Origin of the sequence: Dietzia alimentaria 72 (assembly GCF_000226215.1) — a bacterium.
Lineage (GTDB): Bacteria > Actinomycetota > Actinomycetes > Mycobacteriales > Mycobacteriaceae > Dietzia > Dietzia alimentaria.
The window spans coordinates 1-56,133 of sequence record NZ_AGFF01000022.1 but is presented as its reverse complement, the minus strand read 5'-3'; the positions used below and the strand labels follow the sequence as shown (position 1 = coordinate 56,133).

The following is a 56,133-nucleotide window of genomic DNA, read 5'->3' as shown; positions in this document are numbered from 1 at the left end:
TGTCGGTCTGCTCGGTCATACTCCCAGGGTACGGTCCATACTGGATTTCGACCATTACGCCTCGTTCAGGCCCCCCGGCAGAGAGGTCCCCCATGCTCCGACCCTTCCTTCTCACCCGAGCATCCATCGGGCTCGCCGCCACCGCGGTCGAGAACGTGGCCTCGATGCCAGGCCGCGTGGCCGAGGCCGTCTCGTCGTTGCCCGGCGTCCCGGTTCGTCTCGCCGGCGGATTCGTGCAGTCCTACCTGCACGCTGGCCAGGCCCTCACCGATTTCGCCGTCCGCGGAGACGCGGTCATCGCGTCCGTGTTCCCGGCGAGGGCGGATCAGCCGGAATGGGCGACGTTCGACGAGGACGAGACGGACTCCGACGAGGTCCTGGATGTCTCCTACCGGGTGTACGGCACGGCCTCGGGTCGCGGCCGCACCTCGGGGGCGGAGCAGGCAGACGTCCCGACCGGGCGCATCACCCGCCGCGACTCGTGAGCTCCGGTTCACGCGCGACCCCCAGCAGCCCGGAGGAACCGTGGCCGGTCAGGGTGGTCTCGGATCAGATCGCGGCCTGGATCCACCGCCTCGGGGCGGTCTGGGTGGAGGGCCAGATCACGCAGCTCAGTCTGCGCCCGGGGACGCGCACCGCGTTCCTCACCCTCCGCGACCCGTCTGTCGACAACTCGCTGACCCTCACCTGCCCGCCCCGGCTCATCTCGGAGGCGCCGGTGCCGGTCACCGAGGGCAGCCGTGTGGTGATTCGCGGCACGCCCCGCTTCTACACCGGACGTGGGTCGTTCTCGCTGCAGGTCTCGGAGATCCGTCCGGTGGGCGTGGGCGAACTCCTGGCCCGTATCGAGCGCCTCAAGCAGGCGTTATCCGCTGAAGGTCTGTTCGATCCACGACTGAAGCGTCCGCTGCCCTTCTTGCCCGACTGCGTCGGACTCATCACGGGGCGTGCCAGTGCCGCAGAACGCGACGTGGTCGAGGTGGCCCGAGGGCGATGGCCGGATGTGCGGTTCGCTGTGCGCAACACCCCGGTCCAGGGTCCGTCCGCCGTGCCGCAGATACTCGATGCGCTGTCCGAATTAGACGCCGACCCCCTCGTCGACGTCATCATCCTCGCCCGCGGCGGAGGGTCCGTCGAGGACCTCCTCCCCTTTTCCGACGAGGCCTTGATCCGCGCCATCTCACGCTGCCGCACTCCGGTGGTCAGCGCGATCGGGCACGAGCCCGACTCCCCGTTGTCCGACCTCGTCGCGGACCTTCGCGCCGCTACACCGACAGACGCGGCCAAGCGTGTCGTACCGGACGTGGCGGAGGAACGTCGTCGCATCGTCGAGGCGCGATCGCGTACCGCCCGGGCCCTGCGTGCCTGGGTCGATCGCGAGCGCAATCAGCTCGCGGCCGTGCAGTCGCGACCGGCCATGTCGAACCCCCACGGGATCGTCGATTCTCGTGCCGAGATCGTGGCCGAAGCCCTGCGCGCGGCCCGTCGCGACATCACCCGCATCGTCGAGTCCGAGTCCACGTCTCTTGGTCACCTGTCGGCGCGGTTGACCACGCTCGGCCCTGCGGCCACCCTCGCCCGTGGGTACGCGGTCGTCCAGTCGGTGGCGGGCCCCAACGACGGCCGGGTGGTCTCCACGATCGCGGACGCCCCGCCCGGTTCGCAGCTGCGTATCCGGGTCTCCGACGGCGCGCTGTCCGCAGCGGTGCTCGGATCGACTCCTGCCGCCGGCCGCAAGAACTCTCCACCCGAGACCACCGAATCCGTAACCCCTGAGGAGCAGTCCTGATGTCCGACGAGCAGATCCCCGTCTCAGAGCTGGGCTATGAGAAGGCCCGTGACGAGTTGATCGAGGTGGTTCGTATTCTCGAGGCCGGCGGGCAGGACCTGGACTCCTCGCTGGCGTTGTGGGAGCGGGGAGAGGAGCTTGCCGCGCGGTGTACTGAGCATCTCGACGGAGCCCGGGCGCGCATCGACGCGGTGCTGGGCGACGACGGCGAGGGTGACGACAGCCGTCAGTGATTCGCCCGCCGCCGCCCGGGAGATCACTTCGTAGGCAGCGGCTCCGTGTCCTGCACGGCGCTGGCGAGGGCTTCGAAATCCGACGTCGGTGCCGAGCCGGTGATGGCCACCCGCACCCCGTCCATGTCGAGGACCCACACGGGTCGAACATCGTCACCCTTGAGGACCGCCCACTCACGGCCGGACACCGGGACCATCGTGCGGTCGGGACGCGGCCCGGAGTTCAGCGACCGGAACGCGTCCTCGGGGGCGTCAGACTGCACAAGTTCCACATAGCTACGCTCGGCCGTCACCCAGCCGACGTGGCTGGAGGAGGTGCCAGCAAAGCCCTGGACGCGGCCCGAGTTAGAGGTCCAGTCCTCGGGTACCTCCGGAGATCGGATGGGAAACGGCAGGCTGCGTGCGTCCTGTTCGAGCGACGCCCGGGCGTCGAAGTCCGGGATAGGGCCCTGCTCGGGCCCGGCGGGGCTGAAGGTGCACTGCCCGGCGACGCCGGCGAATATTCCGCAGATCACCATGAGCACCACCACGGACCAGAACATGTCGCGGTTGCCCTGCAGGATTCTCGGTTTCGCCTCGGCCATGACTGTGAGTATCCCAGCCCGCCGGGACGCGCACGACGCTCGGTCTACCGCTGTCCCCCCGACGTGGAAGAATGAGTGTCGACCACCACAGCCGAACCGCGCCCGCACCGTCGGTCGCGGAGCTAATCCGAGGAGCCCGACGCCACATGTCTGACACCAAGCGCCCTGATCGAAATCTCGCCATGGAGCTGGTCCGCGTGACCGAGGCCGCGGCTCTAGCGGCCGGCCGCTGGGTGGGTCGGGGCGACAAGAACGGCGGAGACGGCGCTGCGGTCGATGCCATGCGTCAGCTCATCTCGACCGTCGCGATGGACGGCGTCGTGGTGATCGGCGAGGGTGAGAAGGACGAGGCGCCCATGCTCTACAACGGCGAGAAGGTCGGTACCGGCTCCGGACCCGCTGTGGACGTGGCCGTGGACCCGATCGACGGGACCCGCCTGATGGCGGAGGGCCGCCCCAACTCCATCGCCGTGATCGCGGTGGCGGAACGAGGCGCGATGTTCGACCCGTCGGCGGTGTTCTACATGCGCAAGATCGCCGTGGGCCCGGATGCTGTCGGCAAGATCGACCTCTCCAAGTCCACCGAGTGGAACATCCGTTCCGTGGCCGAGGCCAAGAACATCAACGTGGGCGACCTGACCGTGTGCGTTCTCGACCGGCCCCGACACGACGAGCTGATCGCCGAGATCCGCGCCGCGGGGGCAAAGGTCCGTCTGATCATGGATGGCGACGTCGCGGGCGCGGTCGCCACCGCCACCGACGGCAGCTCGGTTGACATGCTGATGGGCATCGGCGGCACTCCGGAGGGCATCATCGTGGCCTGCGCTATGAAGTGCATGGGCGGCGAGATCCAGGGACAGCTGTGGCCGCAGGACGACGCCGAGCGGCAGAAGGCCATCGACGCCGGACTGGACGTGGACGCGATCCTCTCCAACGACGACCTGGTGAAGGGCGACAACTGCTTCTTCGCCGCCACCGGCATCACCAACGGCGACATGGTCCGCGGCGTCAGCTACCGCGCGAACGGCGCCATCACCCGCTCGCTGATCATGCGCTCCAAGTCGGGCACCGTTCGCCACGTCGAGGGCCGCCACAAGATGGAGAAGCTCCGTGAGTTCTCTGCGGTGAACTACGGCCAGGACGACTCGGCCGACTAACCCAGCACGCCCCACGCAGGCCACCACGGGCATCCGCACCCGCACTCGTATACATCCGCTCCCGCGCCTGTACATCGAGACGGAATCCGCCGCCGTTGATGAACCCCCGCACCCGCGCCGGCGGTCGCGGGAGTTCATGGCGCGGGGCTTCTGGGCGAGGCGAATGCGTGCTAGTGGTCCGCATTTGAAGTCTTCTTACGGTTGGCTTTCTTGAGGACTTCGTCGGCGGTTTTCGTCCAGACGAAGGGGTGGGATCGGTGGTTCCAGCCGTCGATGAAGGCGCGGATCTTCGCGTTGAGGTCCTTGACGGATGTAAAGACCCCACGGCGGATGGCCTGGCGTTCGACGATGCCGAACCACACCTCGACCAGGTTCATCCACGACGCGTGGGTGGGTGTGAAGTGGACCTTGAACCGGGGATTTTCGGCCAGCCAGGCCTTAACGTTTGCGTGCTTGTGGGCGGCGTAGTTGTCCATCACCAGGTGCAGCTCAACTGGCTGACCGTCGGCATCGACGACATGACGGTACGCCCGCTCGATCTGCTTCAGGAACGCCAGGAACTCTTGGTTGCGATGCCGCGGTTTGAGTGCGGCAGTGACCTGACCGGTGGCGATGTCCAGCGCCGCGAACAGGGTGCTGGTGCCGTGCCGGACGTAGTCGTGGCTGCGCCGCTCGATCAGGCCGGGCTGCATCGGCAAGATCGGCTGAGTACGATCCAGTGCCTGGATCTGGGACTTCTCATCCACGCACAACACGATCGCGTTCTCCGGCGGCGCCAGGTACAGGCCGCAGATGTCGGTGACTTTGCCGACCAGCTCAGGATCGGTGGAGAACCGGAACGACTCCGAGCGCCACGGCTTGATCCCGTAGGCACGCCACGCCGTGACCACCGTCGAGGCCGAGACCTTCAACCGTGTCGCCAGCAGCCGCGACGACCAGTGGGTCACGCCCAGAGACTTCGGCGGCGGCATCAAGGTCGCCGTCACGATCTCCGCGTGATCGATCGTGCGCGGCCGACCAGAACGCTTCTCATCAGCCAGGCCCCCGATGCCCTTGTCCTCGTACCTGGACCGCCAGAGGTTCACCTTCGGCCGCGACGCCCCGGCCAACTCGGCGATCTCCGCATTGCGCCGGCCCTCCGAAGCCAGCAGCACGATGCGTGCTCGCTGCACCATGCCTGCCGACATCGACTGCGAGCGCGTCATTCTCTCAAGCTTCTCGCGATCGCCGGGACGCAACATCAATGCCGGGGCAGGTCGATTCGCCATGCCCCATGATTTCACAAACCCAACTGTAAAACTACTTCACACGCACGACACTAGTTCCACGGTCCCCTGCAGATCGCGTCGGTCGCGCCTACTCTGGCGACATGGCAGATCAGAGTGAATTCCGAATCGAACACGACACAATGGGCGAGGTCCGGGTGCCCGTCGACGCCCTCTGGCGAGCACAGACGCAGCGCGCCGTGGAGAACTTCCCGGTCTCCGGCAGTGGTCTCGAGCGGGCGCAAATCCGCGCGCTCGGTCTGCTCAAATCCGCGTGCGCCACCGTTAATGGCCGACTCGGCTTGCTGGATCAGCAGAAGGTCGACGCCATCGTCGCCGCCGCCGGCCGAATCGCGGAGGGCGAGCTGGACGAGCACTTTCCGGTGGATGTCTTCCAGACCGGCTCGGGCACCAGCTCCAACATGAACGCCAATGAGGTCATCGCCTCGCTCTGCGCTGCCGAGGGCGTGACCGTACACCCCAACGACGACGTCAACATGTCCCAGTCGTCCAACGACACATTCCCCACCGCCACCCATGTCGCGGCCACCGAGGTCGTCGTTGCCGATCTCGTCCCTGCCCTCACGACCCTCGCGCAGTCCTTCGAGAAGAAGGCGGAGCAGTGGCGCGAGGTGGTCAAGCCAGGACGCACCCACCTGATGGACGCTGTCCCCGTGACGCTGGGGCAGGAGTTCGGCGGATACGCCCGCCAGATCCGTGCGAGCCTCGAGCGCGTCTGCGGAACGCTGCCCCGGGTCGGCGAGCTGCCGATCGGCGGAACCGCTGCCGGTACCGGACTCAACGCCCCGGACGGCTTCGGCTCCGCCGTGGTGGAGGAACTGCGCTCGCTCACCGGCCTCGAGGAGCTGGTTCTCGCGGCGGACCCGTTCGAGGCACAGTCCGCCCGTGATGGTCTGGTCGAACTGTCCGGTGCTCTCCGGACCGTCGCCGTATCCCTGACCAAGATCGCCAACGACATCCGGTGGATGGGCTCGGGGCCGATGACGGGGCTCTCCGAGGTTCACCTCCCCGACTTGCAGCCGGGGTCGTCGATCATGCCCGGCAAGGTCAACCCGGTGCTGTGCGAGACGGTCGCGCAGGTCGCCGCCCAGGTCGTGGGCAACGACGCGGCTGTTGCCTGGGCCGGCGCGAGCGGCGCCTTTGAACTCAATACAGCGATCCCGGTGATGGCCCGCAACGTCCTCGAGTCCGTCCGGATCCTCGCGAATTCCTCCACGCTCTTCGCCGAGCGCTGCATCGACGGGATCGAGCCGGACGCGGACCGCATGCGCCGCCTCGCCGAGTCTTCCCCCTCGATCGTCACGCCGCTGAACTCGGCGATCGGCTACGAAGAAGCCGCACGCGTGGCCAAGCACGCCCTGGCGGAGGAGATCACGATCCGAGAGGCGGTCATCGCGTTGGGCTTCGTTCCGGATCCGCTCAGCGAGGAGGAGCTGGATCGTCGTCTCGATGTATTGGGGATGGCCGGCCTCGACCGCGATCGCTGACATCGCAGCCCGGCCGCACCGCCTGTCCGGTCGGCCGGGCTATCGGGGGTACTCGACCACTCGGATCGCCTGGTTCTCCAGTCGGATCTGCCCGTTCTGGAAGTCCGAGAGGATCACCTCGCCGTCGACGGTCTCGTCGCCGACCGGCCATCCCAGGGCCCCGGCGGGACCACCGTTGTCGAGGTAGGTGGCGTGTATCTGACCGCGGACGATCCATGCGCCGGTCTCGGGTGACCAGTAAACCGTGCCAGCGGTGTAGTCCTGCTTCGTGCCGCCGACGATCTCCTCGGCGGACGCCAGCGGCGCCTGCAACGCGAGCGGGGTGTCCTTGGCGTCGTTATAGCGGCGGTAGATCGCCATGTTGGTCGCGAACTCCTCCTCTCCGATCTTGACGACGATCGGGTCGGCCGGATCACCTTCCGCGGCTCCGTCGGTGCCGGCATCCCCGGCCGCAGCGTCGCCGGTAGACCCGTTCTCCGTCGCCAAGGTGGGCTCCGAACCCGCCTCCGGCATTCCTCCGGGAACCTGCTCACCGCACCCGCCCATCACCAGAGCGCACGCGGTGACTATCGGGAGTGCCAGTACCAGAAAAGAGCGACGGGACATGGGCGGACCTTTCGAGTGCGGCAGAAGCGACCGGGGCGGGTATCGGCCGAGCCGATCTTTGCACAGGATCAGGCCACTCAGGGAGCAGGTCCCGTCAGGCGGCGTGGATCCGGCGCAGTTCGCCCGAGGTGCCGTCGGGGTGGAATTCCTCCAACATCGTGGTGACGAGTTCCGCGATCGCCGAACGCTCGGATCGGCTGAGAGTCACGTGCGCGAACAGCGGGTGGCCCTTGAGCTTCTCCACCACGGCCTGGATACCGTCGTGACGCCCGACGCGGAGATTATCGCGCTGGGCGACGTCGTGGGTGAGCACGACCCGGGAGCCGGTGCCCAGGCGGGACAGAACGGTCAGCAGGACGTTGCGTTCGAGGGACTGGGCCTCGTCGACGATCACAAAAGAATCGTGCAGGCTCCGACCGCGGATGTGCGTCAGCGGCAAAACCTCGAGGATGTCGCGGTCCATCACCTCGTCAATCACGTTCTCACTGACCAGCCCCTCCAGCGTGTCGAACACGGCCTGCGCCCAGGGCGACATCTTCTCGGACTCACCGCCGGGTAGGTACCCCAGTTCCTGGCCGCCCACGGCGTAAAGGGGGCGGAACACCACGATCTTGCGGTGACGACGACGCTCGAGCACCGACTCCAGTCCCGCGCACAGGGCGAGCGCCGACTTACCGGTGCCGGCGCGACCTCCCAGGGAGACGATTCCGATTGATTCGTCGAGCAGACAGTCGATCGCGATGCGCTGCTCGGCGGATCGGCCGCGCAGTCCGAACACCTCCACGTCGCCGCGGACGAGTTTCAGACCGCCGTTGTCGGTGACGCGGGCCAGGGCGGAAGAGGATTCGGTCTGCACGCGGATGCCGCAGTGGACGGGGGCCGTGTCGTCGACCCCTGCAGCGCGGGCGGCCAGTGGCGACGCTCCGCCGTCAGAGAACAGGGTGTCCACCAGGTCCTGGCTGGCGGACAAGTCGGTGATGCCGCTGTACCCGGTGAGAACGACGTCCTGGGCGTGGTACTCGTCAGCGGGTAGGCCGACGGAGCCGGCCTTGACGCGCAGCGGAACATCCTTGGACACGAGGACTGCCTCGACTCCCTCTTCGCGGAGGTTGAGTGCGCAGGCGAGGATCCTGGAGTCGTTTCCGGTGTTGCGGAAGCCGGGAGGCAGGACCATCTGGTCGGTGTGGTTGAGCTCCACACGAAGGGTGCCACCCGCGTCGGTGACGATCATGTCGCCGTCGAGCCGGCCGTTCCGCAAGCGAAGTTCCTCAAGCAGACGCAGGGCCTCCCGCGCGAAATAGCCGAGCTCGGGGTGGTTGCGCTTGTCCTCCAGCTCGCTGATCACCGCGATGGGCAGGACTACGCGATGTTCAGCGAAGCGGGTGGCGGCCCACGGGTCGGACAGCAGAACCGAGGTGTCGAGGACGTAGGTACGTACGGTGTCGGTCACGGCGCGCTCCTGTCCCGCGGCACCCGCGGGCGGGTTGGGGTGGACCGGCCGGCTTCCCCACCGGCCGTTGATCGTGACGCTACGCCCGAATCACATCGTTGTAGTTAAGTCCGAACAAATTTCTGTGGCTCGACCATCAAACGAACGGTTTCCGCGACGAGAGCAGGCCGGTCACCGCCCTCGATCTCCACGGTCACCACACTGGTGAGCTGCACGCCGGAGGACTTTTGTTGCAGCGAGGTGAGTTCGATCCCTGCCCGAATTCTGGAGCGGACGGGCACGGCTGCGGGAAAACGAACCCTTTCGAGGCCGTAGTTGATCATCATCGTGAAACCACGAATGTCCATCACCTGGGCGCAGAGCACCGGCAGCAGTGACAGCGTCAGGTAGCCGTGGGCGATCGTATGGCCGTACGGCCCGTCAGCGGCCCTGACCGGATCGACGTGGATCCACTGATGGTCCCCGGTGGCGTCGGCAAAGGCGTCCACCCGTTCCTGCGTGATCTCCATCCACTCGCTAAAACCGATGTGGGTGCCGATCGCGGCCTCGATCTGTTCCAGCCCGTCGAACACGATCATGCTAGTCCTCCTCAAATGTGTCGCCCGCCCGTGATCTCCAGGACCGTCCCGGTCATGTAACTGGACATCTCGCTGGCGAGGAACAGCACGACCTGCGCCACCTCGGCGGGTTCCGCGGCCCGTCCCATGGGGATCTCGGCCATCTTCTCGTCCCACACGTGCTGCGGCATCGCCAACGTCATGGCTGTTCGGATGAGACCGGGCTGCACGGCGTTCACCCTGACACCGGCAAAGGCGACTTCCTTTGCGGCGGCTTTGGTCAGCCCCACGATGCCGGCCTTGGCGGCGGAATAGTTGGTCTGTCCCACCAGTCCGACCTTGCCGGATATCGACGAGATGTTGACGATTGCGCCGCCTCCGTGACCTCGCATCCGCCCGGCGGCCGCGCGGGTGCCGTTCCAGGTGCCCTTGAGGTGGATCGCGATGATGTCGTCGAACTGCTCCTCGGTCATCTTCCGCATGGTGGCGTCGCGCGTGACGCCCGCGTTGTTGACAAACACCCCGAGCGGCCCGAACGTCTCCTCCGCGGTGTCGATCATCGCCTCGATCGCGGCGCCGTCCCGGACGTCGCAGCGGACGTAGCGGGCTTTGTCCTCGCCGCCGAGCTCATTTACTGCGGCGACGCCGGCCAGATCGTCGATGTCGCCCACGACCACGCGTGCTCCCGCGTCGATGAACGTCCGGGCGATCTCCAGTCCGATGCCCCGTGCACCGCCGGTGACCACCGCGGTTTTTCCCTCGAGTAGCTCCATCACTTCACCCTAGGCTGGGTACAGTCCCCACCATGAAGGCTGCGGTATGTGTCGAGACCGGAACACCACTTCAGATCGAGGACATCCCGATTCCCCGACCGCGGGCCGGAGAAGTGTTGGTCCACAACCACGCGTGCGGTGTCTGCCACACGGATCTGCACGTGATGAAGGGCGAGGTCGGTTTCCCGCTTCCGGGCGTTCTCGGTCACGAGATCTCCGGGATCGTGGCCGAGGTGGGCGCCGGCGTCACCAACGTCCGACAGGGCGACCGCGTGGTGGGCTCGTTCATCATGCCGTGCGGCCACTGCGAGAACTGCGCGCGTGGCATGGAGGATATCTGCTCCACGTTCTTCGAGTTCAACCGTCTGCGCGGCACGCTCTATGACGGCGAGTCCCGCCTTCATCGTCACTCCGGCGAGCCGCTGTCCATGTATTCGATGGGCGGCCTCGCCGAATACAGCGTCACCCCGGCCACGGCCGTATTCGCCCTCCCCGATCATCTCGACCTGACCCACTCCGCCATCCTCGGCTGCTCGCTCTTCACGGCGTACGGCGCGGTCCGGAACGTCGGCGATGTGCGAACCGGCGAATCAGTCGCGGTCGTGGCGGTGGGGGGCGTGGGCCAGAACATCGTCCAGCTCGCTGCCGTGAGCGGTGCCGAGTCTGTCATCGCGATCGATGTCGACGACGACAAGCTCGAACTCGCTCGCCGGATGGGTGCCACGCACACTGTGAATTCGACTCAGGCGGACGTCGCCGAGGCGATCGCGGAGATCACGGGCGGTCGCGGGGCCGACGTGGTGTTCGAGGCCCTCGGGTCCGCGGTCACGACCCGTCAGGCAGTGGAGATCGTCCGCGAGGGCGGACGTGTTGTCGTCGTCGGCATCCCACCCGCGGGCACCAGCCTCGACGTGGACCTCGCGCGCATCGTCCGGCGCAAGATCCAGATCAAAGGTTCCTACGGTGCCTGCGCCCGCCGTGACGTGCCCGCGCTGATCCGCCTGCTGGCAGCCGGGAAGCTGGACCTGGGAGGGGTGATCTCTCGGACGGTGACGCTCGCCGATGCCCCGGACACCTACGCAGCCCTCGATCGCGGCGAGATCCTCGGCCGCGCGGTGGTCCTGACCGGCGCCTAGCAGCCCGATCCCGGCCCGGGTCCACGCCCGCGCCCCGGCACCCCCGCCCCGGCATCCGCACCCGCGCCTGTACGCCTGCCCTACAAATGCCACTGTCGATGCAACCGCGCAACCGCGGCGGCGGGAGCGGGAGTGCATCGACTGTGGCGCCGAGCCCGGACACGCCCCGGAAATCCCCGAGATGCCTGCGAATCAGAGCAGTTCGATGATGGTGGCGTTGGCCTGGCCGCCGCCCTCGCACATCGTCTGTAGGCCGTACTTGATGCCTTCAGCCTTCATGTGATGAATCATGTCCGCCATGATGCGGGCACCCGAACCGCCGAGCGGGTGTCCGAGAGCGATCGCGCCGCCGTTCGGGTTGACCTTGGCCGGGTCGGCGCCGGTCTCGGCGAGCCATGCCAGCGGCACGGAGGCGAAGGCCTCGTTGACCTCGAACGCGCCGATGTCGTCGACGGTCAGGCTCGACCGCTCTAGCGCCTTGGCGGTGGCCGGGATGGGCGCGGTGAGCATGATGACCGGGTCATCACCGGCGAGTGTTGCGGTGTGCACGCGCGCGATCGGGGTGCAGCCGTACTTGGCGGCTGCCTCCTCACTCATCACCAGTATGACCGCGGAGCCGTCGGAGATCTGGGAGGCGTTGCCGGCGGAGACCACGCCGTCCTCCTTGAACGGGGTCTTGAGCGCCGCCAGCGCCTCGACGGTGCTTCCGCGGCGGATGCCCTGGTCGGTGTCGAAGACGCCCTCCGGGGTGTCGACCGGCACGATGTGGCCGGCGAAGAAGCCTGCGTCCTGCGCGGCGGCGGCCTTCTCGTGCGAGGCCACGGCGAACTCGTCGAGTTGCGTCCGGGTGAAGCCCCAGCGCTCGGCGATCATCTCCGCTCCCACTCCCTGGTTGGGCGCGATGCCGTTATAGCGTTCCATGTACTTCTCGCCGTAGGGAAAAGACTCTCGCGAGACATGCGACCCCATCGGCACCCGGGTCATGGACTCGACGCCGCCGGCCACCACCACGTCGTGGTAGCCGGACTCGATCACGGCTACGGCGAAGCTCAGCGCCTGCTGGGAGGAGCCGCACTGCCGGTCAATCGTCACTCCGGCAACCGATTCCGGCCAGCCCGCGGACAGCACGGCGGTCCGGGCGATGTCGCCGGCCTGCTCGCCTGCCTGGGTGACGCTGCCCCAGATCACGTCCTCGACGACCGCCGGGTCGATGCCAGCGCGCTCGACGAGGCCATTGAGCACTGCCGCCGACAGGTCGGCCGGGTGCACCCCCGCCAATCCGCCCTTGCGCTTGCCGACCGCGCTGCGCACGGCTTCCACGATTACTGCACCCATGTGCTGGTCTCCTGTAGCTGAAGTGGTCACCGACCGGTCCCGGCCTAGTGGTCGAACATCCTAGTATCAGCCGATGTACGGCGGTGTGCGACGCAATTCGCCGCGCGCGATGGTGCGACGATGCACGGCATCGGGACCGTCCACGATCCGCAGTGCCCGCGCCCATGCGTAGAAGTACGCGAGTGGGGTGTCATCCGAGACCCCGGCGCCGCCGAAGATCTCAATAGCCCGGTCAACCACCGAGCAGGCGACCTGCGGGGCGATCACCTTGATGGCCGAGATCTCGAAGCGCGCCTCCTTGGCACCAACGGTGTCGATCATCCAGGCACAGTGCTGAACCTGCAGGCGCGCCTGGTCGATCTCGATCCGCGAGTTGGCGATGTGTTCCTGCACCACTCCCTGGTCGGAAAGGTAGCCACCGAACGCGTGACGCGACTTGGCGCGATCCACCATCAGCGCCAAGGCCCGCTCGGCCATGCCGATCGCACGCATGGCGTGGTGGATGCGGCCGGGACCGAGTCGCGCCTGGGCGATTGCGAATCCGGCCCCCTCCTCGCCGAGCAGATTCTCGCGCGGAACGCGCACGTCTTTGAACACCAGCTCGCAGTGGCCGTGCTGGTCCTGGTAACCGAACAGGGGCAGATTGCGCTCGATGGTCAGGCCGGGGGTGTCGCGGGGTACCAGAACCATGGATTGTTGGCGGTGGGTCTTGGCGGACTCATCCGTCTTGCCCATGACGATGAGGATCTCGCAGCGCGCGTCGGCCACGCCCGTGATCCACCACTTCCGGCCGTTGATCACGTACTCGTCACCCTCACGCCGGATGACCGTCTGGACGTTGGTGGCATCCGACGAGGCCACATCGGGCTCGGTCATCGCGTACGCCGAGCGGATCCTGCCCTCCTTGAGTGGCTCGAGGTACGCCGCCTTCTGCTCATCGGTGCCGAAGAGGTGGAAGGTCTCCATGTTCCCGGTGTCCGGAGCCTGGGAATTGATCGCCTCGGGCGCGATGACAGGCGACCAGCCCGAGATCTCGGACACCGCGGCAAATTCGAGGTTGGAAAGACCAGACCATTCGGGAAGGAACAAGTTCCACAGTCCGCGGCGGCGCGCCTCGGCCTTGAGCTCCTCCATGATCGGCGGGTGTTCGTTCTCGCCGTGCACCCGCAGGTACTCGGACCACACCGGCTCAGCCGGGAACACATGCCCCCGCATGAAGTCCCACATGTTCTCCTGCAGCTCGAGGCTGCGCTGGCTGTGAGCGAATTCCATTGTCTTTACTCCTGTAAAGGGTCGGCGGCGTCGAGGATCGAGTGACCGTGGTCCACCAGCTCGCGGAGCTGCGGGCCGATGTCGCCGAAGTCCTGCCCGGCCATGTCTCCGGACTCGGAGCGGGTGGCCACCCCCTGGGCGATCGCGGCGAACTTGAAGGTGGCAAACGCGAGGTACCAGGGCATGTACGACGGGTCCGTGCCGGTCGCAGTGCAGTAGCGATCGATCAGCCTCTGCGGCCCGGGCCAGCCGGCCTCGGTGGTGATACCGGGGACCAGAGGGACGCTCGGCCCCTCCGGGTCGCCCCAGTACAGAACCGTCTGCGCGAGGTCGGCGACGGGATCGCCGAGTGTGGACAGTTCCCAGTCGAGGATCGCCAGGATCCGACCCGGATCGTTCGGGTCCACCACGTAGTTGTCGAGGCGGTAATCACCGTGAATGATCCGCGACGACGGCGAGGTGGGCATGCTCTCCCCGAGACGAGCCGCCAGGTCGGGCAGGCGCTCCGAGCGGACTGAGGCACTGGACTTCTCCGACTGGCCTAGCCAGCGTCGGAGTTGGCGCTCCAGGTAGCCCTCCGGGCGTCCGAGTTCACCCAGGCCCACCGCGTTCTGATCGACCGCATGGAGTGCGACCAAAGCGTCGATCTGCGCGTCAGCCATGGCCGCCTTGTCGTCGTCACCCTCGGCGAAGCCCGCGGGCAGTTCGTCCCGGATGATGTGTCCGACCACTTTCTCCATGACGTAGTAGGGAACTCCCAGGTCGTCGCCGGTGGTTTCATTGAGCACCACCCGCGCCACGGGCACGTCGGTGTCCGCCAGGCCGAGCTGGATACGGGCCTCACGACCCATGTCGTGCGCGCTCGGAAGCAGCTCACCAGTTGGCGGTCGCCGAAGGATCAACTCGCCGGCGTCCGAACGAAGAGTGAAGGTGAGGTTGGACTTGCCGCCCGCGATGAGTTCGGCCTCAAAGTCCGCCCAGGCCCGGTCCCCGGTGGCCTCGACTATTCGGGGGCCCACCACGTCCGGACGCAGCAACTCGTCGACGGGCAGGCCTGCAGGCTCTTCTTTGGAGGTGTTCATGAGCTCGGTCCTCGCGGTCGGTGAACGGGACGTACCGGGGTCGGGCGGCTGGTTGTGGCACCTCGTGTCCCCGGCGATCATTCTGCCCGACCGAGCGATCGTTCGGTGTGCCATAGTGTTATTCACACCACATCCGGTGTCAAACGTTCGGGACCGAGGGCTCGACCACCGATGGAAAGCGGACCGATGAAGGATTGGCGCGAGTTCGGCCCGGACGGTCTGACACCACCACTGAGGGCTGCCCTCGACGTCTTTGCCCGGCACGGCTATCACGGCGCGTCCATACGGTCGATCGCCGAGGCTGCGGGGTTGTCCGTACCCGGCCTCTACCACCACTACAGGTCCAAGCAGGCGCTTCTCGCGGCGATAGTGGACTCGACGATGGCCGAGATGCTGACACACACCGCTGTAGCCGCAGAGGACGCCGGTGACTCCCCGGCCCAGCGCTTCGCGAACGTTGTCGAATGCCTCGCCCGCTTCCACATGGCCAGGCGCGACCACGCTTTTGTGGCCTCCACCGAGATGCGCAGCATGGATCCGGACGTACGGGCGCATCACATCTCCCAGCGGGACGCCCAGCAGACGATGCTCCAGGACGCGATCAGTGCGGGCGTGAAGTCAGGGGACTTCGCGTGCCGCCACCCCCGGGACGCCGCGCGCGCGATCGCCTCGCTGTGTGTGTCCATCGCGTCCTGGTACCGACCCGACGGGCCACTGTCGTCCGACGAGGTGGTGGCCCGCCACCTGGAGTTCGCGCGCGGCATGGTGGGCGCCGCCCAGGGCTAGGCCGGCGAACCGATGCGCCCCGGTCTCAGCGCCGCTTCTTACCGCGCTTGGCAGGTCCGGACCGCTGTCCTGCGGCCGCCCGGGCCAGGGCCTTGGCCGCAGTCTTCTCCTTGGCCGTGCGCTTCTCGGCGGGCGGCTCGGACCCACCGCGTGTACTGGTGGCCGACCTGCCGCGAACGATGCCCACGAAGTCGTCGATCATGTCCTCGCCCTCGCGTGCAGGCGACCAGGCCACGCCCATCCGCGTGGCGGGGACGCCCTCGATCGCCCTCTCCACGACGTCGCGACGGCTGAGCGAGCGCGCGTAGGGCATCGGCAACACCAGAAGGCCGACTCCCGCAGCCACCAGATCCACAGCCGCGGCCACCTCGTCCGGCGTCGCCGAGATCGCATCGATCTTCTCGAGCCACCGCTCCCCTGCCAGATCGGCGGCGCTCACCGAGTCGAACGCGCCGAGTTCATGGTCCTTCTCGGCAAGCACGGCCATCGTCTCGGTGTAGAGCGGCACCCGGAGCAGGCCGAGCGGCGCCGACCGCGGGGCGTCATCGGCCTCGCGGAGGAAGATCACATCGAAGCCGTCATCTCCGGGTGCCTGTGCGAGCTCCGCCCGCGGATCCCCCACACGCCGCGCGGTGACCGGGATGTCTGGATGACGCTCACGCCATCGGGTCAGCCACTTGTCGGGTTGCACGCCGGGCACGTAGCCCACGCGCAGGCGGGGGCCGATGCCCCCGTTCTCGTTGGTCACCGGCCCCCGCCTGTCTGTCGTTTACCTCGCGTACTCAGCCGAGGATCTTCCAGTCCTCAAGGCCCTCATAGAGCGGCTTCGACGCGGCCAGCGCGGACACGCGTGCGCGCAGAGCGGTGACGTCCGCACCCTTGCCGGCGGCCAGCGCCGTGCCGATGATGTCCGCGACCTCACGGAAGTCCTCGGCATCAAATCCACGGGTAGCCAGAGCCGGGGTGCCGATTCGCAGGCCGGAGGTCACCATCGGTGGACGCGGGTCAAACGGAACCGCGTTGCGGTTCACGGTGATGCCGACCTCGTGGAGAAGATCCTCGGCCTGCTGGCCGTCGAGCTCGGAGTCGCGCAGGTCAGCCAAGACCAGATGCACGTCGGTACCCCCGGTGAGGACCGAGACTCCGGCATCCTTGCAGTCTTGTGCGGTCAGCCGCTCGGCGAGGATCTTCGCGCCCTCGATTGTGCGCTGCTGGCGCTGACGGAACTGTTCGGTCCCGGCGATCTTCATCGCCGTGGCCTTGGCGGCGATCGCGTGCATCAGCGGCCCACCCTGCTGGCCGGGGAACACCGTCGAATTGAGCTTCTTGAACAGCTCGAGGTCGTTGGTGAGGATCATGCCCGATCGCGGCCCACCGAGCGTCTTGTGCACGGTGGTGGACACGACATCCGCGTACGGCACGGGGCTCGGGTGCAGGCCGGCGGCCACCAGTCCGGCAAAGTGGGCCATGTCCACCCACAGCTTGGCACCCACCTCGTCGGCGATCTCGCGGAACTTCTGGAAATCCAGAGTCCGGGGGTAGGCCGACCACCCCGCGATGATGACGTCCGGCTTCTCCGCCAGCGCCATCTCGCGGACGGTGTCCATGTTGATCAGCATCGTCTCGGGGTCCACCTCGTAGGCCGCGACCTCGTACAGCTGCCCGGAGAAGTTCAGCTTCATACCGTGAGTGAGGTGCCCACCGTGGGCCAGTGACAGGCCCATGATCTTGGAGCCCGGCGCCGCGAGCGCCATGAGTACGGCGGCGTTGGCCTGGGCGCCGGCGTGCGGCTGGACGTTGGCGTACTTGGCGCCGAAGACCTCCTTGGCACGGTCACGCGCGAGGTTTTCGACCACGTCAACGTGCTCGCAGCCGCCGTAGTAGCGCCGGCCCGGGTAGCCCTCGGCGTACTTGTTGGTGAGCACGGAGCCCTGCGCCTGGAGGACCGAGCGCGGAACGAAGTTCTCTGACGCGATCATCTCGAGCGTGTCTCGCTGCCGTGCGAGCTCACCGGACATCGCCTCGGCGACCTCGGGGTCAAGCTCGGCCAGAGAGGCGGAGAACACGTCGGTGTTCGGGTCGGTCATCTTTGCTCCTTGCGCGTGGGCTCGTCGTCGTCGTCAGTCTAGTGCCACGACCCCCTGGGCCCGCGTCCCGCGTGGAGACCTGCCACAATCACAAGTCGTGAGCAGACATGCCGGCGACTACACGCCGTACGTGGAGTTCGACCGCCGGAGTTGGCGTCGACTTCGCAGTGCTATGCCGATGGTGCTCACCGAGCAGGACCTCGAGGGGATGCGCGGGCTGGGTGAGCACCTCGACCTCGACGAGATCGCAGAGATCTACCTGCCGCTCAGCCGACTAATCCATCTCCAGGTCTCGGCCAGGCAGCGCCTGTTCCAGTCCACCAATCTGTTCCTCGGGGAGGCTTCCGACGCCCCCATGCCGTTCGTGATCGGGGTGGCCGGTTCGGTCGCGGTGGGCAAGTCCACCTCAGCCCGTGTGCTGCGCGCACTGCTCACCCGCTGGGATTCCCACCCCCGGGTGGACCTCATCACCACCGACGGCTTCCTCCTCCCGAACCGCGAACTCGAACGTCGCGGCCTTATGCACCGCAAGGGCTACCCCGAGTCCTATGATCGCCGGGCCCTGCTGCGGTTCGTCACCGAGGTCAAGTCCGGTGCCCCGCTGGTCCGGGCGCCCGTCTACTCACACACCAAGTACGACATCGTGCCCAATGAGCACATAGAGGTGCGCCGTCCCGACATCCTCATTGTGGAGGGGCTGAACGTGCTGCAGACCGGCCCGCGACTCATGGTCTCGGACCTGTTCGACTTCTCGCTGTACGTGGACGCCCGCATCGAGGACATCGAGAACTGGTACGTCGAGCGATTCCTCGAGCTACGCAGCACCTCTTTCTCCAACCCCGGGTCTCACTTCGCGCACTACGCCGACCTCTCGGACCAGGCCGCGCGGTTGGCCGCGCGCGAGATCTGGACCTCGATCAACCGGCCGAACCTGGTGGAGAACATCCTGCCCACGCGGCCGCGCGCCACGCTGGTCCTGCGCAAGAACTCTGACCACTCGATTCAGCGCCTGCGCCTGCGCAAGATCTGACGCGCGAACTTCCCAGCCTGCCTCCCCCACCGCGCAGAGTGTTTCGGACACTTCGACTCGGTCGACGCAGGCGATTTCCTCTTCGCGGCGTTGCCCCGAGCGCACGGCCTACCGCGGAGGCGCTCCCGTCTCCCCCTCGGGCACCCCGCGCCGCCGCAGTTCCGCTTCCGCGCGCGCCAATCCGCCGTGCTCGAGCGCTGCCAGCGAACTGTGATCGGCCCAGACCAGCCGCCCGTGCCGCCAGACCTCCACGTCGAGTTCTCCGGCGAGGTGCTCGATCGATCCGGCCGAGTTTCGTTTCTGCGACGGCAGCGGCACCGGCAGCACGTGCGCCCGGTCGAGCGGCGACCGACCACTCACCCTGATCCTCCACCCGTAGCCGCGGCCGTCGAATTCCCAGCTCTCATCGGTCACCTCGGCACGAACAGGCGAGACAACCGGGTTGCCCAGCCGGACCACTCGGCCGTCCGGGAGCCGCACGACCAGCGCTGTGACCTCGGTGCGCAGCGGCCCGGAGTGAATCTGGCCGCCAGCAAAGGCGACGCAGGTGTCCGGCTGGGAGAAGGCCTGTGCCTGGCCCCACCACCACGAGTCGGGGAAGCCTTCGGCGCCCCAGTTCTTCTCGCCGTACACCTCGGCGGCGTCGAACTCCCACCACTGTCCGTCGAGTTCGGCCCACCCGGAGGCGCGCCCGCCGAGCAGCCACGGGTGCCAGTACTGATTGAGTGCGGGAACGGCTTGGAAGATGCTGGACCCACCTACTATCGGATGCGGCCATCGGACCGGCTCAGTTATGTCCACATGCAGGCGGGCGCCCTCGCCCATGTCCACGTGGACGCCGTCAGCGCGGTACTCGAACTGCTCGGCGGAGCGGGCGCCGATGCGGTGGGGATCGGCCCACCCGTGGGGCGCGGCCGCCAGACGAAGTGATGACGACGACGAGTTCGCCGCTCCCACCTGCCCCGGCTCCCCCACCTGGTCAGAAGCCAGCCCCAACGTGGCCCAATGCCCGTCTGGACCTCGATTTACACCGATCAGTGCGATGATCACGCGCCCGTTCTCTCGGTCGGTGACCCGCATGAAGTACCCCTCCATAGCGACGTCGTGTGCGCGCAGTGGATCACCGAACGGTAGGTCTGCGCCGGTAGCCCGGTATCGCCGGAGGATTTCCATACGGCTCAGCGTCCCATAATCGACCTAGGGTGGGAGCGTGAATACATCGCACCTCGGTCTGCGCCCGCCTCGGGAACGGGTCGATCCCCGGTGCCGGCAATGGTGGGCCGCCCAGGTTGCGCTGTGGATGGCGGGGCCCCTCGTCCTGCTGGCGGTCCTGACGCCTTTTCTCGGTCCGTGGTTTCTGCTGGCCGCCGGCGCGTGGACTGTACTGACCGTGGCGGCGCTGGTGGTGGTGCCGCGGGTGCGATGGGCGATCCACCGTTGGGAGGCCACCGACACCGCGATCTACAGCTGTAGTGGCCTGTTATGGGAAGAGTGGCGCGCGGCCCCCCTGTCACGAGTGCAGACCATCGACGAGACCCGCGGCCCGCTGCAGCGCCAGTTCGGTCTGGCCACCGTTGTGGTCACCACCGCCTCGTCGAAGGGCGCGGTACGAATCAGTGCGCTCGACGCCACGCGCGCCGAGGAGATGGCCGACAGCCTCACCCTCCTCGCCCATGACGATCAGCGGGACGCGACATGATCTCGCCTCCGCCCCACGAGTGGGCGCGCCTGGACCGGCGCACCGTTGCCGCGTCGACGGTGCTCACCTCCGGGGCATTGGCCGCCGCCGCGATACCGGTGACTATCGGGATGCTGCTCAGCGGACTCGCGATCGGGTGGGTGGTCTTGTGGACGATCGGCGGAGTACTCCTCGGCATCGTCGCGACCGCGGTCTCGGAGACCATCCGCCTCGCCGCCACATCCTTCCGTGTGGACGCCCACCGCATAGAACGTCGCGTCCGATTCCTGTCCAGCACCACCACGAGCCTGTCGACCGGCCGGGTCCGCAACGTCGAGATCACGGCTGACCCTGTGCAGCGGCGGATGGGCATTGCCACCGTCAGGTTGGCCAGCGGCGAGACGGACGGCTCGCGGCTGACCCTGGCCGCGCTGGACCTCGAGGCAGCGGAGGAACTGCGCCGCCGGCTGGTGCCCACCCATGCCGAGAGCGGCACCTCGCAGATCGCGCGGCTGGACCCACGGTGGATCCGCTACGCCCCCGCGAGCATCACCACGCCGCTGCTCGGCCTCGCGGCGATCGGGGCGCTCGCGCAGGTGGCGAACTGGTTCGACGCGGTGCCCGCGACGGCGACGTGGATTTGGGAGCGGATCGACAGCCTTCCACTCGCGGCGATATTACTCGGGGCAGCGGGCGTCGGTATTGCTGGTCGGAGTGGTGACGGCGGCAGTGGTCGTGGAGAACCGGTGGGGCATGCGCCTCGAGCGCCACGGGGACGGCTCACTGGAGATGCGACGCGGACTGATCGTGGGCCGGCACACGTCGTTCGACGGGCGCCGCGTGCGCGGGGTGACCCTGCACGAACCGCCGGCCCTGCGCGCTCTGGGCGCCGCACGGCTCGACGTGGTGGCGGTGGGCGTGGGCGCCGGCAACGACGACAAGGGAAAAACCAACCAGAGCCCCGCGCTCGTGCCCGCCTCACCTCGCGCGGTTTCGGTGCGCGTAGCTGAGGCGGTGTCGGACGCGCCGGTTCCTACCTCGCTGCGGGCCCGCACTCGTGTGGCCGTGGCTGTGGTGGATTCCGGTCGCCGTCGCCGCGGTCACCGGTGCCGTGTCGTCATGGGCTGCAATCGACAACTCCCGGGGGCTCGGCCACGCCGTTGGCGATCTCGTAGTCGCAGTACGCAAGGGTTCTCTGCTGCGTCGCACCGACCTGCTGATCCGCGACGGGATCCTCGGTTGGAACGTGCGCCGCACCCCGTTCCAGCGTCGCGCCGGGCTGGGGACCTTGGTGGCGACCTCCGCCGGCGGCAGCGGCGCGTTCCGGCTGCCCGACATCGCTGACTCCGAGGCGCACGGGGTGTGGGCGACCGCCGGCGTCGTCTGGGAACACCTGGCTATCTGAAGCTGGCGCCGTCAGTCGGCGTCGACGGGGCGTACGTCGGTGGCGGGATCGAGCTTTCGCACGAGACTTGGCGCCAAATCGGCCACCGCGTACTCGTCGAGCAGGCGACCGACGTCGTCGTCGTCAACCCCGGCAAAGACCCGCCCGATGGTGACCCCGTGCGTGGGCACGGCGACCACCCGGATCACATCTCCCGCCTCGACGGGCCCCGCGGCGAGGACCCGCGCGTACGCCCCTGGCCGCCCACCTTCGGTGAAGCGACGAACCCACTTCGGTTTGCCGACGCGATGCGCGAAAGTCTGGCACGGGATGCGTGGCGCGGTGATCTCCATCCGCAGGCTGCCCACCTCGAGAATCGTGCCGATCTGCAACTGTGAGGTGTCGACTCCCGTCACACGGAGGTTCTCGCCGAAGTAGCCGGGCGGGATGGGTCCGCCGAACTCGGGTTCCCACTGCTCGACGTCGGAATCCGACAGCAGGTAGACGGCCTTCCACACCCCGCCGTGGTGCTTCCGATCAGCCTGGACGTCGCCGTGGAGGCCGTACTCTCGCACCTGGACGGGGCCGTCGACCGGCCGCTTATCTATGCCCGAGACGCCCACGCGGCCGGGGACGGTCAGCAGCTGGTCCACCACACACACCGCGCGAACGGCGAACGCGCTCGTCATCAGCGACCGAACCTGCGGTTGCGCGCCCCGTAGTCGCGCATAGCGCGCAGAAAGTCCACGCGGCGGAACTCGGGCCAGTAGGCCTCGGTGAACCATATCTCGGAGTAAGCGCTCTGCCATAGCAGGAATCCCGACAGTCGCTGCTCGCCGGAGGTCCGGATGACAAGGTCGGGGTCGGGCTGGCCGGACGTGTAGAGGTGCTCGCCGATGGCCTCCACTGTCATGCCGTCGATCAGTTCCTGGCCAGAGCACCCCTCGGCGATGAGCTGTGCCACCACGTCCCGCGCGGCGTCCGCGATCTCGTGCCGACCCCCGTATCCGATCGCCACGTTCACCTTGACGCCGTGCCGCCCTCGGCTGGCCTCCTCGGCGGCGCGCAGCCGCTCGGCCATCCAGTCGGGCAGGATCTCCCGACACCCGACGATCCGGACCTCCCAGTTCCTCCCGGGCGCGGTAATCTCGTCCACAACATCGGCGATGACCTGCAACAACTCGTCGAGTTCGACGGCGTCGCGCCCCAGATTCTCCGTACTGAGCAGGTAAATGGTGGCCACGTCCACGCCGAGTTCGTCACACCAGCCCAACAACTCGGCGATCTTCACAGCACCGGCGCGATAGCCGTGCGCGACGTCCGTGAAACCGGCCTCCCGCGCCCACCGGCGGTTCCCGTCCGCCATCACGGCGATGTGCCGGGGCAGCCTGGACTCGTCCAGCGAGGAGCGCAGTCGCGCTTCGTAGATCGAGTACAGGGGTGAGGAGGGGTCCACGCGGAAAGAGTACCGCGCCCGGCCCCCACCTCCCATGTGCCCCTGACCCGATCGAGTGGTCAGGACCGGCGGCCGGCCCGAACCGCGTCAGCGAGCGCGCGCAGCCCCGTGGCGGTGGTGTCCCACCCCATGCAGGCATCGGTAACGGATTGGCCGTATACGAGTTCGTCGGCATCGACGGACTGGGCGCCGGGCTCGATGAAGCTCTCGATCATCAGCCCCGAGATGCCCTGCTCCCCCGAACCGATCCGCTCGGCGAGCTCGGCCACGACCTCGGCCTGGCGCTCGTGAGACTTTCCGGAGTTCGCGTGGCTGGCATCCACCATCACGCGCTCGGGCAGGCCGACCTTGCCGACGGAGGCCACAGCGGCCGCGACCGAGTCCGGGTCGTGGTTCGGCCCGGAGGTGCCGCCCCGCAGGATCACGTGACAGTCGCCGTTGCCGGCCGTCTCGACCACGGAGGCGCGACCTTCGGCGTCGGTACCGAAGAACACGTGGCCAGCCGCCGAGGACCGGCAGCCGTCAACCGCCACCTGCACCTCACCGTCGGTCCCGTTCTTGAAGCCCACCGGCATGGAGAGGCCGGAGACGAGCTGGCGATGAACCTGACTCTCGGTAGTCCGAGCTCCGATCGCACCCCAGGAGACGGCGTCGGCGATGTACTGCGGACTGGTCGGCTCGAGGAACTCGGTACCGACGGGAAGGCCGGTATCCAGCACGTCGAGCAGCAGTTTGCGGGCCGTGCGCAGGCCGCGCGGGATGTCGTAGCTGCCGTCGAGCGCCGGGTCGTTGATGAGCCCCTTCCACCCGACGGTCGTGCGCGGCTTCTCGAAGTACACGCGCATCACGATCAGCAGCTCTTCCGCGGTTTCCTCGGCGAGCTCGGCCAGTCTTCCGGCGTAATCGAGCGCCGCCTCGGTGTCGTGGACCGAGCAGGGGCCCACCACCACGAGCAGGCGATCGTCACGACCGGCCAGGACGTCGGCTATCGCTGATCTACTGCGTTCGACGAGCGCCTCGCGCGCTTCGCCGATCGGGAGTTCACCGAGGATCTCCGTGGGGGTCGGCAACGGGGCGTAGGAGAGGATGCGGCGGTCGGCGGTCTGGGTGGGATTGTCGGCGGTGATGGTCACGGCAGTGCGCTCCTGGTGTTTCAGTGGTGGCGGGCCGGGTGCCGTGATCCTTCGAGGTGCCCTTGGTCGCACCCGGATCCGCCGTCTGGAAAAGGCGGGAGGCGGCGACCGTGGTGGTCACCGCCTCTGGGCTCCGGGTGTCGACGGTCCGCTTTAGCGGACGCGTGCGCTCGCGGCGCGGGCTCCACCCGGAGCCCACATAAAGCGCCAATATGCGCGAGCGTTCGACATGGGTGACACCTTAGCAGAAGCCAATTTGGCGCGTTAATCCCCAGCACTGCGGACCCAACCGCGTAGCTCGTTTTCCACTCAGGCGATCTTTCAGCACTTGTTTAATAGAACACTTGATCGACCCGCGCATCGCGACTACACTGGATCACACGTTCGATTCACGGGGCTTCGGGAGAGGGGCAGGGGTGTTGGATACGACGACGACGAGCTCTGTCCTCACCGAGCCGCTTCGCGGCGTGGACGAACCATTGGGCTCGCTGGACGCGGATGCCTTGAGTGAGATCGCACGATCGGCAACGTTGTCCCAGAACCTGGCTGGCGCTACCCGGCTGGAAGCAGCGTTTCACCTGGTCGAGAGAATTCGGCGCCTGGATGAAGCCCTTCGTGAATCAGATTCGGCTCTGCGCTCGGCGTTCGCACGCCTTGCGCCGGCAGACCAAGCTCGAGACCACCTAGTCGCGGCGATGAGCCTGACCAACTGGCACGCTGGCCGCCTCGTAGCCGCGGGACTGCAAATACACACCCGCCTTCGGTTGCTGCGCGACGCCGTCGGCCGCGGATTGGTCCCTGAACAGTTGGCGATTGACACCGCGTGTCGGCTTGCCACGGTGCCTGATCAGATCGTCGGTCGGGTCGAGTCCGACGTGGTCGGAATGCTGTGTCGAGCGCTGAACGGTGGAAGTCGACCCAGCCGTACCGCCCTAGATTCGGCGGTCGACCAATCCGTGGAACGCCACGACCAGAACGCCGCCAACGACGCGGTAGACGAAGCCAGAGCGCAGCGCTCTGTCCGATTCCGGCCCGCGGCCAACGGCATGATGAACATGTGGGCCCACCTGCCGGTCGAGGACGCAGAGAGGCTGCGAAGGCGCATCGACAACGCAGCCAGAGCAGCGGGCGAGTCCGGCCATGGCCGCCCACGCTCACAACTTCGTGCGGACGCGCTGTGCAGTCTCGGCGATCCGACCACCGACGACGTGGGTGACCCCATAAGCGTCGAATCAAACGGCAACGGTTCGGTCGGCACCCGGTGGGCCTCGGATTCACCGATTCACATCTCCGTCATCGACGGCCGGGTTCAGGGGTTGCCGAACAGGGTCGAGTTCGTCCGCGGCGCCTACTCCAGCTTCGACTGGTTGTGCGAACAACTCCTCAACGGCGGCGATACAACAGTGCGTTTCGAGCTCATCGATCCGCAGCCCGGCGTGCTGGACACTCCGGATGCGGCCTTGAGTTACCGCATCCCCGCTGCTCTAGCCGAACGAATCCGACTCCGCGATGGGACCTGCCGGCACCCGGGGTGCGCGGTCGACGCACGCGATTGCGACCTTGACCATATTCTGGCTTTCGATCATCTCAATCCTGCATTGGGCGGCCCGACCGTGGAATGGAATCTGGCCTGTCTCTGTCGCAGGCATCACCGCGAGAAAACCTTCGGCCACAGCGCCTACCGACCTGGCCCGCTCGGTGAATTGATCATCACCACCGACACGGGCCATGAGCACCGGACCACGCCCACCGGGCCGCTTGCACGCTCCCGTGAACAGATCCTCGATCACCAATGGGATCTCCACATCGGACGACTCATTGCGGAGGACGGCCACATCACCAATCCACCAGGCGCTCACCGAGCCCGGCAGGGGCCACCACCCGACGACCGCGAACGACCACGTGGCGTCTGAGTTCCCCTATGAGGTTGCTCCTGGGCCCCGTTCAGAACGTAACGACAAATTTTCCGCTTCGGGTCTTGTCCACCAGACCGGACCAGGCATCGGGAACCTCGTCCAGGCTGCCCGACTCGAACTCCAGCGAGATCTTGCCCTGTGCGGTTAGTTCGGCGATGCCGTGATAGGCCTCGGTTGCCTCTTGCGCTGTGAGAAGGAAGTTTGTGTGCCCGATAAAACTGATCCGCTTATTACGGAACACCGGAGCGTTGATCGAAGCGGTACCACCCGCGCTCGAACCGACCTGGACCCAGCGGGCGTAGTCGTTCAGCGCCGGCACGAAGCGGTTGGGATAGTCCCCCCAGAGACTGTCCACTACCACGTCTATCCCTGCCGGGGCCACGCGGCCGATTGCACTTCGTACGTCCTCCTCAACCTCCTCCAGGAGAAGGCTGGTCATACCGACGGATTCGACCGTACGTTTCTGCTGCTCGTCGACCACCAGACCCACCGCACTCGCGCCGCGGGCCAGCACAGCCTGTCCGGCGATCATGCCGACCGATCCCGCTGCGCCCGTCACCAGCACCGTCTCGCCCGGGGCAACTTTGCCTTCTCCGAACGCGGCACTGTAGGCAGCGATGCCGGGAACGCCGAGGAGTGCTCCGAGCCGCGGATCTAACGCCTCGGGAAGATCGATGGTCTTCGCTGCTCCGAGATCCACCTTCTCCGACAGGGAGCCAGCGGGTCGCTCCGGGTCGTAGAAGTAGACCCTGGTCCCGTCAGCGCGTTCCGCCACGCCGCCGTAGCCGAGAGCATCACCAGGCGAGAACTTGCGGAGTGGAAAGTTCCCACTTGCCAGTACAAGATCGATGGGATTGATGGAGACGGCGAGAACGGTTGCCGCATTCTGCGGCTCGGGCCGCTCGGCGATGATCGCTTTGCCGGACGCGGCGTCGATGGTTGCAATCTTCATGGTCCTACCTCCGATTGTCCGGCCTCAATTCTGACCGACTACCTGTCCCGGGCTGAGGGAGATGTTCTTGTACTCGAGGAAATCGTCGAGCACCGCGATGCGGCGCATATGCCGTAGACCCAGGGTTTGCAGCGCACTGAGATCTCGAATCGAACGCGACTGACACGTCAACTAGACACTGTTCCGACGATAAACCTCCGGTTGTGACCTGTAAACCATCCGGCGAGACTCGGCCCGAGGCGACAGGGCCCTGCCACCTTCGCACGCACCCCACCCGCCGATGATGAGGACGCCATGACCACCACCGCCAGACCAAACCGCGACGTTTGGGGAATCGGCGCCTATGATCCGGATCTCTACCTGGAGCGGATCGGCGTGGACGCGGGCCCGCCGAGCCACGATCTCCTCGAGCGCGTTCACCGCGGCCACATCGCGACCTTCCCCTTCAGCAACCTTGATGTACTGCTGGGCCGGCATCCGGGTGTCGCCCCGGAGTCCGTCGCCCGCCGCATGCTGCAGGAGGGAGCAGGGGGCTACTGCTTCGAGCACGTCCAGCTCATGGCCGGTGCCCTCGAACGGCTCGGCCTGAGCGTGCGCCGCCGACTGGGCCGGGTCCACTCGTCAGAGAATGCCCGCACCCACATGTCCCTCGACGTCGAGCTCGAAGGTCGACGTTGGATGATGGATCCCGGTTTCGGGCTGTCTCTGACCGGGCCGATCCTCCGCGAGGACGGTGCGCGGCGCGAGGAGTTCTTCGGCTCGTTCGGGCTGGAGAACACCGTTGCAGCCGACGGCGTCGAGCAGTGGGTCCTGCGCCGCGGCAAAGACGTCGTGCACGTCACCGATCTCCTGCCGGTCGTACCGGCCGACGTGAACGCCGGCCATCACGTCACTTCTACCCTTCCCGGCGCCGGCCCTTTCCAGGCCATGCTCATCGTCAGCCGGTTCACTGACACCGGACACGTGACGATCACCAATTGTGCTCGCACGATCCGCAGCCCTGGGCGGGAGACGGTCCACGAGGAGCTCACCCACGTGCAGGTAGTCGACGCGCTCGCCGATCTCGGTCTCCCCCTGGATACAGCGACGGTCCGCGCCCTCCGGGAGCGGCTGCGCGAGCTCGATTGAGCTTGATTCTCGAGGACCTGTGAGCTTCAGGAATATCCCCCTACCCCCTTTTGTTTGACATGTCAGCAAGATAGAATCGAAACACCAACAGAGGGAAGGTCTTCATCATGCAGTTCGGAATCTTCAGCATCGCGGACATCACACCGGACCCCGTTACCGGTGCAATCCCCACCGAGCACGAGCGACTCGAGTCGATCATTGAGTACGCCGTGCAGGCCGAACAGGTGGGACTGGATGTCTTCGCCCTGGGCGAGCATCACAACCCGCCCTTCGTCACCTCCTCCCCCACCACCACGCTCGGTTACGTGGCCGGCAAGACCTCCGAGATCATCCTGTCGACCGCCACGACGCTCATCACCACCAACGACCCGGTGAAGATCGCCGAGGACTACGCCATGCTGCAGCACCTCTCGGGTGGCCGCGTCGACCTGACAATGGGCCGCGGCAACACCGGACCGGTGTACCCGTGGTTCGGCCAGGACATCCGGCAAGGCCTGCCGATCGCCGTGGAGAACTACGAGTTGCTGCACAAGTTGTGGCACGAGGATGTTGTGGACTGGGAGGGCAAGTTCCGCACCCCGCTGCAGCAGTTCACCTCCACCCCCCGCCCGCTCGATGGGGTCGCTCCGTTCGTGTGGCACGGCTCGATCCGATCGCCGCAGGTCGCCGAGCAGGCCGCCTACTACGGCGACGGCTTCTTCCACAACAACATCTTCTGGCCGATCCACCACACCAAGCAGATGGTCGAGCTCTACCGCAAGCGCTACGAGCACTACGGTCACGGCTCGGCAGACCAGGCCATCGTCGGACTGGGCGGACAGTTCTTCGCTCGTAAGAACAGCCAGGACGCGATCAACGAGTTCCGCCCCTACTTCGACAACGCGCCGGTCTACGGCAACGGACCCTCGATGGAGGACTTCACCGCCCAGACCCCCCTCACGGTCGGCTCGCCGCAGCAGGTCATCGATCGCTACATGAGCATGCGTGAACAGGTGGGCGACTACCAGCGTCAGATGTTCCTCATCGATCACGCCGGACTGCCGCGCAAGACGGTTCTCGAGCAGATCGAGATCCTCGGCACCGAGATCGTGCCGGTACTGCGCCGCGAGCTGGACGCACTGCGCCCGGCCCACGTGCCCTCCGGCCCGACGCACGCCGGACGCGTCGCCGCCCGCGACGCCGCACTGGTGGAATCCGGCGAGCCCGCCTACGACGACGCCTACCGGTTCGGCACCGGCGACAACTGGACGGGCCTCACCGCCGAGGGCGGACAGCGTGCCCAGGAGCAGTCTCTCGCCCGTGCCCGCCGTGACGAATCCCGCCTCGCTGAGGCACCGGCTCGGAAGGAGTCCAAGTGACCAATCCCGACACCAACCACCAGAGCACAACCGATCGGGCCCTCAACCTCGTCGTCATCTCCGCCGGCACGTCCGTGCCCTCCAGCACGCGGATGCTCGCCGACCAGCTCACCAAGGCCACCCGTGAAGCCCTGGTGCGCCACGGCCAGCAGGTGAACGTGACGGTCCTCGAGGTCCGCGAGTTGGCGCATGAGGTCGTGGACGCCACCTTCACCCGGTTCCCCGGCGAGAAGCTGTCCGCGGCGATCGACCACATCGCGAGAGCGGACGGCGTGATCGCTGTGACGCCGACGTACAACCAGTCGTACTCGGGTCTGTTCAAGTCGCTGTTCGACGTGATCGACCCGGGCACGCTCGCAGGCGTACCGCTGGCCTTGGGCGCAACCGGCGGTACGGCGCGGCACTCACTGGCGATCGACTACGCGTTGCGGCCGATGTTCGCCTACCTCAAGGCCGACGTGGTGCCCACCACGGTGTTCGCGGCGTCCGAGGACTTCGGCGCCGTCACCACCGCCGCCGACGAGAACTCACTGCACACCCGCGCAGGCCGCGTCGGCACGGAGCTGGCCGATTACATGCTGCGCTTCGCCGGTGTGACCGCCGGCGCGGTGGCGCCCACGCGCGCCGACGCGGCCCGGGGGCGAAGGACCGACGACGAGGAGTTCGGCGACTTCGTTCCGATGGGCGACCTCCTGGGTCGCTGAACCGTCAGGGCACGCACACCGATCAGCGCGGGTCTGGCAGCTCATCCTCGGAATCGAGCGCCACACCCGCGCGGTCGGTCCCCTCGTCTGCCAACTGATCAGGCTCGGGGTGCTCCGCGTCAAAGCTCGCGGGCAGTCCCTTGATGTGCTTGTTCATGTTGCGCACCAGCAGCACCGTGGCGATGAGAAGCAGTAGCACCAGCACGATCCCGATCGGCGACGCCTTGCCGAACTCCGGTCCTACCGGGTTGTCGTTGGATCCGGGTGTACCCGGCGACTGGTTCTGCGCGAAGACCATCGCCGACTCATACGCCAGGATGTGAACGTCCGGCCCCAGGGAAATCATCGCGGTCCCTCGCTCGTGTTAGGTCCGACGGGGAGCGCCACGTACGGGTCCACTCCCTCGAAGAGGTCTGCTTCGTATTCTCCCTCAGCCAGGTCGGGAAAGCCCACCCGGCTGGCAGCCAACTCGAACTCCTCGGTGGGCCACACCCGTTGCTGCATCTCCACCGGGGCGGCAAAGAACCAGCCGTTGGGGTCGATCTGGGTGGCATGCGCCAGCAGGGCGGAGTTGCGCTGTTCGAAGTAGCCGGCGCACTCCACGCGAGTGGTCACCCGCTCCATGATGTCCGGCCGGTCCCCCCAGCGAGAGAGGAACTCCTCGAAATGACGGACGCCGTCTCGGGCGTACAACTCGTCGTCGAGCATCTGCAGGCGGCTCTTGGGGAACCCGTGCGTGTAGTAGACCTTCGCCACCGCCCAGGCCTCACCCGCGTCGGGATACCTGTCCGGATCCGCAGCGGCTTCGTAGGCGGCCATCGACGCCGAGTGCACCTTCAGATGATCCGGATGGGGATAGCCCCCGTTCTCGTCGTACGTGATCAGAACGTGGGGACGGAATTCACGGATCCTGCGGACCAGAGCGCCGGTGACCTCGTCGTCGTCGACAAGCGCGAAACATCCCTCGGGCAGGGGCGGCAACGGGTCACCCTCGGGCAGCCCTGAGTCCTCGTACCCCAGCCAGTGGTGCTCCACCCCCAGGACGGCGGCCGCGCGCGCCATCTCCCGGCGTCGCACGTTCGGAAGATCCGCGGTCACGTCGGGGCGATCCATCGCCGGATTGAGAATGCTGCCGCGCTCACCGCCGGTACAGGTCTCCACCAGCACACGTTCGCCCTGGGCGACGTACTTGGCCATGGTGGCCGACCCCTTGGACGACTCGTCGTCGGGGTGGGCGTGGATCGCCATCAGCCGGAGACCGGCCATCGTCGCACCTGCCGTTCTTCGTTCGGTAAACGTTTGACCGCACCATTCTATGGTGGCCGGCAGCATACGTGCCCCCGGCCCGGGCGCGACGGCCCCCCGACCGGCGCCCACAGCTGACACGGATACCCTGGGGATCATGAGTGAGCCGAGGTCGGACGCCCCTCCGGAGAGCCCGCGGGCCCTCCCAGATGGCAGGTACGGCGATGCCGAGTCCACCTCCGGGCTGGCCAGCAAGTTGGTCGCCGTTGTGTTGGGCCTTCTGGTGGTCGCCATCGTGGTGGCCAGCGGCTTCACCATCTACCGCCTGAACGCCACCCCGGAGGTGACCGGTGAGGTGGTGGGGGTGGACGTGGTCGACGACGACCAGGTCGACGTCTCTTTTACCGTCACCCGCGACGAGCCCGGAAGACCCGTGTACTGCATCATCCGGGCACAGGAGCAGTCCAAGGGAGAGCTGGGACGGCGCGAAGTCTACGTCCAGCCGTCCGAGTCCGACAGCGTTCGCATCGACACGACCATCGCCACGTCAGCGCGCGCGTTCATGGCCGACGTGTACGGCTGTGGTGACGACGTTCCGGACTACCTGCGCAGGTAAGACGCCCCGCGCTGACCCCTTCAGGGCGGGGAGGCTGTGTTAGCATCGTTACATCAGCACGGCTCCCATTTTGGCGGGGCCGTGTTTTTGTTACCTCACGCACGCGCGAACAGATTGGAGTGCGCTCATGGCGAACGACACCCAGGTCCACTGGCTGACCCAGGAATCGTACGACCGCCTCACGGCCGAGAAAGAGGCGTTGATCGCGAACCGCCCGGTCATCGCGTTCGAGATCAACGAACGGCGCGAAGAGGGCGACCTCAAGGAGAACGCGGGCTACCACGCCGCGCGCGAACAGCAGGGCCAGGAAGAAGCCCGCATCCGGACGATTGACGACCTGCTGGCCAACGCCCAGGTCGGCGAGACGCCCACCGAAACCGGTGTCGCGCTGATCGGCTCCGTCGTCCGCGCCTACTACAACGGCGACGAGGACTCCAAGGAGACCTTCCTCATCGGTACCCGCGGCGAGGGTTCCGGAAAGGACGATCTGGAGATCTACTCCCCCGAGTCACTGCTCGGCCGCGCCGTCCTCGGCGCCAAGAACGGTGAGACCCGCGAGTACAAGGCCCCCAACGGCAAGACCGTCAAGGTAACCATCGTCACCGCGGAGCCGTACCAGAGCGCCTGATGCGTAGATCCGCCCCGATCGACGGGATCAGAGCACTGGCCGTCATAGCGGTCATCCTCTATCACTTCTTCCCAGCCTCGTTCCCGGGCGGGTTCCTCGGCGTCGACGTGTTCTTCGTCCTCTCGGGATTCCTCATCACCTCGCTTCTACTGAGGGAGCGTGCGACGACGGGCCGGATCTCGCTGGCGGCATTCTGGAAACGTCGTGCCCGCCGGATCCTGCCGGCGGGCTTCACGCTCGCCGCGTTCTTCGCCTCGCTCACCCTCCTCGCGGACCCGGACCTGCGGGTGGGTCTGTGGAAGCAACTGCTCGGCATCCTCACCTTCAGCACCAACTGGGTGGAGATCCTGGATTCCGGCAGCTACTTCGAGCAGACCACCCCGCGGATTTTCGTGCACTACTGGTCCCTGGCCGTGGAGGAGCAGTTCTACCTGTTCTGGCCGCTTATCGTGACGGGCCTCGTGGCTCTGGTGGCTTTGGTCGGAACGCGGCGAGGCATTGCTTCCGCGAGCGGGGTCCGGAAGATCGTCGGCGTGGTGGCAGCGACCGGGGCGCTCGCCTCCGGCTTACTGATGGCGGTCCGTTACGTTCCCGGAGAGGATCCCTCGCGGCTCTACTACGGGACCGATACGCATGCGTTCGGCCTGCTTATCGGAGCCGCAGTCGCGGCGCTTGTGGCCACCACGTCCACCTCGCGTCTGGCGGACCTGTGGCCGACGTGGCGCCTGAGCGAGCACCAACGCCGGGTAGAGGACGGCGCCGCAGGGGTAGCGCTGGTGGCACTGCTCGGCGCGGTGCTGTTCCTCAGCGACCGCTCGGACCTCGCCTACCGGGGTGGCATCGCTCTCGCCTGCGCGACCGCCGCCGTCGTGGTGGTGGCCGCCGCCCGTGGATCGGGCCCGGTCGCACTGGGACTAGGCCACCCGGCGCTCTCTTGGATCGGGCTGCGCTCGTACAGCCTGTACCTGGTCCACTGGCCCGTGTTCGTGTTGGTGGACTCCGCCATAGTGGACCCCGCAGTGCGCGCGTCCGGCCTGGTCCCTGTAACCGCGCTGGTGCTGACCGTGACACTCGCCGCGGCCTCGTACCGCTGGATCGAGACCCCGTTCCTCCACGCCAGGGCGCCACGCGTCACCACGCCCAGCCGCTCGCCCCAACGGATCGCATTGGCAGTGGTGGCGGTGACCGTACTGGCGAGCGGGTCCACCGCGGCAGCACTGACCGCACCCGTCAAGTCGTCGGTGCAGGTCCAACTCGAGGCAGCGGCCCGCGCGCAGCAAGAAGCCGCACTCGCACCGCCGCCCCCGCCGCACCGCGAGATGCCGCCCGGCGAGGCGGTCTCGGTGATCGGCGACTCCGTCGCCCTCGGGGCATCGCCGTCGTTCCTCGTCACGTTTCCCGGGATGGCCCCGACCCAGATCGACGCCGAGGTTTCCCGCAGCTGGATGGCGGTGCCGTCGATCATCGCGGCGCGACAGCAATCCGGCCTCATCGGCGAGGCCGTGGTTCTGGGGATCGGCGCGAACGGTCCTGCGGGTGCCGAGTACGTGCTCGAAGCGATCGACGCGCTGGGGCCGGACGTGTTGGTGGTGGTGGTCAACGCGCACTCACCGCTGCCCAATAAAGAATCCATCAACGCCGGCATCATGGAGGCCGTCGCCGCCCGACCTAACGCGGAACTCGCGGACTGGGATTCCGCGGCCGCGCTGCATCCCGACTACCTCGCCGCCGACGGTGTGCACCCCGCTGACGCCCGGGGCACGGACCTGTACGCGACAGTGGCCCACGCGGCGCTCGAGCGCCTCGTCGAGCGAACTCCGGCGGCGCCCGCCGGGGCCGTGCCCCCCGCCCCGTGACCGCCTGCCCAGGCCGGCCCGCTGGTAGCGTGTGACTGATCCTCCGGCCCCCGGGCCGCGTATGAACAGCCAGGAGACGCACGTGTCAGATGGATCCCACGAACGACCCGCAGGACCGGCCCCGAAGATCGAATCGGCGGCCGATCGGGTCCTGGGTTCAGCGCTGCGCACCGGCCAGTCGCCGTTCGAGGACGATCTCTACACCTGGACCCCCGAGGTAGCCGAGGAGCTCGCGCGACGTCTGGACTCCGACCCGGAGGCGGACAGAAGCGCCGCCGCAGAGCCGACTGATTCCCACCGCTCACCGGTGATGCAGGCACTCCACGACCAGCTCGAGGGTGCTCCTCGTCCGGTGATCCTGCTCGCCGCGGAACTCCTCTACATCCAACAGTTGCCGCTGTCCACGGTCACGGCCCGCCTCAAGCGCGGCCGCGTCCGCGACATTCTGTCCTGGACCGATGATGCGCCAGACATCCCGGAGGACCTCGCCGAGGTGCTCGTCGAGAAGGGCCCGCTCACCGGCGGTCTGGGCTTCAACGTCCAAATGCGTGAGCACCTCCGATGGCTGTGCTCATTCGTTATCCACTGGGCCGAGCTCGACGCCTCCGTGCGCGACGCCGCCCTGTCCGACCCGTGGGAGTTCCAGCGGGCCGCCCGGTCGACGCCCGGCGACTGGCGAGCTATCCGCTACAGCCTGCAGTACCTGGCGTGGCCCGGGTACTTCCAGCCGATCGTCAAGCACGAGCACAAAACCCGCATCCGCGATGCCTTCGCGGATCTCATCGGCGGACCGTCCGGCATCGACGAGCTGGACATCGACCAGGACCTGTATCGGATCTCCGAGATCCTCTCCGCGCAGCTGGGTCAGCCCGTCGACTGGTACCGCGGCTCCGTGGCCAACCAGTGGCAGCGGCACCGCGACGACCATTCGCGCCGCGCCTGGCTCGTGCGGCCGGGCCGTGGCGGCGTCAACCAGGCCGGCCAGTGGGTGGCGCAGAACCGCATCGCTCTCCCCGCATCGCACCTGCCCCGCATTCCGGCGCACGCCAGTCGTCTCGAGGTGTCCCAGGCCGTCGAGCAGGGTTATCCGCATCTGGATTACCAGGCCAGGTTCCAGCTCACGGCCGAGCTGCACACTTTTCTGTCCCGGATGAACCCGCAGGACGTGGTGGCCACCGTCGTGGACGCCAAGCTGCGTCTGGGCACCCTCACTGACGACCTCGGTTATGTCGACGACGGCGGCCAGCAGCTCGAGCGCTCCGTCCTGTGGAGTTCGGTGTCCCTCGACCTGGAGGCACTGCCCAGCCCTCTATCCGAACTGATCGGCGAGCCCGGCACGGTAGTCGACCTCACCGACGGTCTCGACGCCTTGCTCTCTGCCATGCACCCCGGCCGCCATTCGACCGAGTCGCAGGTCATCGAGGCTCCCGCCGCCGGGGCCGTTCCGACCCTGCCCGCCGTCACCGACGAGCTGGCCGACAGTCTCCACATGCCCCGCAAGGAGCTTCAAGAGATTGTCGATACCCTCCAGTCGCGGCAGCAGATCGTGTTCTACGGTCCCCCCGGCACCGGAAAGACCTACCTCGCGCAGGAGCTCGCGAGGTTCCTCGCCGGAGCGGACGACCCGAGCCGAGTGCAGTTGGTGCAGTTCCATCCCAGCTACGCCTACGAGGACTTCTTCGAGGGCTACCGGCCCACCCTCACAGAGTCCGGGCAACCCGGTTTCGCGCTGCAGGCCGGTCCGCTACGCCGGCAGGCTGCGCGGGCGACCTCCGAGTCCGGCCGTGAGCACCCGAGCTTCCTCATCATCGACGAGATGAACCGGGCCGACCTGGCCCGGGTGTTCGGCGAGATGTACTTCCTGCTCGAGTACCGCGACCGCACAGTGCTGCCCCAGTACTCCCCCGATACCTCGTTCAGGTTGCCGCGCAACTTGTTCATCATCGGCACCATGAACACCGCTGACCGGTCCATCGCCATGGTCGACGCCGCGATCCGCCGCCGCTTCGCGTTCATGGAACTGCACCCGGACACGCCGCCTGTCGCCGGAGTGCTGCGCCGCCACCTCGAGGCCCGCGGCGCCTCACCGGAGCCGGCCGAGCTGCTCGAGGCGCTGAACTCCGAGATCGACGATTCCGACCGCGACCTGCGTATCGGCCCCTCCTACTTCATGAAGGACGAGGCGACCGATCCCGGTGGACTCGAGGCCATCTGGCGGTACGACCTGCTTCCCCTGCTCGAAGAGCACTACTACGGACGGCTCACCCGCGCCGAGGTCCACGAGCGGTTCGGTCTGGCGGCCCTGCGCCGAAAGATCGGCCGGGCGTGACAACTCCCTCGCAGACCCTCGAGTTTGACGAGTTCGACCGCCGCGGCAAGCTGGTGACCCTGAGCTGGGAGGGCGCCAAGCACCTGTCGCAGACCGGTCTGGTGGAAGTTCTACCCGCCGGCCGCGACACCTGGCGCCTCATCCCCTGCGGCTCCGTGGGCTCGGTCCGGGTCGAGGGCCTGTCCCTGCGCGTGCTGCCCGCAGCCAGTCTCGGCCTGACGCAATTATTCTTCCTGCTCGACCACGCGCCGGACAATCCGTTCCTCCCCTCTGCCGTTCAGGCAAGAGACGACGACGAGTTGTGGATTTCCGTGGCGGAGTCCATGGCCCAGTTGGCGCACCGTGCCCTGTCGGGTGGGCTCCTACGTGGGTACCGTCGGGTCGACGAGGCGCTGACCACCGTGCGTGGTCGTATCCGACTGGGCGACCAGATACGCCGGCATCCAGGCATGACCATTCCGCTGGAGGTCACCTACTCGGAGTTCACCCCGGACATCGCCGAGAACCGCATCCTGCGGACGGCTGCCCACCGGTTGCAGTTCCTGCCCGAACTTCCCGACGCCACCAGACGGCGACTGGCGATGGTCGACGCCCGGCTCGCCGATGCGACCCTCATCGGTCAGGGTGCTCCGGTGCCCACGTGGACGCCTAACCGGCTCAACGCGCGGTTCCACGACGCGCTCACTCTGGCCGACCGGATAGTTCGACGCATATCGGTTGAGGTGGAGGACGGTCACGCTGCGTCGGCGGCGTTCGTCACCGAGATGCCCGCGTTGTTCGAACGGTTCGTGGAGGCCGAGCTGACCGCCGCCCTCCACGGGCACGGCGGCAGGCTCCTGCAGAATCCCGTCGTCAACCTCGATTCCGGCGCCGAGACCGGCGACGCGCCGTCGGGCCGCCACAGCGCTCCCGCCGAGGACGTTGACCACATCTCGGTGCGCACCGGGCTCGTCTATGAGGTGGACGGCCACCCCGTCACCACGTTCCTCCCCACCTACTCGACTGACAAACGAGCCCGCGCCGCTGATCACTACCGGCTACTGGCCGCGTGCACGGCACTCGGCGTGGACCGCGCCTACCTCATCTATCCGGCGCAGCGACGAGACGATGCGCCGCAACCGCGCCGGATCGTCCACACCGATATCTCGATCATCGAATACCCGGTGGACCTGTCCGTCGGCCCCGCAGAGAGCCGCCGGGCCATCGTCGAACTCGCGGAGAGTGCGCGCGATCTGGGCGCGCCGTCCGCACCGCGACACCGCACAGATGCGCGGCACGGCATCCCGTCGGCAGCCTCACGCTGATCGTGGTGGGAGAGGTAGGCACCTACCGGGGGCGTACGAGGGCGCGGCCGACCGGAATGAGAACGCGTTCCGGCATAATGATGACGTGAACGGCGATCCGGAGAGTACGGGGGACGCCCGCCAAGCCGCGGACACCCTTCGTCGCCGGAGCCGGTTCCTGAGGTTGTCCTGCTTTCCGTGGGAGGGCCCGGGCTCGCAAAACTGACCGACCGCACAAGTACCCACCCCGCAACGAAGGAGCTTTCCATGCCGGAAGCCGTGATCGTCTCGTACGCCCGTTCCCCCATCGGGCGTGCCCACAAGGGATCCCTCGTGGGCATCCGCTCCGACGACCTCGCAGCCCAGATGGTCAAGGCCGCGCTGGACAAGGTCCCCTCGCTCGACCCCACCCAGATCGACGACCTGATGCTGGGCAACGGTCTGCCCGGCGGTGAGCAGGGCTTCAACATGGCCCGCGTCGTGTCGGTCCTCGCCGGCATGGACACCGTCCCCGGCACCACGGTCAACCGCTACTGCTCGTCCTCGCTGCAGACCTCCCGCATGGCGATGCACGCCATCAAGGCCGGCGAGGGCGACGTGTTCATCTCCGCCGGCGTCGAGACTGTGTCCAACTTCCCCAAGGGCACTTCAGACCACATCCCGAACACCCACAACCCGATCTTCGCCGACGCCGAGGCCCACACCGCCAAGCGCGCCGAGGGTGGCGCCGAGGTGTGGACCGACCCGCGCGAGAAGGGCCTGCTGCCCGACGTCTACATCCCGATGGGTCAGACCGCCGAGAACGTCGCGCAGACGACCGGCATCACCCGCGAGGAGCAGGACCACTGGGGCGTGCGCTCGCAGAACCGCGCTGTCGCCGCCGTGGAGAACGGGCACTTCGCCAACGAGATCACCCCCGTCACCATGCCGGACGGCACCGTCGTCTCCGCCGACGACGGCCCGCGACCTGGCACCACCTACGAGAAGATCTCGCAGCTCAAGCCGGTCTTCCGCCCCGACGGCACCATCGCCGCCGGCAACTGCTGCCCGCTCAATGATGGCGCAGCTGCGCTCGTCATCATGAGCGATGTCAAGGCCAAGGAGCTCGGCCTGACGCCGCTCGCGCGCATCGTCTCCACCGGCGTCTCGGGCCTGTCCCCCGAGATCATGGGACTGGGTCCGATCCAGGCCGTCAAGAACGCCCTCAGGTTCGCCGGGAAGTCGATCTCCGACATCGACCTGTTCGAGATCAACGAGGCGTTCGCCGTGCAGGTGCTCGGCTCGGCCCGCGAGCTGGGCATCGAGGAGGACAAGCTCAACGTTAACGGTGGAGCCATCGCTCTGGGCCACCCCTTCGGCATGACGGGCGCCCGCATCACCGCGTCGCTCATCAACAACCTGCAGGCCGAGGACAAGCAGTTCGGCGTCGAGACCATGTGTGTCGGCGGCGGCCAGGGTATGGCGATGGTGCTCGAGCGCCTCAGCTGATCCCCTCCCGCGAAATGACTGCGGCCCCGGCTCCCTGTGTAGGGGGCCGGGGCCGCGGTCTTAGTGCGTGTAGCTACTGGGCGCGAGGTCAGTCGCGGAGGTAGCTCATGAGCCGCAGGATCTCGACGTACAGCCAGACCAGGGTCACGGTCAGGCCGAGGGCCACGCCCCACGCCATCTTGGCCGGGGCCCCGGCGCGCACGAGGCGGTCGGCGTTGTCGAAGTCCATCAGGAAGCTGAACGCCGCCAGACCGATGCACAGGAGACAGAAACCGATCGCGATGGGGCCGCCGCTGTACAACGGGTTGGGGCCACCGGTGAACAGGCTCAAGACGATGCTACCCAGCGCGGCGAACAGCACGCCCACGAGCGCGGCGGTCATGAATCGGGTGAACTTGGGGGTCACGCGAACGGCCCCGGTCTTGTAGACGAAGAGCATGCCCACAAAGACGCCGATAGTGCCGAGGATAGCGCTACCCACCGCACTGAGGATGGCTCCACCCTGAAGGCCATCACCGGCGGTGAACAGGTAGGTCGCGGCACCCACGAACAGTCCCTCGAGGGCACCGTAGGTCAGGGTGACGGGCGCCGAGTCCATCTTGCGGCCGAACGTGGCGATCATCACGGTGACCAAGCCACCGATACCGCCGACGAGCAGCATCGGCATCAGCAGACCTGGGTTCGTGGAGATGAGGTAGAAGGCGATGACGCCGACCACGCTGAGCAGGCCGAGGGTCATGGCGGTCTTGGTCACCACGTCGTCGATCGTCATGGGTCGCGTGTCGTCGGCGAACTGCGGGGTTGCCTGCGGCGCAAAACCGGACTGGGCGCCGTAGCCCGGCTGGCCGTACTGGCCCTGCTGGAAGGCCGCCCGGCCGCCGCCACCGAGCTGGGTGGCGTTACGAGCACTGTCCTGGGACAGGGAACTGAAGACCGGATTGCTGCTGGTGCGCATCGAGGTCCCTTCGGGATTGTGGGGAAGACCGTTAGTCGAGAGTCACCGCCGGGCGACCGACGAATAACTCATACTTATAGAACGCGCGACACCACGTGGGTGTTCCCGGTTCTGTCTGCCATCCTGCCCGATGTGCCCGACATCATGGGGGTCGCCCCGCTGCAGCGGTCACAGGTGGCGCGACGGACTATTCGCAGGCTATGCCGTCGTTGTCGCGGTCGAGCTTGGGTGCGTAGCCCGGCTCACCGCGAAGGAGCGGGGTCACGCCGGCCGCGCGTGCGGCCGAGCAATTTGGGTAGTAGGCCGATTGCGGTTCGGCCAGAGGCTCGGGGGCGTAGGTCTGGGCGGGTGCGTACAGCGGAGCAGGTGCGGGTTCGGGTGCTGGCACGAAGCTCGGCTCCACCTCGACAGGCGCGGCGATGGATGAGGATTCCGGCTGGCTGGTAGGCGTCACCGTCGTGGTGGCAGTGGCCGCCCGCGCCACAGAGGTTGGCGTGACCGTACTGGTTGCCGGCGGGGTGCTGGTCGTCGACGACACGGAGGGCTCGGCCAACGGCATCAGAATCAGCGAGCCGAGTAACGCGAGTCCGGCCACGGATCCCACCACCGGCCACCGCCGCTCGAAGGGAACGAGGGGCGTGTCCCAGGTCAGCGGGTCCAGCGCCCCCGGAGAGACGAACCCCGACATGGCCTGTTTAGCTTGTTCGGCCTGCCTGTCCATTCGGAAGTCCTCCTCCGCGCGGGCGCGGTCCCGATGCTCGCAGAGCACCCACCACCCGCCTGGGATCACCGCGGACAATCCGAGTAGCGCCATGGCGATTGACTGGAGAATGCCGTCCCCGAGCGTTCCCACGGCCGCCACCACCATGAGCCCGCCCAGTACGAGACCCGCCCAGCCCAGCACGGGTTTCCACGCCGGGGGCGCGACATAGGTGGGCTCGGCGAGGGTGGGGCGAACCATGGACGGCAGGACGATCGGCATACGCAGAGGGGCTTTCGCGAGAGGTGACGCGGCGAGGCTGCGGCGTCGAGCGTTCCGGCGGTGAGAGGTCTTCACGCCGCGGTGATGTGAACATTACTCCAGCGCAGCTCACTTCCAAGCATTCTTTTATCTGCCGGTGCTCACGAGATCAGCGCAGGGCGACCTTGCGGTCCCAGGACCGGGCGGTGCGCCACAAGCAGAACACGCCGACGACGAGCAGCACCGCAATGAAGCCGACCGGCATCACCTCGTTGTTGGCATTGGCGCCCGCGCTCATCTCGGCCAGGACGTTGAAGTGGACCAGGCCCAGCTGATCGCCCTTCACCCCGATTCCGAACGGCAGGACGATCATGCCGACCAACGAGAGAACCTGGGTGCAGAAGTAGACAACCACGTACACGATGATCGGTCCTCCCCAGCCCAGGGAGGCGAGCTTGCTCTCGTGGCCGATCGAGACGGCGAAGTAGTAGTACACGACCGCCATCACCAGGGACACCAGCAGCAGGATCGCGCCCACGACGATCATCCAGGCCGGGGTGACGTCACCGACGTAGGTCAGAGCGTCGCCGATCGCGACGAACGTCGGGCGCGGAATCTCCGCCGTGAAGCTCGCTGCCCACCACAGCAGCCAGCCGGCCAGGCCTGTGAGCACCACTGCGACCAGCGAGACGAGGGTCGTCCAGATCAGCTTGGCCTGGAAGATGGTGGATCCGCGCACGGGGATGGATTGTGTGAAGTAGCCGGTGCGCCCGTAGCTCGAGCGCCAGTAGTCGGCCGCCAGCAGGAGTTGCGCGCCCGGCACAAGAACAGCCACGGCGAGGAATCCGAGAAGTAGCCCCAGAATCGAGAGCGCGGACCAACCGGCCGCACCGAGCAGGCTGCCCAGTATCCCCACCAGCATGGTGATCCCGAAGAACATCCCGAGCGCCCCGCGCGTGCGCAGCCACTCGTGCTTGAGCAGTGTCGTCGTCATCGGTACGTCTCCTTGAATATCTGGTCGAGACTGGCGGCGTGCCGGGTGCGCAGGTCATCGGCGTCGCTCTGCGCGATCACGCGGCCGTGGCGCATCAGTACGACACCGTCCAACAGCGGCTCGAGGTCGTGCACGAGATGCGTGGAGATGAGCCGCCTAATTGAAAAAGCGTCGACGACGACGACAACGCCGAGTCACCTGCGAACCCGCGCACCAGCGACCCCACCCCATGGACATCCGCACCCGCGCCTGCACACACGCCGACGTCAATGAATTCGTGCGCTCGCCGCGGCGGGTGCGCGAGTGCATTGGCGGGGGCGTCTATGTGCGTGACCGTGGCCCAGTGGTGCGACGGCGTTGACTTCCGGTCTACGTGGGTGGACCCGCTCCGGCAGCCGCCGGCCCCCTCCCCCGCACCCGACTATTCGCCGGAATTCACAGCGACAGAAGCCGAACCTGCGCGGCCGGACTAGTGCTGAATTCGGGCGCTACTCAGACCGCCTCAGACTCGTCGGCCAGTGCCCGAGCTGCGGGGGCCTCGGTCTGGGCGGTGTTGCGCACGAAGAACGCGCCGACCACAGTGACCAGCGAGATCGCCGCGCCCACGAGGAGCGCGTTGTGCACGCCGGCCATCTGAGCAGCCGTGGTCTCCGCACCCGAGTTGGCCCCGGCAACGATGCCCAGGGTCATGACGGTGATGAACATAGCCGTGCCGGCCGCGGCCGCGACCTGCTGCAGAGTATTGAGCAGGGCCGAACCGTGCGAGTACAGGTGCGGAGGGAGCGACCCGAGCGCGGCGGTCATCAGCGGGGAAAACAGCAGCGCCAGACCGATGCTCAGGACGATGTGGAACGCCACCACCAAGCCCAGGGAGCTGTCGGCACCGAAAGTGGTCATACCCCAGAGCCCTGCCGAGGCGATGATCGCGCCGGGGATCACCAAGGGGCGGGGCCCCACGCGGTCGAAGAGGCGGCCAACAAACCAGCCGAGGACACCCATGAGCAAACCACCCGGCAGCAGCGCCAGACCCGAGTCGAGCGTGCTCACACCCAGCACCTGCTGCATGTAGAGCGGCAGGAGGATCAGGGTGCCGAACAGCGCCATCATCGAGATGAGCATCAGCAGAAGGGAGCCCGTGAACGTGGGCACGGCGAACGCGCGCACGTCGAGCAATGCGTAGTCCTTGAGCGCTAGCTGCCGCCAGACAAACACCACCAGCGCCACCACGCCCACGCCGATCGGGATCCACGGCGATATCAGGGCGTTCCCGGACGCGGCCTCGCCCACCGAGCTCAGACCGAAGATCAGACCTGCGAAACCGACGGCCGACAGGACGGCGGAGAACACGTCGAGCGGGATTTCCCGGTTCTCCGTGACGTTGCGGATCAGGACGCCACCGGCCACCAGCGCGAGCAGGGCGATGGGCAGGACCAGCCAGAACATCCATCGCCAATGCAGGGTGTCCAGCACCACGCCACCCACGAACGGACCCATGGCGGGCGCCATCGCGATCACGATGGAGATCACACCCATCGTCCTGCCACGACGGTCGGCGGGGACCACGTTGAGGACCGTCGTCATGAGCAGCGGGATCATGATGGCGGTGCCCACGGCCTGCACGACTCGGCCCGCCACCAGCACCGAGAATACCGGGGCGAGCGAAGCGAGCAATGTGCCGGCGGCGAACGTGGTCATGGCTGTGATGAACACCGCGCGCAGGGGCATTCGGACGAGCATCCACCCCGTCAGCGGGATCACCACGGCCATCGTGAGCATGAAGGCGGTAGTGAGCCACTGCGCGGTGGCCGCGGTGACCGCGAACTCCAGCATCAGCTGGGGCAGCGCCACAGACATGATCGTCTCGTTGAGAATCACTACAAACGCGGCCGCGACGAGAAGCGCGATCAGCCGCACGGTGGCGGCAGGCAGTGGCTGCGATGCTGAGCTGGCCTGCGGGGCGGCGGCGGTGTTAGACGTCACGGGTCGTCCTTACAGAAATCGTGCTGCGGAAATCGTGCAGGGGAAAGTGATTCAGGGCCCACGGGGCACGTGGCACGGCGCGTGGGAACCCTCGCACTCTAGCGGAATACGGGCTCCGCGCCGCCGCGGCGTGATCGGCATTACGTGAGCGATCTACCCCCACGGTCCCAGCCACCGACACACCTACGCCCCAGTGGTGCATATACCCCTATGGGTATATACTTCCATTGTAGTGCGAGCCCCTCCCCGGCCCGAGCCAAACTCAGGAGAACACCATGTGCAGAGCTGTGAAATGCCGCAAGTGCGGAAAAACGACCTGGGCCGGCTGCGGCATGCACGTCGACCAGGTGATGTCCGGTGTGCCGCGCGCTGATCGCTGCCAGGGTCACGCCGAAGAGCCGAAGGAAGGCTTCTTCGCGAAGCTCTTCGGCCGCTAAGGTCTTCGGCCGCTTGCCTCACCGCCGAGCTCGCCGCCAGCAGGCGGTCAAGCTCGCCGCCAGCACGCGGTCAAGCTCGCCGCCAAGAGGATTTCGCCTGCATCGCCCGAGAGCGATTGCACGATTTCCTCTTGGCGGCGTAGGGCGTAGGTGGTTGCGCGCGCCGCTATCTTTGTCGGTGTGACCAACCGGGAGCCCACGTGCAGCCATTAATCCGGGCCGCCAGCCTGCGGGGGTTCTGCGCGCTCGTGGCTGAGCTCGGAGGGGACCCCGGCGCGCTCCTCGCGGAGTTCAGAATCGACCGCGCGATTCTGGAGAACGACGACGGCCTGCTCTCGATCACCGACCACGACCGAATGCTGGATGCCGCTGCAGCCGAACTCCGCTGCCCCGACTTCGGCCTGCGACTGGCCGAGCGGCAGGACCTGACGATCCTCGGCCCCGTCGCCCATGCCATCCGCTCGTCCTCTACAGCGACAGAGGCATTGGAGTATGCCGGGCGGTTCATGTTCGTCCACAGCCCGGTGCTCACCATCGGCGTCGACGACGACCCGTGGGGCAGACGCGGCGTGATCGCCCTGACCTACCGCAAGGAACTGGCCGAATCGCCGTACTCCCCCCAGGCCCTCGAGCTGGGGCTCGGGCTGTTCTACCGGGTGACGGTGCAACTGCTCGGCGGGGCGACGGGCCTGCGATCGGTGGAGGTTCCGCACGGGCCGCTGTCCCCCACCCGCCGCTACCTCGACTTCTTTGGCGTCGACGTCAAGTTCGACCGCCCGGTGGCAGCCCTGTGCGTTGATCGCCGGAGCCTGGACGCCTCGTTTGCCACCGCCGACGAGGAGATCCGGAGAGCCGCCCTTCATTACCTGACGGGCGAGTACCCGGACCCCACACAGGCGGTGGCCAACCAGGTGCGCCGCGCCGTCAGCGAGAGCCTCCCCGGCCGGATCCCCTCAGTCGCGGAGGTGGCCACCCAGCTCCTGCTCCACCCGAGGACGCTGCAACGCCGCCTCGCCGCCGTCGACACCACGTACGCCAAGGTGGTCGACGACCTGCGACGGGACCGGGCACATCGGTTCATCACCACCACCGACCTGTCATTCATCCAGATCGCCGACCTCGTGGGCTTCTCCGAGCAGTCCACGCTCAGCCACGCGGTGCGGCGATGGTTCGGCGTCTCCCCCGGCGAGCTCCGACGTCTCGGGAGACGCCACACCGACAAACTGTCGCGCTGAAACAAGTTTTCTGGCGCAGGACGTCGGATGCTGGAACAAATCGGAAGAACGTCTCCCGACAAGGAGTGTCAATGACGACGCAGCAGCAGCCAGCCCAGCAGAAGATGATCGATCCGCAGGACACCGCGCGAACCCTCGAGCAGATCGGGGCCCGTGCGATCCCCGAGTTCGACGGGGTGCACGACATCTGGCCACGCGGCGATCGGCTCGAGGCCGTACGCGCGGCAGCGACCGAATACAAGAAGCGTTTTGTCCAGCAGGGGCAGGTTCGCGCGGTGAAGTCCGTCGACGTGGCGGGCGCGCCGTACCCGGTGAGCTATGGGTTCGACAACGCCGTGAGCGTGCCCAGCCTGCCGCTGATCACCATGATCAACCGCATGGTGGTAGTGCAGTACGACGATTGGAACGGCCGCCCCCGCACGCTCGTCTTTGAGCCCACCGTTCCCGCGGGATCGGCCGAGGCGCCGTTTTACAACAACCTGCAGAAGCTGATCGACAAGGTGCCGTTCGGCGCTCCGGCCAGCAAGGTGATCCTCAAGTACTTCAACGAGCCCGACGTGGCGCTGACCAAGGTCGGCCTGACGCCGGAGGATGTGGACTTCTGCACGTTCGACCATCTGCACGTGCAGGATCCGCGGATGATCCTGGGCTCCAGCCAGACCATCGCCGGTGAGACCTCGCCGCGTGAGCCGCTGTTCGGCGACGCCAAGATGCTCACGCACCGCCGCGAGTTGGCGACGTTTGAGAGTCTGCATCCCATGCAGTGGGCCTGGTACGTGGAGGACGGCCTCGTGGGCGTGGACCGGGACAAGTTCGCGCTGTTCGACGGCGACATCGAACTGGGCCCCGGCATCGCCTTGCTGTGGACGCCCGGTCACACCGACGGCAACCACTCCCTGGTCATCAACACCCCGGACGGCGTGTGGGTCTCGTCGGAGAACGGCATCTCGCTGGACAATTGGCAGCCCGAGCTCTCAAAGATCCCGGGCGTGCGGGCCTACCACGAGCAGTACGGCCGCGAGATCATCCCCAACTCGAACACGCTCGAGGACTCCCTTGATCAGTACGACTCCATGATCAAGGAGAAGACCATGGCGGATCCGTGCAAGGACGATCCGCGCTGGCTGCAAATCCTGCCCTCCACCGAGCTCGCGCCGTGGAAGCGTTTCTGGCCGGTCGTGCCCACGTACTGCCACGGCGGAATCGCGTACGGCCAGATCGAGTCCGGACTGAAGGTCAAGAAGTGACGACGACGAAGCCCGCCGCCCTTGTCACCGGAGCCGGTCGCGGGCTGGGCCGAGGGATCGCTGAGCTCCTGGCCGATCGCGGCTTCCTGGTCATGGTCACCGACCTCGACGCCGACACCGCCGCCGCCGCTGCCGAGGAGATCGGCCGGGGTGCGCTGTGGGCCGTGGTCGACGTGCGCGAACAAGCCCAGGTCGAGAAGGCTCGCGACGAGCTGATCGCCGCCGCCGGGTCCCTGGATGTCTGGGTGAACAATGCCGGAGTGCTGTTTACGGGGCCTGCCTGGGAGCAGGCGGAAGACCTGCGCAAGCTGCACCTCGACGTGAATGCGCTGGGCACGATCAACGGGACGATCGCGGCGATCGACGCCATGCGGGGCCCCGGTGGGCACATCATCAATATCGCGTCGCTGGCCGGGCTCTCGGCGGTGCCGGGCGAGGCCGTGTACGCGGCGTCCAAGCACGCGGTGTTGGGGTTCAGCAGCAGCACCGCGGCGGACCTGCGGCTGGCCGGGGTGAAGAACATCGACATCTCGTGCGTGTGCCCGGATGGCATCTGGACGCCGATGCTCTACGACAAGTTGGAGGATCCGCAGGCTGCACTGTCGTTCTCCGGTGTACTCCTCCAGCCGGAGGAGGTCGTGACGGCCGTGGGCAAGGTTCTCGACAAGCCTAAGGCCGTGGCGGCGCTGCCGGCGTGGCGCGGGATGATGGCACGTTTCGGTGCGGCGTTCCCGCGGATCGGGGCGGCCCTGCTGCCGCTGATGGCGGCGCAGGGACGCCGGGAGCAGAAGAAGCTCCACCAGAGCCAGGAATTACCCCGACGGTAACCGGCGGCAGGGTCAGGAGCGCGAGTCCTGGCCCTGCTGACTGGTGACTGTCGTCAGCAGGAAGACGCTGTCCTCGAGCGCCATCACCGAATGCCGCTCGTGGGTGAGGATCCACAGCTCACCCTCGGCGAACTCGCCCTGGGACTCGCTGTCCAGGTCCACGCGGACGCGGCCCTTGAGCACCTGCAGGCTCGCAGCCGGCGGCGAGTTGTGCTCGGCCATCCGGTTGCCCTCACGCAGCGCAATAACGGTCTGCCGCAGTGGCCCGTCGTGGGCGACGAGCCCGGCGCTGCGACCGCGCTCCTCGGTGAGTGCAGTAGCCATGTGAGACTCGGTCAGTTCCTTGAGGTTTGCCATGATCGACCTTTCCGTAGCGAGACGTTTGGACGTCTCCTCAACCTACCCACTACAGCTGCATCCCGGCTGACTGAGGGCTCACGCCGAGCCGCCACAGCGTGGTCCGTTCACGCGACCGCGCCACATGGAGCGGATCGGCTTCGTCGGCCGCGCGTGGGTGGCGCGGCGTGGTCTCCTGCGCGCCGACGACGGTCAGCCCGGCGGACTCAATGCGCGCCAGGAACTCCTCGCGGGTGCGAAGCCCGAGGTGCTCTGCCAGGTCGGACAGGATCAACCATCCCTGGCCGCCCGGAGTCAGGTGCTGGGTGAGTTCGCCGAGGAAACGAGTGAGCACGTCGGACTTCGGGTCGTAGATCCCCTGCTCCAACGCCGAGGTCGGGCGGCCGGGAATCCAGGGCGGGTTGCACACCACCACGTCAGCGCGCTGGGGATGAGCGGGCCACAGGTCAGCCTCTTCCACGCGAACCCGATCAGTCGTTCCGAGCCGGTTCATGTTGTTCACCGCGCACTGCGCAGCTCGCGGATTGATGTCCGTGGCCACCACCTCGCCGGCGCCGCGCCGGGCCAGCAGGGCCGCGAGCACTCCGGTCCCGGTGCCGATGTCAAAGACCACGGGCTGGTCCACGCCTTCCGGCCACGGCGCGTCAGCGACGAGGCCGATGTATTCATCTCGGGTGGGGGCAAAGACTCCGTAGGCGGGATAGATCCGGCCCCCCAGAGCGGCCACCTCGATGCCAGTCCGGTGCCACTCGTAGGCACTGATCACGCCGAGGATCTCGGGTAGGGACACCAACGACGTCTGGCCGTCGGCCTCGCCCGAAGGCTCCCCGTAGGCATGACCGCAGGCGTCTCGCACGTCAGGGGCCCGGCGCAACTCAATCGTGTGGTCGGTCTCCAGTTCGACGAGGATCTTCCCCAGGATCGCCGCCCGCTGCGATCGGGCCAGCCGGTTGGCGTGAAACAACTGTCCGGGTTCCGCATCTCGCGGCGCCCGGGACGCCTTCCGCTCGGCTCGCTTCTCCAGACGACGATCGAGCGCACGCAGGAGCTGCCGGGCGTTGTGGAAGTCGCCGCGCCACAGAATGCCCGTGCCGGAGCGGGCCATCCGCAGAGCGCTGTCCGCGGCGATGTCGTCGTCGACCACCACGATCTCGCGCGGCGGCACCGCACCGTTCTCGGAACGCCAGCGTGCGGTGCGCTCAGTACCGTTCTCGCTCCATCTGATCGTGGTCGTCATGACGCACCCCTGCCCGCGGCGGCTCAGCCGTGCGTCGCGGACTCCCACGCCGAGTGGATCGCGCCGTGGATGTAACCGACGTCGCCGGCGTCGCCGATAACCTCGCACTCGATGCCCGCGGCACGCAGTTCGTCGGCCAGCGGGGCCGCGGCGGTGGTGCCGTCGGCGTAGATGACCATGTCCGCAACAGCAGACTTGGCCTCGCCCTTAGCGGTGGTCCACTCGACTCCGGACTCGGTGATGCGAGTGACCTCCACCCGGCGGTTGATGTCCACGCCGTATTCGCGGGCGTGACGCACGGCGGTCCAGCGGCGCGGCATCGCCAGAGGCAGCCCGAGCTGCTGCGACTCATGCAGCAGCGTGACCTTGCGGCCGCGCTCAGCAAGGAACTCCGCGAGCTCCAGTCCCACCAGCGAGCCACCGATCACCACGACGTTCTTGCCCATCGGCAGCGCGATCTTGGTGAGGCGACGGATCCACGAGGGACGCTTGGTGATGGTCGACAGCTTGCCGAGACGCCCGGCCATCCGCAGGAAGAACCCGGCCTCGTCAGCCGTAGCGGTGCCCAGCATGGTGGCGCGCAGTGAATCGCCGGTGTGCACGTGCGGCAGGCCGCCGCCCGGGATGGTGGGGGCGGGACGCTTGGCGCCGGTGGCCACGATCACGCGGTCGGCGCCCAGCGTACGGATCGAATCAGGCGTGGCCTGGGTCTTGAGCCGCACGTCGATGCCCAAGCGCTTGGCCTCGGACTCGTAGAAGCGGATCAGCGGCTCGTTGGCCGGCGTGGTGAGGGTCGAGAACCACATGGTGCCGCCCATCCGGTCGGCCTGATCCAGCACAGTCACGCGATGCCCACGCTCGGTCAGCACCAACGCTGACTCCATTCCCGCGGGACCGGCACCCACCACCACGACGTGCTGCCGCTTGGGTGCGGGCGTGAGCGGCAACAGCGTCTCGTTGCCCAGCGCCGGGTTGACCGCGCAGAACGGGGTGTCGTCAAAGAAGTTCTCCGCAACGCACAGGTAGCAGTTGATGCACGGCCGCACCCGCTCGGGCGTTCCGGCGGCCAGCTTGTTGGCCAGGTTCGGATCGGCGAGCAACTGCCGGCCCATTGCGGCAAAGTCGACCTTGTCGTCGTCGATCGCCTCTTCCGCCACCTCCGGCAGCATGCGGCCGACGCCGATCACAGGGATCGATACGGCCTTCTTGATGGCCGCAGCGTTGTCCACGTAGGCACCGATCGAGTCCGGCAGGGGGCCGTCGGTGAAGTTGTTGAAGGGGTTGCGGCCCCAGCCGGTCACGTGGATCGCGTCGGCGCCCGCGCGCTCGAACAGCACCGCGGCCTCGGTGGCCTCGGCCAGGGTGAGCCCGCCGTCCTGGCCGTACTCCTCACCGGCCACCCGCACGATTACCGCGAGCTTGTCGCCCACGCGCCCCTTGACCGCAGCGATTACCTCGCACGCCAGCCTCGCCCGGTTCTCCAGCGACCCGCCGTAGGCGTCGGTGCGCGTGTTGTCCCGGCGATTGAGGAACACCCCCAGGATGTATCCGTGGGCCGCGTGGATCTCGATCGCGTCGGCGCCGGCCTTGGCGATCCGCTCGGCCGCGTCCGCCCAGGTGGAGATGAGCCACGAGATGTCGGCGTCGTCCATCTCCTTGAACACCATCTGCTTGCCGCCGGTGGCCGCGCCCATCCGGGCCAGCTCCTCCGGGGTGCTGTCGGCCAGCGCCGACATGTCGTAGCTGTAGTCCGGGACGCTTGGTGCGATCACCGGGCGGTCATTGGCCACGTCCACACGAGCGACCTTGCCGTGGTGCGTGGACTGCACACACAGCTTCGACCCCGCCGCGTGCACGGCGTCGGCCAGCGCCTTCAAGCCCGGGATGAACTTGTCCTCCGACAGGCCCGGTTCTTTCATCGATGCCGCGCCCACAGGGAACGCGATGGCGCAGGCCCCCGTGATGATGAGGCCGGTGCCACCGGCGGCACGGGCCGCGTAGTGGTCGATCTCGCGCTGCTCGATCTCCCCCTCCTCGGACACGTTCATGTCCATGGCGGGAAGGACTATGCGGTTGTGCGTGGCCATCGGGCCGATGCGGCCGGGGGACATAAGGCGAGGGAAGGTTGCGAGGGTAGTCACACGGGTGAGAATACGCCTGGGTTGACGGGTGTCTAGGCCAGGTTCCTTTTTCGGGGTGTCCGCATATCAACGACGACGACGAGGGGGGCGGTCGCGGCCCGCGCGCAGGTGCCGGTAGACAAGACGAATGAAGGTCTACACCAGTGCCGATGCGGCCATAGCTCCCGCAGCCGTCGCGGAGTTCGCCCGTCGGGCCGAGTCCGCCGGGTACGACGGGCTGCACATCTCGGAGACCGTGCACGACCCCTTCCTGCTGGCTCTCCTCGCACTTCAGGCGACCGATCGACTCATCGTGCGCACCTCCGTCGCGTTGGCGTTCGTCCGCAGTCCCCTGGCGACCGCGTACACCGCCTGGGACCTGTCCACGCTGTCCGGGGGACGGTTCCAGCTGGGACTGGGCACCCAGGTCCGGCAGAACATCGAGGAGCGGTACGGCATGCCGTGGTCGGCACCGGCCGCGAGGATGGGCGAGTACATCCGGGTTCTCCGGACGGCGTTCGCGGCGTTCCGTACCGGCGAGCTCACTCCGTTCGAGGGAAGTCACTACCGGATCACGCGGCTGCAGCCCTACTTCAATCCCGGCCCGGACGAGCGGACCACGGTGCCACCCATCTACCTCGGCGCGGTGGGTCCGCGCATGCTCGAGGTCGCCGGCGCCGGCGCGGATGGGCTCATCACCCACCCCACCAACGCGGACCGGGGCTACCTGACGGAGATGTGCCTCCCGGCGCTGACGCGCGGGGCGGCCGGGGCCGGTGGGTCACTGGCCGGGTTCGAGGTGGTCACCGGCCTGCAGGTGATCACCGGGGAGACGGCGGCCGATCTGGCGGCCGCACGCGAGGAGCGCCGCCGACTGTTCGCCTTCCTCTACTCGACACCCGCCTACCGCGGGGCGCTCGAGAGGCACGGCTTTCCCGACCTGCAGAGCGAGCTGGCCGTCCTCGTCCGCGAGGGGCAGTGGGACCGGTTACCGCACGTGGTCACCGATGAGGTCCTCGACGAGATCGTGCTGACCGCCCGGTACGGCGACCTGGCGGACGCGATCCGCGACCGGATCGCGCCGCTGCCGGGTGGCATGACGACCGGGGTGACCCTGGCGATGCCGGACGATCCCGACTTCGACGGCGCGGGAGCCGGCGTGGTGGCGCGGTTGCAGGCCGACGACGACTAGACCCTCTCGAAGAGCTGCTGCCCGATGTAGGTCTGGCCCTGGCTCATTCCCGGCGGAACCGCGAAGACTGAACTGCTCAGGTGCTGCAGGTACTCGGTCAGCCGGTCGAACTGCATCCGTTCGAGCACCGGCGTGAAATGCTTGCGGGGATCGCGGACAAAGGCGATGAAGAATAGTCCGGCGTCGAGCCGGCCAAGTTCATCCGAGCCGTCGGTGTAGTTGTACCCGCGACGCAACATATGGACACCGGCGTTACGGCTCGGGTGCACCATCGCGACGTGACTGTCCTCGGGAATCGCGAGATCCCCGCCCCCGGTGCGGGCGGCGAAGTCAACCGCCGCGAACTCCTCGCCGCCGGAGAGGGGGCCGCCCGAGACCTTCACCCGGCCGATCGTCTCCTCCTGCTCGAGCATCGACAGCTCATCCCACACCTCCATCGTCATGCGGATCTTGCGCGCACAGAGATAGGTGCCGCCGGCCATCCAGTTGCCGGCGGCGTCGTCGTCATCCACCCACACGAAGTCGCGCAGTAGGGCGTCCTCGTCGCCGCGCAGCGACGCTGTCCCGTCTTTGAAGCCGAAGAGATTACGCGGAGTGATCTGGTCCGCGCCGGTCGACGAGACGCGCCCGTACCCGAGCTGCGTCCACCGGACGGTGGCCCATCCAAAGGCAATCCGTGTGAGGTTCCGGATGGCATGCAGGGCCACGAGCGGATCTTCCGCACAGGCCTGGACCACCAGGTCCCCTCCGCTGCGGCCCGCGTCGATCTTCTCCGCCGCCATCCTGGGGATGTCCTCGGCCAGCGGGGCCGGGAGCTGGTCCGCCAGCCCGAAGCGGTCGTTGCCGTCGTCGTCGCGGAACAGGGTGCGCCCGAACCCGAAGGTCACGGTCAGCCCGGCGGCCTCGAGGTCGTGGACCTCCCCGGTGTCGGCGGGCGGTGCCGACCTCGAGACCCGTAGAGCGCCGACCGGGAGCCCGGCGGTGAGGTTCTCCGCAGCCCGGGACCATTCGGTGAGCAGGGCGATCAGCTCGTCGCGGTCGTCAGTGGTCACATCAAAGACGGTGATGTGCATCTGCTGCTGGGCGGGAGTGGTGATGCCCTGCTGGTGCTTGCCGCGGAACGGGTAGGTCAGTCCGGGAGCATCCGGGGCGGCACCGGTCGCGGAGGCGACGCGAGCTCCACCGAATCCGGCCGCCACGCCAACCCCTCCTGCGAGGCCGGCGGCGAGCAGCGTCCGGCGCTTCATGGTGATGGCGGGGACAGCGTCCGGGTCGGTCTGGTCGTCGGAGAAACCGTCGTCGCTACGCTCGGACTCCATATCTCAGCCCACCACGACTTCGGTCAGCGTCGCCAGCGGACGGCGTAGCGCGTTAACGGCATCGGACAGCTGCTTACGTTCTGCCGCGTCGAGTTCGGTGAAGGGGACGAAGCCGTCCGCGCCTTCGCGGTACCCGTCCAGAATGCTCGTCAGCGCGTCCATGCGGGAGTCGATCTCGGCGAGCAGATCGGGGTCCTCCCGCTCGGCGAGTTCGCGCAGAGTGTCGACGGCGACCGAGGACCCTTCGACGTTGGCCTGGATGTCGTACAGGTCGGTGTGCGAGAAGACCTCCTCCTCGCCGGTGATCTTGGAGGTAGCCACCTCCTCGAGCAGTGCGATGGCTCCGTTGGAGATCTCGTCGACGCTGATGGCGAAGTCGTCGGCGTAGACCAAGTCGTAGAGCTTCTGCGTGTCACGGTTCAGCAGGTCAGCGATCTCTCGGCCGCGTTCCGAGCTCAGAGCCTGCTCACCCTCGGGCAACCACAGGTCCTTCTCCAGCACATGCCATCCGGTCCACTGGTCATCGGAATCCTGGGAGTCTGCCTCGCGCAGGTCGATCGCCGGGTCGATGCTGCCGAACGACTCCGCCACGGGCTCGATCCGTTCGAAGTGGGTCCGCGCACGTGGGTACAGCTCTCGCGCCCGGTCGAGGTCACCCGCGGTGTAGGCCGCTGTGAACTCCTCGGTCCCGGCGAGTAGTTCGCCCACCTGCTCGCGGACGTACTCGGTGTACTCGGCCTCAGCCTTCTCACGAAGCTGCTGCACATCGTTGTCGACCGCGGCCACGTCCCCGGAATCCGTCACGGTGAACTCGGTGACATCGGCGAACTCACCGACCATGTTCGGCTTGCAGGCGGTGTAGTAAGTGCCCGGCTCCAACACGATGGTGAACGGGGTCGTGGTGCCGGGCTGGAGGTTCTCCTTCTCCCCCACCACCCGAAGCTTGTCCTCGGCGAGGATCTCGAACTCGTTGACCTCGGAGCCGTTGTTGATCAGATCGAACCGGGTGGTGCCGGACGGGGTCTCAGTCGCCGAGACTGGGCAGGAGTCCCCGTCGATGGCTACCTCGAGCGGGCCAGTCTGATCCGCGGCCGAGGTATCGGCTGTCTCGGTGGTCTCGGCGCAGCCGGTCAGGGCGGCTAGCCCCACGCCCACGCTCATTGCAGGGACCAGGACGGTTCTGAGCAGGGCGCTACGGGTCACGGGGTCTCGGCTTTCGTGTCGAACAGTGTCTGCTGTCGTGGTCATGGTCCGTCAAAGCCAACCGTTTCGACATTAGGTATGCCTCACCTTGGTTGCTTCGCAGGGAAAGTTTTACTCCCCCATCCCCCGCGGTGCAACACGCCCGGGGTCGAGTCAGCGCACACCGAGCGCCCAAACGTCAGCGGTTGCACACGTGGTGTTTTCGTGCAGACGCAATTGCCAATTAGTGAATTTTCGCTTCTACAGTAGGTTTTCTGGCCCTTCC

General features: G+C 67.3%; 54 protein-coding genes (1 of these 54 only partly in view). 26 read left to right on the top strand and 28 right to left on the bottom strand.

Annotated features, from left to right (window positions below; translation table 11 throughout):
- On the bottom strand, positions 1-19 hold the 5' end (the start) of the coding sequence (locus ON04_RS09350; protein ID WP_010541349.1) for a 4-hydroxy-3-methylbut-2-enyl diphosphate reductase. The gene continues 959 nt to the left of window position 1, outside the view; only the first 19 of its 978 coding nucleotides appear in the window; its start codon is at positions 17-19; its stop codon lies beyond the left edge, outside the window.
- A 73-nt stretch (positions 20-92) separates the two neighbouring features.
- Here ON04_RS09350 and ON04_RS09345 point away from each other — a divergent pair, with 73 nt between their 5' ends.
- From ON04_RS09345 to ON04_RS09335, 3 genes are read left to right on the top strand one after another with little or no spacing between them, the layout of a single operon-like run.
- Entirely contained in the window at positions 93-485 is a 393-nt protein-coding gene (locus ON04_RS09345) for a hypothetical protein (protein WP_010541348.1), read from the top strand.
- The gene (gene xseA, locus ON04_RS09340) at positions 482-1,789 is read left to right on the top strand and encodes an exodeoxyribonuclease VII large subunit (protein ID WP_033444208.1); all 1,308 of its coding nucleotides are present in this window, start codon (positions 482-484) and stop codon (positions 1,787-1,789) included. The genes ON04_RS09345 and xseA overlap by 4 nt, the downstream gene beginning before the upstream one ends.
- A complete protein-coding gene (locus ON04_RS09335; RefSeq protein WP_010541346.1) occupies positions 1,789-2,022 on the top strand; it encodes an exodeoxyribonuclease VII small subunit in 234 nt (77 codons plus the stop codon). The genes xseA and ON04_RS09335 overlap by 1 nt, the downstream gene beginning before the upstream one ends.
- Positions 2,023-2,045: 23 nt before the next feature.
- On the opposite strand, the gene ON04_RS09330 is transcribed toward ON04_RS09335, so the two are convergent.
- Complete coding sequence (locus tag ON04_RS09330) at positions 2,046-2,606, bottom strand: DUF4245 domain-containing protein (protein ID WP_010541345.1); 561 nt, start codon at positions 2,604-2,606, stop codon at positions 2,046-2,048.
- A gap of 146 nt (positions 2,607-2,752) precedes the next feature.
- On the opposite strand from ON04_RS09330, the gene glpX reads away from it, so the two are divergent.
- Positions 2,753-3,763, top strand: a complete 1,011-nt coding sequence (gene glpX / locus ON04_RS09325) for a class II fructose-bisphosphatase (RefSeq protein ID WP_010541344.1) — start codon at positions 2,753-2,755, stop codon at positions 3,761-3,763.
- A gap of 170 nt (positions 3,764-3,933) precedes the next feature.
- On the opposite strand, the gene ON04_RS09320 is transcribed toward glpX, so the two are convergent.
- Complete coding sequence (locus ON04_RS09320) at positions 3,934-5,031, bottom strand: IS630 family transposase (RefSeq protein WP_081477160.1); 1,098 nt, start codon at positions 5,029-5,031, stop codon at positions 3,934-3,936.
- A gap of 101 nt (positions 5,032-5,132) precedes the next feature.
- Between ON04_RS09320 and ON04_RS09315 the strand changes: the two genes are divergently transcribed.
- Complete coding sequence (locus ON04_RS09315; RefSeq protein ID WP_029458116.1) at positions 5,133-6,536, top strand: class II fumarate hydratase; 1,404 nt, start codon at positions 5,133-5,135, stop codon at positions 6,534-6,536.
- A gap of 39 nt (positions 6,537-6,575) precedes the next feature.
- On the opposite strand, the gene ON04_RS15970 is transcribed toward ON04_RS09315, so the two are convergent.
- From ON04_RS15970 to fabG, 4 genes are all read right to left on the bottom strand, one after another.
- Positions 6,576-7,142, bottom strand: coding sequence for an LGFP repeat-containing protein (locus ON04_RS15970; protein WP_010541341.1), 567 nt, complete (start codon positions 7,140-7,142; stop codon positions 6,576-6,578).
- Between the two features lie 94 nt (positions 7,143-7,236).
- Positions 7,237-8,592 (bottom strand): PhoH family protein, encoded by a 1,356-nt coding sequence (locus ON04_RS09305; RefSeq protein WP_010541340.1) that lies wholly within the window; start codon positions 8,590-8,592, stop codon positions 7,237-7,239.
- A 104-nt stretch (positions 8,593-8,696) separates the two neighbouring features.
- On the bottom strand, positions 8,697-9,170 hold the full coding sequence (locus tag ON04_RS09300; RefSeq protein WP_010541339.1) for a MaoC family dehydratase: 474 nt from the start codon (positions 9,168-9,170) through the stop codon (positions 8,697-8,699).
- Between the two features lie 11 nt (positions 9,171-9,181).
- On the bottom strand, positions 9,182-9,922 hold the full coding sequence (fabG, locus tag ON04_RS09295) for a 3-oxoacyl-ACP reductase FabG (RefSeq protein ID WP_010541338.1): 741 nt from the start codon (positions 9,920-9,922) through the stop codon (positions 9,182-9,184).
- 32 nt (positions 9,923-9,954) lie between these two features.
- Between fabG and ON04_RS09290 the strand changes: the two genes are divergently transcribed.
- Positions 9,955-11,058 carry a zinc-binding dehydrogenase gene (locus ON04_RS09290; protein WP_010541337.1) on the top strand — a complete coding sequence of 368 codons (1,104 nt, stop codon included), beginning with the start codon at positions 9,955-9,957 and terminating at the stop codon, positions 11,056-11,058.
- 192 nt (positions 11,059-11,250) lie between these two features.
- Here the strand turns inward: ON04_RS09290 and ON04_RS09285 are convergent, their stop codons facing one another.
- The 3 genes from ON04_RS09285 to ON04_RS09275 form a co-directional block, all read right to left on the bottom strand.
- Positions 11,251-12,393, bottom strand: coding sequence for a thiolase family protein (locus tag ON04_RS09285; RefSeq protein ID WP_010541336.1), 1,143 nt, complete (start codon positions 12,391-12,393; stop codon positions 11,251-11,253).
- Positions 12,394-12,459: 66 nt separating this feature from the next.
- Complete coding sequence (locus ON04_RS09280; RefSeq protein WP_010541335.1) at positions 12,460-13,665, bottom strand: acyl-CoA dehydrogenase family protein; 1,206 nt, start codon at positions 13,663-13,665, stop codon at positions 12,460-12,462.
- 5 nt (positions 13,666-13,670) lie between these two features.
- Positions 13,671-14,747, bottom strand: coding sequence for a phosphotransferase family protein (locus tag ON04_RS09275; RefSeq protein ID WP_010541334.1), 1,077 nt, complete (start codon positions 14,745-14,747; stop codon positions 13,671-13,673).
- Positions 14,748-14,933: 186 nt separating this feature from the next.
- On the opposite strand from ON04_RS09275, the gene ON04_RS09270 reads away from it, so the two are divergent.
- A complete protein-coding gene (locus tag ON04_RS09270) occupies positions 14,934-15,533 on the top strand; it encodes a TetR/AcrR family transcriptional regulator (protein ID WP_010541333.1) in 600 nt (199 codons plus the stop codon).
- A 25-nt stretch (positions 15,534-15,558) separates the two neighbouring features.
- Here ON04_RS09270 and ON04_RS09265 read toward each other — a convergent pair whose 3' ends face one another.
- Positions 15,559-16,281 (bottom strand): LysR substrate-binding domain-containing protein, encoded by a 723-nt coding sequence (locus tag ON04_RS09265; RefSeq protein ID WP_010541332.1) that lies wholly within the window; start codon positions 16,279-16,281, stop codon positions 15,559-15,561.
- Between the two features lie 34 nt (positions 16,282-16,315).
- Positions 16,316-17,620, bottom strand: coding sequence for a serine hydroxymethyltransferase (gene glyA / locus ON04_RS09260; protein ID WP_010541331.1), 1,305 nt, complete (start codon positions 17,618-17,620; stop codon positions 16,316-16,318).
- A 97-nt stretch (positions 17,621-17,717) separates the two neighbouring features.
- Between glyA and coaA the strand changes: the two genes are divergently transcribed.
- Positions 17,718-18,650, top strand: a complete 933-nt coding sequence (gene coaA / locus ON04_RS09255) for a type I pantothenate kinase (RefSeq protein ID WP_033444207.1) — start codon at positions 17,718-17,720, stop codon at positions 18,648-18,650.
- A gap of 108 nt (positions 18,651-18,758) precedes the next feature.
- Here the strand turns inward: coaA and ON04_RS09250 are convergent, their stop codons facing one another.
- Complete coding sequence (locus ON04_RS09250; protein ID WP_010541329.1) at positions 18,759-19,823, bottom strand: tocopherol cyclase family protein; 1,065 nt, start codon at positions 19,821-19,823, stop codon at positions 18,759-18,761.
- 37 nt (positions 19,824-19,860) lie between these two features.
- On the opposite strand from ON04_RS09250, the gene ON04_RS09245 reads away from it, so the two are divergent.
- The 3 genes from ON04_RS09245 to ON04_RS17090 all read left to right on the top strand — a co-directional run bounded on the left by ON04_RS09245 (position 19,861) and on the right by ON04_RS17090 (position 21,733).
- Positions 19,861-20,349, top strand: a complete 489-nt coding sequence (locus ON04_RS09245; protein ID WP_029458110.1) for a PH domain-containing protein — start codon at positions 19,861-19,863, stop codon at positions 20,347-20,349.
- Positions 20,346-21,338 (top strand): PH domain-containing protein, encoded by a 993-nt coding sequence (locus tag ON04_RS15755; protein ID WP_010541327.1) that lies wholly within the window; start codon positions 20,346-20,348, stop codon positions 21,336-21,338. Before ON04_RS09245 ends, ON04_RS15755 begins: the two co-directional genes overlap by 4 nt.
- 101 nt (positions 21,339-21,439) lie before the next feature.
- Positions 21,440-21,733, top strand: coding sequence for a PH domain-containing protein (locus ON04_RS17090; protein WP_238529287.1), 294 nt, complete (start codon positions 21,440-21,442; stop codon positions 21,731-21,733).
- Positions 21,734-21,744: 11 nt separating this feature from the next.
- Here ON04_RS17090 and ON04_RS09235 read toward each other — a convergent pair whose 3' ends face one another.
- From ON04_RS09235 to ON04_RS09225, 3 genes are read right to left on the bottom strand one after another with little or no spacing between them, the layout of a single operon-like run.
- Positions 21,745-22,401, bottom strand: coding sequence for an MOSC domain-containing protein (locus tag ON04_RS09235; protein WP_010541325.1), 657 nt, complete (start codon positions 22,399-22,401; stop codon positions 21,745-21,747).
- Positions 22,401-23,204 carry an isoprenyl transferase gene (locus tag ON04_RS09230; RefSeq protein ID WP_050815313.1) on the bottom strand — a complete coding sequence of 268 codons (804 nt, stop codon included), beginning with the start codon at positions 23,202-23,204 and terminating at the stop codon, positions 22,401-22,403. Before ON04_RS09230 ends, ON04_RS09235 begins: the two co-directional genes overlap by 1 nt.
- Before the next feature lie 23 nt (positions 23,205-23,227).
- The gene (locus ON04_RS09225; RefSeq protein ID WP_010541323.1) at positions 23,228-24,301 is read right to left on the bottom strand and encodes a 3-deoxy-7-phosphoheptulonate synthase; all 1,074 of its coding nucleotides are present in this window, start codon (positions 24,299-24,301) and stop codon (positions 23,228-23,230) included.
- Positions 24,302-24,717: 416 nt separating this feature from the next.
- On the opposite strand from ON04_RS09225, the gene ON04_RS09220 reads away from it, so the two are divergent.
- Entirely contained in the window at positions 24,718-26,214 is a 1,497-nt protein-coding gene (locus ON04_RS09220) for an HNH endonuclease signature motif containing protein (RefSeq protein ID WP_010541322.1), read from the top strand.
- Positions 26,215-26,245: 31 nt separating this feature from the next.
- Here the strand turns inward: ON04_RS09220 and ON04_RS09215 are convergent, their stop codons facing one another.
- Positions 26,246-27,169, bottom strand: a complete 924-nt coding sequence (locus tag ON04_RS09215; protein ID WP_010541321.1) for a quinone oxidoreductase family protein — start codon at positions 27,167-27,169, stop codon at positions 26,246-26,248.
- Positions 27,170-27,463: 294 nt separating this feature from the next.
- On the opposite strand from ON04_RS09215, the gene ON04_RS09210 reads away from it, so the two are divergent.
- The 3 genes from ON04_RS09210 to ON04_RS09200 all read left to right on the top strand — a co-directional run bounded on the left by ON04_RS09210 (position 27,464) and on the right by ON04_RS09200 (position 30,359).
- Entirely contained in the window at positions 27,464-28,297 is an 834-nt protein-coding gene (locus ON04_RS09210) for an arylamine N-acetyltransferase family protein (protein WP_010541320.1), read from the top strand.
- A gap of 107 nt (positions 28,298-28,404) precedes the next feature.
- On the top strand, positions 28,405-29,655 hold the full coding sequence (locus tag ON04_RS09205; RefSeq protein WP_010541319.1) for an LLM class flavin-dependent oxidoreductase: 1,251 nt from the start codon (positions 28,405-28,407) through the stop codon (positions 29,653-29,655).
- Positions 29,652-30,359 carry a CE1759 family FMN reductase gene (locus ON04_RS09200; protein WP_010541318.1) on the top strand — a complete coding sequence of 236 codons (708 nt, stop codon included), beginning with the start codon at positions 29,652-29,654 and terminating at the stop codon, positions 30,357-30,359. Before ON04_RS09205 ends, ON04_RS09200 begins: the two co-directional genes overlap by 4 nt.
- A gap of 22 nt (positions 30,360-30,381) precedes the next feature.
- Here ON04_RS09200 and ON04_RS09195 read toward each other — a convergent pair whose 3' ends face one another.
- The gene (locus ON04_RS09195; protein ID WP_010541317.1) at positions 30,382-30,705 is read right to left on the bottom strand and encodes a hypothetical protein; all 324 of its coding nucleotides are present in this window, start codon (positions 30,703-30,705) and stop codon (positions 30,382-30,384) included.
- Entirely contained in the window at positions 30,702-31,625 is a 924-nt protein-coding gene (mca, locus tag ON04_RS09190; protein ID WP_010541316.1) for a mycothiol conjugate amidase Mca, read from the bottom strand. The genes ON04_RS09195 and mca overlap by 4 nt, the downstream gene beginning before the upstream one ends.
- Positions 31,626-31,761: 136 nt before the next feature.
- On the opposite strand from mca, the gene ON04_RS09185 reads away from it, so the two are divergent.
- The 6 genes from ON04_RS09185 to ON04_RS09160 all read left to right on the top strand — a co-directional run bounded on the left by ON04_RS09185 (position 31,762) and on the right by ON04_RS09160 (position 39,804).
- Positions 31,762-32,220: a DUF4307 domain-containing protein gene (locus ON04_RS09185; RefSeq protein WP_010541315.1), complete on the top strand. Its 459-nt coding sequence runs from the start codon at positions 31,762-31,764 to the stop codon at positions 32,218-32,220.
- Between the two features lie 127 nt (positions 32,221-32,347).
- The gene (gene greA, locus ON04_RS09180; RefSeq protein ID WP_010541314.1) at positions 32,348-32,848 is read left to right on the top strand and encodes a transcription elongation factor GreA; all 501 of its coding nucleotides are present in this window, start codon (positions 32,348-32,350) and stop codon (positions 32,846-32,848) included.
- Entirely contained in the window at positions 32,848-34,704 is a 1,857-nt protein-coding gene (locus ON04_RS09175; protein ID WP_010541313.1) for an acyltransferase family protein, read from the top strand. Before greA ends, ON04_RS09175 begins: the two co-directional genes overlap by 1 nt.
- A gap of 82 nt (positions 34,705-34,786) precedes the next feature.
- Positions 34,787-37,033 carry an McrB family protein gene (locus ON04_RS09170; protein WP_010541312.1) on the top strand — a complete coding sequence of 749 codons (2,247 nt, stop codon included), beginning with the start codon at positions 34,787-34,789 and terminating at the stop codon, positions 37,031-37,033.
- Positions 37,030-38,337 (top strand): McrC family protein, encoded by a 1,308-nt coding sequence (locus ON04_RS09165; protein WP_010541311.1) that lies wholly within the window; start codon positions 37,030-37,032, stop codon positions 38,335-38,337. The genes ON04_RS09170 and ON04_RS09165 overlap by 4 nt, the downstream gene beginning before the upstream one ends.
- A gap of 246 nt (positions 38,338-38,583) precedes the next feature.
- Positions 38,584-39,804 carry an acetyl-CoA C-acetyltransferase gene (locus ON04_RS09160; RefSeq protein ID WP_010541310.1) on the top strand — a complete coding sequence of 407 codons (1,221 nt, stop codon included), beginning with the start codon at positions 38,584-38,586 and terminating at the stop codon, positions 39,802-39,804.
- Between the two features lie 88 nt (positions 39,805-39,892).
- Here ON04_RS09160 and ON04_RS09155 read toward each other — a convergent pair whose 3' ends face one another.
- The 3 genes from ON04_RS09155 to ON04_RS09145 all read right to left on the bottom strand — a co-directional run bounded on the left by ON04_RS09155 (position 39,893) and on the right by ON04_RS09145 (position 42,714).
- Complete coding sequence (locus ON04_RS09155) at positions 39,893-40,759, bottom strand: Bax inhibitor-1/YccA family protein (RefSeq protein ID WP_010541309.1); 867 nt, start codon at positions 40,757-40,759, stop codon at positions 39,893-39,895.
- A 187-nt stretch (positions 40,760-40,946) separates the two neighbouring features.
- Positions 40,947-41,741 (bottom strand): excalibur calcium-binding domain-containing protein, encoded by a 795-nt coding sequence (locus ON04_RS17085; protein WP_010541308.1) that lies wholly within the window; start codon positions 41,739-41,741, stop codon positions 40,947-40,949.
- Between the two features lie 148 nt (positions 41,742-41,889).
- On the bottom strand, positions 41,890-42,714 hold the full coding sequence (locus ON04_RS09145; RefSeq protein ID WP_010541307.1) for a hypothetical protein: 825 nt from the start codon (positions 42,712-42,714) through the stop codon (positions 41,890-41,892).
- Between the two features lie 38 nt (positions 42,715-42,752).
- Between ON04_RS09145 and ON04_RS17220 the strand changes: the two genes are divergently transcribed.
- Positions 42,753-42,878: a hypothetical protein gene (locus tag ON04_RS17220; RefSeq protein ID WP_274376961.1), complete on the top strand. Its 126-nt coding sequence runs from the start codon at positions 42,753-42,755 to the stop codon at positions 42,876-42,878.
- Between the two features lie 328 nt (positions 42,879-43,206).
- Here the strand turns inward: ON04_RS17220 and ON04_RS09135 are convergent, their stop codons facing one another.
- Positions 43,207-44,694 (bottom strand): MDR family MFS transporter, encoded by a 1,488-nt coding sequence (locus ON04_RS09135; RefSeq protein ID WP_010541305.1) that lies wholly within the window; start codon positions 44,692-44,694, stop codon positions 43,207-43,209.
- A gap of 637 nt (positions 44,695-45,331) precedes the next feature.
- On the opposite strand from ON04_RS09135, the gene ON04_RS09130 reads away from it, so the two are divergent.
- From ON04_RS09130 to ON04_RS09120, 3 genes are all read left to right on the top strand, one after another.
- On the top strand, positions 45,332-46,366 hold the full coding sequence (locus tag ON04_RS09130; RefSeq protein WP_033444206.1) for an AraC family transcriptional regulator: 1,035 nt from the start codon (positions 45,332-45,334) through the stop codon (positions 46,364-46,366).
- A gap of 71 nt (positions 46,367-46,437) precedes the next feature.
- The gene (locus tag ON04_RS09125; RefSeq protein WP_010541302.1) at positions 46,438-47,613 is read left to right on the top strand and encodes an MBL fold metallo-hydrolase; all 1,176 of its coding nucleotides are present in this window, start codon (positions 46,438-46,440) and stop codon (positions 47,611-47,613) included.
- Complete coding sequence (locus ON04_RS09120; protein WP_010541301.1) at positions 47,610-48,440, top strand: SDR family NAD(P)-dependent oxidoreductase; 831 nt, start codon at positions 47,610-47,612, stop codon at positions 48,438-48,440. The genes ON04_RS09125 and ON04_RS09120 overlap by 4 nt, the downstream gene beginning before the upstream one ends.
- A gap of 12 nt (positions 48,441-48,452) precedes the next feature.
- Here ON04_RS09120 and ON04_RS09115 read toward each other — a convergent pair whose 3' ends face one another.
- From ON04_RS09115 to ON04_RS09105, 3 genes are read right to left on the bottom strand one after another with little or no spacing between them, the layout of a single operon-like run.
- The gene (locus ON04_RS09115; RefSeq protein WP_010541300.1) at positions 48,453-48,797 is read right to left on the bottom strand and encodes a cupin domain-containing protein; all 345 of its coding nucleotides are present in this window, start codon (positions 48,795-48,797) and stop codon (positions 48,453-48,455) included.
- 49 nt (positions 48,798-48,846) lie between these two features.
- On the bottom strand, positions 48,847-50,034 hold the full coding sequence (locus ON04_RS09110; RefSeq protein WP_010541299.1) for a methyltransferase: 1,188 nt from the start codon (positions 50,032-50,034) through the stop codon (positions 48,847-48,849).
- Between the two features lie 23 nt (positions 50,035-50,057).
- On the bottom strand, positions 50,058-52,145 hold the full coding sequence (locus tag ON04_RS09105; RefSeq protein WP_033444205.1) for an NAD(P)/FAD-dependent oxidoreductase: 2,088 nt from the start codon (positions 52,143-52,145) through the stop codon (positions 50,058-50,060).
- Between the two features lie 157 nt (positions 52,146-52,302).
- Between ON04_RS09105 and ON04_RS09100 the strand changes: the two genes are divergently transcribed.
- Positions 52,303-53,346, top strand: coding sequence for a TIGR03617 family F420-dependent LLM class oxidoreductase (locus ON04_RS09100; RefSeq protein ID WP_010541297.1), 1,044 nt, complete (start codon positions 52,303-52,305; stop codon positions 53,344-53,346).
- Here the strand turns inward: ON04_RS09100 and efeB are convergent.
- Both efeB and efeO read right to left on the bottom strand, forming a co-directional pair.
- Positions 53,343-54,665 carry an iron uptake transporter deferrochelatase/peroxidase subunit gene (gene efeB, locus ON04_RS09095; RefSeq protein WP_010541296.1) on the bottom strand — a complete coding sequence of 441 codons (1,323 nt, stop codon included), beginning with the start codon at positions 54,663-54,665 and terminating at the stop codon, positions 53,343-53,345. The two genes, ON04_RS09100 and efeB, sit on opposite strands and share 4 nt — an antisense overlap.
- Positions 54,666-54,668: 3 nt before the next feature.
- Complete coding sequence (efeO, locus tag ON04_RS09090; protein WP_238529286.1) at positions 54,669-55,868, bottom strand: iron uptake system protein EfeO; 1,200 nt, start codon at positions 55,866-55,868, stop codon at positions 54,669-54,671.
- Positions 55,869-56,133: the final 265 nt, after the last annotated feature.

What these genes read in the sequence shown, in the direction of transcription:
- ON04_RS09250 (WP_010541329.1), bottom strand. Translation starts at nt 19,823, where the DNA reads ATGGAAATCCTCCGGCGATACCGGGCTACCGGCGCAGACCTACCGTTC.
- greA (WP_010541314.1), top strand. Translation starts at nt 32,348, where the DNA reads ATGGCGAACGACACCCAGGTCCACTGGCTGACCCAGGAATCGTACGAC.
- ON04_RS09275 (WP_010541334.1), bottom strand. Translation starts at nt 14,747, where the DNA reads ATGAACACCTCCAAAGAAGAGCCTGCAGGCCTGCCCGTCGACGAGTTG.
- ON04_RS09210 (WP_010541320.1), top strand. Translation starts at nt 27,464, where the DNA reads ATGACCACCACCGCCAGACCAAACCGCGACGTTTGGGGAATCGGCGCC.
- ON04_RS09270 (WP_010541333.1), top strand. Translation starts at nt 14,934, where the DNA reads ATGAAGGATTGGCGCGAGTTCGGCCCGGACGGTCTGACACCACCACTG.
- ON04_RS09155 (WP_010541309.1), bottom strand. Translation starts at nt 40,759, where the DNA reads ATGCGCACCAGCAGCAATCCGGTCTTCAGTTCCCTGTCCCAGGACAGT.
- ON04_RS15970 (WP_010541341.1), bottom strand. Translation starts at nt 7,142, where the DNA reads ATGTCCCGTCGCTCTTTTCTGGTACTGGCACTCCCGATAGTCACCGCG.
- ON04_RS09185 (WP_010541315.1), top strand. Translation starts at nt 31,762, where the DNA reads ATGAGTGAGCCGAGGTCGGACGCCCCTCCGGAGAGCCCGCGGGCCCTC.
- ON04_RS09320 (WP_081477160.1), bottom strand. Translation starts at nt 5,031, where the DNA reads ATGGCGAATCGACCTGCCCCGGCATTGATGTTGCGTCCCGGCGATCGC.
- ON04_RS09160 (WP_010541310.1), top strand. Translation starts at nt 38,584, where the DNA reads ATGCCGGAAGCCGTGATCGTCTCGTACGCCCGTTCCCCCATCGGGCGT.
- ON04_RS09335 (WP_010541346.1), top strand. Translation starts at nt 1,789, where the DNA reads ATGTCCGACGAGCAGATCCCCGTCTCAGAGCTGGGCTATGAGAAGGCC.
- ON04_RS09235 (WP_010541325.1), bottom strand. Translation starts at nt 22,401, where the DNA reads ATGACGAGCGCGTTCGCCGTTCGCGCGGTGTGTGTGGTGGACCAGCTG.
- fabG (WP_010541338.1), bottom strand. Translation starts at nt 9,922, where the DNA reads ATGGAGCTACTCGAGGGAAAAACCGCGGTGGTCACCGGCGGTGCACGG.
- ON04_RS09100 (WP_010541297.1), top strand. Translation starts at nt 52,303, where the DNA reads ATGAAGGTCTACACCAGTGCCGATGCGGCCATAGCTCCCGCAGCCGTC.
- ON04_RS09280 (WP_010541335.1), bottom strand. Translation starts at nt 13,665, where the DNA reads ATGGAATTCGCTCACAGCCAGCGCAGCCTCGAGCTGCAGGAGAACATG.
- mca (WP_010541316.1), bottom strand. Translation starts at nt 31,625, where the DNA reads ATGGCCGGTCTCCGGCTGATGGCGATCCACGCCCACCCCGACGACGAG.
- efeB (WP_010541296.1), bottom strand. Translation starts at nt 54,665, where the DNA reads ATGGAGTCCGAGCGTAGCGACGACGGTTTCTCCGACGACCAGACCGAC.
- ON04_RS09230 (WP_050815313.1), bottom strand. Translation starts at nt 23,204, where the DNA reads ATGGGAGGTGGGGGCCGGGCGCGGTACTCTTTCCGCGTGGACCCCTCC.
- ON04_RS09290 (WP_010541337.1), top strand. Translation starts at nt 9,955, where the DNA reads ATGAAGGCTGCGGTATGTGTCGAGACCGGAACACCACTTCAGATCGAG.
- ON04_RS09125 (WP_010541302.1), top strand. Translation starts at nt 46,438, where the DNA reads ATGACGACGCAGCAGCAGCCAGCCCAGCAGAAGATGATCGATCCGCAG.
- ON04_RS09175 (WP_010541313.1), top strand. Translation starts at nt 32,848, where the DNA reads ATGCGTAGATCCGCCCCGATCGACGGGATCAGAGCACTGGCCGTCATA.
- ON04_RS09215 (WP_010541321.1), bottom strand. Translation starts at nt 27,169, where the DNA reads ATGAAGATTGCAACCATCGACGCCGCGTCCGGCAAAGCGATCATCGCC.
- ON04_RS09195 (WP_010541317.1), bottom strand. Translation starts at nt 30,705, where the DNA reads ATGATTTCCCTGGGGCCGGACGTTCACATCCTGGCGTATGAGTCGGCG.
- glpX (WP_010541344.1), top strand. Translation starts at nt 2,753, where the DNA reads ATGTCTGACACCAAGCGCCCTGATCGAAATCTCGCCATGGAGCTGGTC.
- ON04_RS17085 (WP_010541308.1), bottom strand. Translation starts at nt 41,741, where the DNA reads ATGCCGATCGTCCTGCCGTCCATGGTTCGCCCCACCCTCGCCGAGCCC.
- ON04_RS09300 (WP_010541339.1), bottom strand. Translation starts at nt 9,170, where the DNA reads ATGATCGTGTTCGACGGGCTGGAACAGATCGAGGCCGCGATCGGCACC.
- ON04_RS09205 (WP_010541319.1), top strand. Translation starts at nt 28,405, where the DNA reads ATGCAGTTCGGAATCTTCAGCATCGCGGACATCACACCGGACCCCGTT.
- ON04_RS15755 (WP_010541327.1), top strand. Translation starts at nt 20,346, where the DNA reads ATGATCTCGCCTCCGCCCCACGAGTGGGCGCGCCTGGACCGGCGCACC.
- ON04_RS09105 (WP_033444205.1), bottom strand. Translation starts at nt 52,145, where the DNA reads ATGTCCCCCGGCCGCATCGGCCCGATGGCCACGCACAACCGCATAGTC.
- ON04_RS09285 (WP_010541336.1), bottom strand. Translation starts at nt 12,393, where the DNA reads ATGGGTGCAGTAATCGTGGAAGCCGTGCGCAGCGCGGTCGGCAAGCGC.
- ON04_RS09145 (WP_010541307.1), bottom strand. Translation starts at nt 42,714, where the DNA reads ATGACGACGACACTGCTCAAGCACGAGTGGCTGCGCACGCGCGGGGCG.
- ON04_RS09330 (WP_010541345.1), bottom strand. Translation starts at nt 2,606, where the DNA reads ATGGCCGAGGCGAAACCGAGAATCCTGCAGGGCAACCGCGACATGTTC.
- ON04_RS09115 (WP_010541300.1), bottom strand. Translation starts at nt 48,797, where the DNA reads ATGGCAAACCTCAAGGAACTGACCGAGTCTCACATGGCTACTGCACTC.
- ON04_RS09315 (WP_029458116.1), top strand. Translation starts at nt 5,133, where the DNA reads ATGGCAGATCAGAGTGAATTCCGAATCGAACACGACACAATGGGCGAG.
- glyA (WP_010541331.1), bottom strand. Translation starts at nt 17,620, where the DNA reads ATGACCGACCCGAACACCGACGTGTTCTCCGCCTCTCTGGCCGAGCTT.
- ON04_RS09110 (WP_010541299.1), bottom strand. Translation starts at nt 50,034, where the DNA reads ATGACGACCACGATCAGATGGAGCGAGAACGGTACTGAGCGCACCGCA.
- ON04_RS09345 (WP_010541348.1), top strand. Translation starts at nt 93, where the DNA reads ATGCTCCGACCCTTCCTTCTCACCCGAGCATCCATCGGGCTCGCCGCC.